The sequence below is a fragment of the Nonomuraea sp. NPDC052265 genome (assembly GCF_044547985.1).
Taxonomy (GTDB): domain Bacteria; phylum Actinomycetota; class Actinomycetes; order Streptosporangiales; family Streptosporangiaceae; genus Nonomuraea.
In genome coordinates, this window is record NZ_JBIUBJ010000004.1 from 52,748 (window position 1) to 107,039 (window position 54,292).

The 54,292-nt window shown below is 71.7% G+C and carries 62 protein-coding genes (2 of these 62 cut by a window edge); 36 read left to right on the plus strand and 26 right to left on the minus strand.

The window, feature by feature from the left end; genetic code table 11:
- Window positions 1-324 carry the start of an ATP-dependent RecD-like DNA helicase gene (locus ACIHAD_RS13765; protein WP_397354734.1) on the minus strand. Its footprint begins 1,845 nt before the window's first position, so the window shows 324 of its 2,169 coding nt (coding positions 1-324); the start codon lies at window positions 322-324; its stop codon lies beyond the left edge, outside the window.
- Between the two features lie 201 nt (window positions 325-525).
- On the opposite strand from ACIHAD_RS13765, the gene ACIHAD_RS13770 reads away from it, so the two are divergent.
- Complete coding sequence (locus tag ACIHAD_RS13770; RefSeq protein WP_397354735.1) at window positions 526-1,023, plus strand: GNAT family N-acetyltransferase; 498 nt, start codon at window positions 526-528, stop codon at window positions 1,021-1,023.
- 24 nt (window positions 1,024-1,047) lie between these two features.
- Here the strand turns inward: ACIHAD_RS13770 and ACIHAD_RS13775 are convergent, their stop codons facing one another.
- Complete coding sequence (locus ACIHAD_RS13775; protein ID WP_397354736.1) at window positions 1,048-1,977, minus strand: radical SAM protein; 930 nt, start codon at window positions 1,975-1,977, stop codon at window positions 1,048-1,050.
- A gap of 120 nt (window positions 1,978-2,097) precedes the next feature.
- Here ACIHAD_RS13775 and ACIHAD_RS13780 point away from each other — a divergent pair, with 120 nt between their 5' ends.
- From ACIHAD_RS13780 to ACIHAD_RS13790, 3 genes are all read left to right on the plus strand, one after another.
- A complete protein-coding gene (locus ACIHAD_RS13780) occupies window positions 2,098-2,421 on the plus strand; it encodes a DMT family transporter (RefSeq protein ID WP_397354737.1) in 324 nt (107 codons plus the stop codon).
- Window positions 2,422-2,483: 62 nt separating this feature from the next.
- Window positions 2,484-3,038, plus strand: coding sequence for a GNAT family N-acetyltransferase (locus tag ACIHAD_RS13785; RefSeq protein WP_397354738.1), 555 nt, complete (start codon window positions 2,484-2,486; stop codon window positions 3,036-3,038).
- Window positions 3,035-3,331, plus strand: coding sequence for a DUF952 domain-containing protein (locus ACIHAD_RS13790; RefSeq protein WP_397354739.1), 297 nt, complete (start codon window positions 3,035-3,037; stop codon window positions 3,329-3,331). The genes ACIHAD_RS13785 and ACIHAD_RS13790 overlap by 4 nt, the downstream gene beginning before the upstream one ends.
- Here the strand turns inward: ACIHAD_RS13790 and ACIHAD_RS13795 are convergent.
- On the minus strand, window positions 3,319-3,636 hold the full coding sequence (locus tag ACIHAD_RS13795) for an STAS domain-containing protein (protein WP_397354740.1): 318 nt from the start codon (window positions 3,634-3,636) through the stop codon (window positions 3,319-3,321). The genes ACIHAD_RS13790 and ACIHAD_RS13795 overlap by 13 nt on opposite strands.
- A 329-nt stretch (window positions 3,637-3,965) precedes the next feature.
- The gene (locus ACIHAD_RS13800) at window positions 3,966-4,268 is read right to left on the minus strand and encodes a hypothetical protein (RefSeq protein WP_397354741.1); all 303 of its coding nucleotides are present in this window, start codon (window positions 4,266-4,268) and stop codon (window positions 3,966-3,968) included.
- A 479-nt stretch (window positions 4,269-4,747) separates the two neighbouring features.
- Between ACIHAD_RS13800 and ACIHAD_RS13805 the strand changes: the two genes are divergently transcribed.
- Complete coding sequence (locus tag ACIHAD_RS13805; RefSeq protein ID WP_397354742.1) at window positions 4,748-4,882, plus strand: hypothetical protein; 135 nt, start codon at window positions 4,748-4,750, stop codon at window positions 4,880-4,882.
- A gap of 10 nt (window positions 4,883-4,892) precedes the next feature.
- On the opposite strand, the gene ACIHAD_RS13810 is transcribed toward ACIHAD_RS13805, so the two are convergent.
- Window positions 4,893-5,267, minus strand: a complete 375-nt coding sequence (locus ACIHAD_RS13810) for a nuclear transport factor 2 family protein (protein ID WP_397354743.1) — start codon at window positions 5,265-5,267, stop codon at window positions 4,893-4,895.
- Window positions 5,268-5,557: 290 nt separating this feature from the next.
- Between ACIHAD_RS13810 and ACIHAD_RS13815 the strand changes: the two genes are divergently transcribed.
- The 3 genes from ACIHAD_RS13815 to ACIHAD_RS13825 all read left to right on the plus strand — a co-directional run bounded on the left by ACIHAD_RS13815 (window position 5,558) and on the right by ACIHAD_RS13825 (window position 9,947).
- Window positions 5,558-7,258 carry an enoyl-CoA hydratase-related protein gene (locus ACIHAD_RS13815; RefSeq protein WP_397354744.1) on the plus strand — a complete coding sequence of 567 codons (1,701 nt, stop codon included), beginning with the start codon at window positions 5,558-5,560 and terminating at the stop codon, window positions 7,256-7,258.
- A gap of 34 nt (window positions 7,259-7,292) precedes the next feature.
- Window positions 7,293-8,804 carry a helix-turn-helix domain-containing protein gene (locus ACIHAD_RS13820; protein WP_397354745.1) on the plus strand — a complete coding sequence of 504 codons (1,512 nt, stop codon included), beginning with the start codon at window positions 7,293-7,295 and terminating at the stop codon, window positions 8,802-8,804.
- A 114-nt stretch (window positions 8,805-8,918) separates the two neighbouring features.
- A complete protein-coding gene (locus ACIHAD_RS13825; RefSeq protein ID WP_397354746.1) occupies window positions 8,919-9,947 on the plus strand; it encodes a tyrosine-type recombinase/integrase in 1,029 nt (342 codons plus the stop codon).
- 115 nt (window positions 9,948-10,062) lie between these two features.
- Here ACIHAD_RS13825 and ACIHAD_RS13830 read toward each other — a convergent pair whose 3' ends face one another.
- The gene (locus ACIHAD_RS13830; RefSeq protein ID WP_357699799.1) at window positions 10,063-10,314 is read right to left on the minus strand and encodes a helix-turn-helix transcriptional regulator; all 252 of its coding nucleotides are present in this window, start codon (window positions 10,312-10,314) and stop codon (window positions 10,063-10,065) included.
- 68 nt (window positions 10,315-10,382) lie between these two features.
- Window positions 10,383-11,630, minus strand: coding sequence for an alpha/beta hydrolase family protein (locus ACIHAD_RS13835; RefSeq protein WP_397354747.1), 1,248 nt, complete (start codon window positions 11,628-11,630; stop codon window positions 10,383-10,385).
- Window positions 11,631-11,806: 176 nt separating this feature from the next.
- Between ACIHAD_RS13835 and ACIHAD_RS13840 the strand changes: the two genes are divergently transcribed.
- The 3 genes from ACIHAD_RS13840 to ACIHAD_RS13850 all read left to right on the plus strand — a co-directional run bounded on the left by ACIHAD_RS13840 (window position 11,807) and on the right by ACIHAD_RS13850 (window position 16,014).
- On the plus strand, window positions 11,807-12,931 hold the full coding sequence (locus ACIHAD_RS13840) for a sensor histidine kinase (protein ID WP_397354749.1): 1,125 nt from the start codon (window positions 11,807-11,809) through the stop codon (window positions 12,929-12,931).
- On the plus strand, window positions 12,928-13,590 hold the full coding sequence (locus ACIHAD_RS13845) for a response regulator (RefSeq protein WP_397354750.1): 663 nt from the start codon (window positions 12,928-12,930) through the stop codon (window positions 13,588-13,590). Before ACIHAD_RS13840 ends, ACIHAD_RS13845 begins: the two co-directional genes overlap by 4 nt.
- Window positions 13,591-13,767: 177 nt before the next feature.
- Entirely contained in the window at window positions 13,768-16,014 is a 2,247-nt protein-coding gene (locus ACIHAD_RS13850; protein ID WP_397354751.1) for an ATP-binding cassette domain-containing protein, read from the plus strand.
- Between the two features lie 41 nt (window positions 16,015-16,055).
- On the opposite strand, the gene ACIHAD_RS13855 is transcribed toward ACIHAD_RS13850, so the two are convergent.
- A complete protein-coding gene (locus ACIHAD_RS13855; protein ID WP_397354752.1) occupies window positions 16,056-16,847 on the minus strand; it encodes a MerR family transcriptional regulator in 792 nt (263 codons plus the stop codon).
- A gap of 51 nt (window positions 16,848-16,898) precedes the next feature.
- Between ACIHAD_RS13855 and ACIHAD_RS13860 the strand changes: the two genes are divergently transcribed.
- Window positions 16,899-17,654, plus strand: coding sequence for a MerR family transcriptional regulator (locus ACIHAD_RS13860; protein ID WP_397354753.1), 756 nt, complete (start codon window positions 16,899-16,901; stop codon window positions 17,652-17,654).
- 72 nt (window positions 17,655-17,726) lie between these two features.
- Here the strand turns inward: ACIHAD_RS13860 and ACIHAD_RS13865 are convergent, their stop codons facing one another.
- The 3 genes from ACIHAD_RS13865 to purB form a co-directional block, all read right to left on the minus strand.
- Window positions 17,727-18,713 (minus strand): DUF4037 domain-containing protein, encoded by a 987-nt coding sequence (locus tag ACIHAD_RS13865; protein WP_397354754.1) that lies wholly within the window; start codon window positions 18,711-18,713, stop codon window positions 17,727-17,729.
- Between the two features lie 601 nt (window positions 18,714-19,314).
- The gene (locus ACIHAD_RS13870) at window positions 19,315-20,040 is read right to left on the minus strand and encodes a GNAT family N-acetyltransferase (RefSeq protein ID WP_397354755.1); all 726 of its coding nucleotides are present in this window, start codon (window positions 20,038-20,040) and stop codon (window positions 19,315-19,317) included.
- An 8-nt stretch (window positions 20,041-20,048) separates the two neighbouring features.
- Window positions 20,049-21,479: an adenylosuccinate lyase gene (purB, locus tag ACIHAD_RS13875; protein WP_397354756.1), complete on the minus strand. Its 1,431-nt coding sequence runs from the start codon at window positions 21,477-21,479 to the stop codon at window positions 20,049-20,051.
- A 207-nt stretch (window positions 21,480-21,686) separates the two neighbouring features.
- On the opposite strand from purB, the gene ACIHAD_RS13880 reads away from it, so the two are divergent.
- Window positions 21,687-21,881, plus strand: coding sequence for a CsbD family protein (locus tag ACIHAD_RS13880; RefSeq protein WP_397354757.1), 195 nt, complete (start codon window positions 21,687-21,689; stop codon window positions 21,879-21,881).
- Between the two features lie 388 nt (window positions 21,882-22,269).
- The gene (locus ACIHAD_RS13885; RefSeq protein WP_397354758.1) at window positions 22,270-22,413 is read left to right on the plus strand and encodes a hypothetical protein; all 144 of its coding nucleotides are present in this window, start codon (window positions 22,270-22,272) and stop codon (window positions 22,411-22,413) included.
- A gap of 64 nt (window positions 22,414-22,477) precedes the next feature.
- Here ACIHAD_RS13885 and ACIHAD_RS13890 read toward each other — a convergent pair whose 3' ends face one another.
- Complete coding sequence (locus tag ACIHAD_RS13890; RefSeq protein ID WP_397354759.1) at window positions 22,478-23,200, minus strand: carbon-nitrogen hydrolase family protein; 723 nt, start codon at window positions 23,198-23,200, stop codon at window positions 22,478-22,480.
- 248 nt (window positions 23,201-23,448) lie between these two features.
- A complete protein-coding gene (locus ACIHAD_RS13895) occupies window positions 23,449-26,676 on the minus strand; it encodes an efflux RND transporter permease subunit (protein WP_397354760.1) in 3,228 nt (1,075 codons plus the stop codon).
- Window positions 26,677-26,774: 98 nt separating this feature from the next.
- On the opposite strand from ACIHAD_RS13895, the gene ACIHAD_RS13900 reads away from it, so the two are divergent.
- Window positions 26,775-27,227 carry a MarR family winged helix-turn-helix transcriptional regulator gene (locus ACIHAD_RS13900; RefSeq protein WP_397354761.1) on the plus strand — a complete coding sequence of 151 codons (453 nt, stop codon included), beginning with the start codon at window positions 26,775-26,777 and terminating at the stop codon, window positions 27,225-27,227.
- Window positions 27,228-27,314: 87 nt separating this feature from the next.
- Here the strand turns inward: ACIHAD_RS13900 and ACIHAD_RS13905 are convergent, their stop codons facing one another.
- Window positions 27,315-29,612: a HelD family protein gene (locus ACIHAD_RS13905; RefSeq protein WP_397354762.1), complete on the minus strand. Its 2,298-nt coding sequence runs from the start codon at window positions 29,610-29,612 to the stop codon at window positions 27,315-27,317.
- A 140-nt stretch (window positions 29,613-29,752) separates the two neighbouring features.
- Between ACIHAD_RS13905 and ACIHAD_RS13910 the strand changes: the two genes are divergently transcribed.
- Window positions 29,753-30,514, plus strand: a complete 762-nt coding sequence (locus ACIHAD_RS13910; protein WP_397354763.1) for an SDR family NAD(P)-dependent oxidoreductase — start codon at window positions 29,753-29,755, stop codon at window positions 30,512-30,514.
- 44 nt (window positions 30,515-30,558) lie between these two features.
- Here the strand turns inward: ACIHAD_RS13910 and ACIHAD_RS13915 are convergent, their stop codons facing one another.
- Window positions 30,559-31,077, minus strand: coding sequence for a CGNR zinc finger domain-containing protein (locus tag ACIHAD_RS13915; RefSeq protein WP_397354764.1), 519 nt, complete (start codon window positions 31,075-31,077; stop codon window positions 30,559-30,561).
- A 98-nt stretch (window positions 31,078-31,175) separates the two neighbouring features.
- On the opposite strand from ACIHAD_RS13915, the gene ACIHAD_RS13920 reads away from it, so the two are divergent.
- Entirely contained in the window at window positions 31,176-32,054 is an 879-nt protein-coding gene (locus tag ACIHAD_RS13920) for a hypothetical protein (protein WP_397354765.1), read from the plus strand.
- A 189-nt stretch (window positions 32,055-32,243) separates the two neighbouring features.
- On the opposite strand, the gene ACIHAD_RS13925 is transcribed toward ACIHAD_RS13920, so the two are convergent.
- From ACIHAD_RS13925 to ACIHAD_RS13935, 3 genes are read right to left on the minus strand one after another with little or no spacing between them, the layout of a single operon-like run.
- A complete protein-coding gene (locus ACIHAD_RS13925) occupies window positions 32,244-32,456 on the minus strand; it encodes a hypothetical protein (RefSeq protein WP_352328267.1) in 213 nt (70 codons plus the stop codon).
- A gap of 40 nt (window positions 32,457-32,496) precedes the next feature.
- Window positions 32,497-33,108 carry a LysE family translocator gene (locus ACIHAD_RS13930; protein ID WP_397354766.1) on the minus strand — a complete coding sequence of 204 codons (612 nt, stop codon included), beginning with the start codon at window positions 33,106-33,108 and terminating at the stop codon, window positions 32,497-32,499.
- Window positions 33,109-33,150: 42 nt separating this feature from the next.
- Window positions 33,151-34,122: a helix-turn-helix transcriptional regulator gene (locus tag ACIHAD_RS13935; RefSeq protein WP_397354767.1), complete on the minus strand. Its 972-nt coding sequence runs from the start codon at window positions 34,120-34,122 to the stop codon at window positions 33,151-33,153.
- Between the two features lie 44 nt (window positions 34,123-34,166).
- Between ACIHAD_RS13935 and ACIHAD_RS13940 the strand changes: the two genes are divergently transcribed.
- Both ACIHAD_RS13940 and ACIHAD_RS13945 read left to right on the plus strand, forming a co-directional pair.
- A complete protein-coding gene (locus ACIHAD_RS13940; RefSeq protein ID WP_397354768.1) occupies window positions 34,167-34,919 on the plus strand; it encodes a DeoR/GlpR family DNA-binding transcription regulator in 753 nt (250 codons plus the stop codon).
- Entirely contained in the window at window positions 34,916-35,179 is a 264-nt protein-coding gene (locus ACIHAD_RS13945; protein WP_397354770.1) for a hypothetical protein, read from the plus strand. Before ACIHAD_RS13940 ends, ACIHAD_RS13945 begins: the two co-directional genes overlap by 4 nt.
- Here ACIHAD_RS13945 and ACIHAD_RS13950 read toward each other — a convergent pair.
- Window positions 35,151-35,912 (minus strand): sulfite exporter TauE/SafE family protein, encoded by a 762-nt coding sequence (locus ACIHAD_RS13950; RefSeq protein ID WP_397354771.1) that lies wholly within the window; start codon window positions 35,910-35,912, stop codon window positions 35,151-35,153. The two genes, ACIHAD_RS13945 and ACIHAD_RS13950, sit on opposite strands and share 29 nt — an antisense overlap.
- A gap of 401 nt (window positions 35,913-36,313) precedes the next feature.
- Here ACIHAD_RS13950 and ACIHAD_RS13955 point away from each other — a divergent pair, with 401 nt between their 5' ends.
- The 5 genes from ACIHAD_RS13955 to ACIHAD_RS13975 all read left to right on the plus strand — a co-directional run bounded on the left by ACIHAD_RS13955 (window position 36,314) and on the right by ACIHAD_RS13975 (window position 39,428).
- Window positions 36,314-36,487: a hypothetical protein gene (locus tag ACIHAD_RS13955; RefSeq protein ID WP_397354773.1), complete on the plus strand. Its 174-nt coding sequence runs from the start codon at window positions 36,314-36,316 to the stop codon at window positions 36,485-36,487.
- 8 nt (window positions 36,488-36,495) lie between these two features.
- A complete protein-coding gene (locus ACIHAD_RS13960; protein ID WP_397354774.1) occupies window positions 36,496-36,651 on the plus strand; it encodes a hypothetical protein in 156 nt (51 codons plus the stop codon).
- Window positions 36,652-36,731: 80 nt separating this feature from the next.
- The gene (locus ACIHAD_RS13965; RefSeq protein WP_397354775.1) at window positions 36,732-37,253 is read left to right on the plus strand and encodes a TlpA family protein disulfide reductase; all 522 of its coding nucleotides are present in this window, start codon (window positions 36,732-36,734) and stop codon (window positions 37,251-37,253) included.
- Window positions 37,246-39,045, plus strand: a complete 1,800-nt coding sequence (locus tag ACIHAD_RS13970) for an ABC transporter ATP-binding protein (protein WP_397354776.1) — start codon at window positions 37,246-37,248, stop codon at window positions 39,043-39,045. Before ACIHAD_RS13965 ends, ACIHAD_RS13970 begins: the two co-directional genes overlap by 8 nt.
- The gene (locus ACIHAD_RS13975; protein WP_397354777.1) at window positions 39,042-39,428 is read left to right on the plus strand and encodes a S26 family signal peptidase; all 387 of its coding nucleotides are present in this window, start codon (window positions 39,042-39,044) and stop codon (window positions 39,426-39,428) included. The genes ACIHAD_RS13970 and ACIHAD_RS13975 overlap by 4 nt, the downstream gene beginning before the upstream one ends.
- A gap of 203 nt (window positions 39,429-39,631) precedes the next feature.
- On the opposite strand, the gene ACIHAD_RS13980 is transcribed toward ACIHAD_RS13975, so the two are convergent.
- Both ACIHAD_RS13980 and ACIHAD_RS13985 read right to left on the minus strand, forming a co-directional pair.
- The gene (locus ACIHAD_RS13980; protein WP_397354779.1) at window positions 39,632-40,249 is read right to left on the minus strand and encodes an ATP-dependent Clp protease proteolytic subunit; all 618 of its coding nucleotides are present in this window, start codon (window positions 40,247-40,249) and stop codon (window positions 39,632-39,634) included.
- 2 nt (window positions 40,250-40,251) lie between these two features.
- The gene (locus ACIHAD_RS13985) at window positions 40,252-40,815 is read right to left on the minus strand and encodes a ClpP family protease (protein ID WP_397354780.1); all 564 of its coding nucleotides are present in this window, start codon (window positions 40,813-40,815) and stop codon (window positions 40,252-40,254) included.
- A gap of 144 nt (window positions 40,816-40,959) precedes the next feature.
- On the opposite strand from ACIHAD_RS13985, the gene ACIHAD_RS13990 reads away from it, so the two are divergent.
- Together ACIHAD_RS13990 and ACIHAD_RS13995 are read left to right on the plus strand one after the other, a co-directional pair.
- Complete coding sequence (locus ACIHAD_RS13990; RefSeq protein ID WP_397354781.1) at window positions 40,960-42,213, plus strand: sensor histidine kinase; 1,254 nt, start codon at window positions 40,960-40,962, stop codon at window positions 42,211-42,213.
- Between the two features lie 91 nt (window positions 42,214-42,304).
- Window positions 42,305-42,943 carry a response regulator gene (locus ACIHAD_RS13995; RefSeq protein ID WP_397354782.1) on the plus strand — a complete coding sequence of 213 codons (639 nt, stop codon included), beginning with the start codon at window positions 42,305-42,307 and terminating at the stop codon, window positions 42,941-42,943.
- On the opposite strand, the gene ACIHAD_RS14000 is transcribed toward ACIHAD_RS13995, so the two are convergent.
- Window positions 42,913-43,194 carry a DUF2268 domain-containing putative Zn-dependent protease gene (locus ACIHAD_RS14000; RefSeq protein ID WP_397354783.1) on the minus strand — a complete coding sequence of 94 codons (282 nt, stop codon included), beginning with the start codon at window positions 43,192-43,194 and terminating at the stop codon, window positions 42,913-42,915. The genes ACIHAD_RS13995 and ACIHAD_RS14000 overlap by 31 nt on opposite strands.
- A gap of 21 nt (window positions 43,195-43,215) precedes the next feature.
- On the minus strand, window positions 43,216-43,977 hold the full coding sequence (locus tag ACIHAD_RS14005; protein ID WP_397354784.1) for a hypothetical protein: 762 nt from the start codon (window positions 43,975-43,977) through the stop codon (window positions 43,216-43,218).
- Between the two features lie 55 nt (window positions 43,978-44,032).
- Between ACIHAD_RS14005 and ACIHAD_RS14010 the strand changes: the two genes are divergently transcribed.
- The 7 genes from ACIHAD_RS14010 (at window position 44,033) to ACIHAD_RS14040 (ending at window position 50,495) form a co-directional block, all read left to right on the plus strand.
- A complete protein-coding gene (locus ACIHAD_RS14010; RefSeq protein ID WP_397354785.1) occupies window positions 44,033-45,034 on the plus strand; it encodes an AAA family ATPase in 1,002 nt (333 codons plus the stop codon).
- A complete protein-coding gene (locus ACIHAD_RS14015; protein ID WP_397354786.1) occupies window positions 45,031-45,963 on the plus strand; it encodes a DUF58 domain-containing protein in 933 nt (310 codons plus the stop codon). The genes ACIHAD_RS14010 and ACIHAD_RS14015 overlap by 4 nt, the downstream gene beginning before the upstream one ends.
- Window positions 45,960-46,907, plus strand: coding sequence for a VWA domain-containing protein (locus ACIHAD_RS14020; protein ID WP_397354788.1), 948 nt, complete (start codon window positions 45,960-45,962; stop codon window positions 46,905-46,907). The genes ACIHAD_RS14015 and ACIHAD_RS14020 overlap by 4 nt, the downstream gene beginning before the upstream one ends.
- Window positions 46,908-46,918: 11 nt before the next feature.
- Complete coding sequence (locus ACIHAD_RS14025) at window positions 46,919-47,509, plus strand: class I SAM-dependent methyltransferase (RefSeq protein WP_397354789.1); 591 nt, start codon at window positions 46,919-46,921, stop codon at window positions 47,507-47,509.
- Entirely contained in the window at window positions 47,506-48,045 is a 540-nt protein-coding gene (locus tag ACIHAD_RS14030; RefSeq protein ID WP_397354790.1) for a TrmH family RNA methyltransferase, read from the plus strand. Before ACIHAD_RS14025 ends, ACIHAD_RS14030 begins: the two co-directional genes overlap by 4 nt.
- 35 nt (window positions 48,046-48,080) lie before the next feature.
- Entirely contained in the window at window positions 48,081-48,881 is an 801-nt protein-coding gene (locus ACIHAD_RS14035; RefSeq protein WP_397354791.1) for a glycerophosphodiester phosphodiesterase, read from the plus strand.
- A 180-nt stretch (window positions 48,882-49,061) separates the two neighbouring features.
- Complete coding sequence (locus ACIHAD_RS14040; protein WP_397354792.1) at window positions 49,062-50,495, plus strand: MFS transporter; 1,434 nt, start codon at window positions 49,062-49,064, stop codon at window positions 50,493-50,495.
- A gap of 6 nt (window positions 50,496-50,501) precedes the next feature.
- On the opposite strand, the gene ACIHAD_RS14045 is transcribed toward ACIHAD_RS14040, so the two are convergent.
- Both ACIHAD_RS14045 and ACIHAD_RS14050 read right to left on the minus strand, forming a co-directional pair.
- A complete protein-coding gene (locus ACIHAD_RS14045; RefSeq protein ID WP_397354793.1) occupies window positions 50,502-50,978 on the minus strand; it encodes a hypothetical protein in 477 nt (158 codons plus the stop codon).
- 114 nt (window positions 50,979-51,092) lie between these two features.
- Entirely contained in the window at window positions 51,093-51,572 is a 480-nt protein-coding gene (locus ACIHAD_RS14050) for a winged helix-turn-helix transcriptional regulator (protein WP_397354795.1), read from the minus strand.
- 33 nt (window positions 51,573-51,605) lie between these two features.
- On the opposite strand from ACIHAD_RS14050, the gene ACIHAD_RS14055 reads away from it, so the two are divergent.
- The 3 genes from ACIHAD_RS14055 to ACIHAD_RS14065 all read left to right on the plus strand — a co-directional run bounded on the left by ACIHAD_RS14055 (window position 51,606) and on the right by ACIHAD_RS14065 (window position 53,326).
- Window positions 51,606-52,100 (plus strand): nuclear transport factor 2 family protein, encoded by a 495-nt coding sequence (locus ACIHAD_RS14055; protein WP_397354796.1) that lies wholly within the window; start codon window positions 51,606-51,608, stop codon window positions 52,098-52,100.
- Window positions 52,101-52,212: 112 nt separating this feature from the next.
- The gene (locus tag ACIHAD_RS14060) at window positions 52,213-52,827 is read left to right on the plus strand and encodes a hypothetical protein (RefSeq protein ID WP_397354797.1); all 615 of its coding nucleotides are present in this window, start codon (window positions 52,213-52,215) and stop codon (window positions 52,825-52,827) included.
- Between the two features lie 154 nt (window positions 52,828-52,981).
- The gene (locus tag ACIHAD_RS14065; RefSeq protein WP_043625492.1) at window positions 52,982-53,326 is read left to right on the plus strand and encodes an RNA polymerase-binding protein RbpA; all 345 of its coding nucleotides are present in this window, start codon (window positions 52,982-52,984) and stop codon (window positions 53,324-53,326) included.
- A gap of 61 nt (window positions 53,327-53,387) precedes the next feature.
- Here ACIHAD_RS14065 and ACIHAD_RS14070 read toward each other — a convergent pair whose 3' ends face one another.
- Window positions 53,388-54,292, minus strand: partial view of a DUF2804 domain-containing protein gene (locus tag ACIHAD_RS14070; RefSeq protein ID WP_397354798.1) — the 3' portion only. It continues 79 nt past the right edge of the window; only the last 905 of its 984 coding nucleotides appear in the window; its start codon lies off the right edge, out of view; its stop codon occupies window positions 53,388-53,390.

The following is a 54,292-nucleotide window of genomic DNA, read 5'->3' on the forward strand; positions in this document are numbered from 1 at the left end:
GATCACCTCCAGCGTCCCGGTCCCGAAGTGATCGACGATCCGCTCGGCCATCTTCGGCCCGATCCCCTTGATCAACCCCGACCCCAGATACCGGCGGATCCCCTGAACCGTCGCCGGCAACACCGTGGTGTAGGACCACACCTCGAACTGCCGGCCGTACCGAGGATGGGACGTCCAGCGCCCCCGCAACCGCAACGACTCCCCGACCTGCGCCCCCAACAGCGGCCCCACCACCGTCAGCAGCTCCGCCCCCGACCGCTCGGTCGCCACCCGCGCGATCGTGTACCCCGTCTCCTCACTGGCGAACGTGATGCGCTCCAACACGGCGGAAAGCTCGGTACCGACGACACCAGACGCACCCTCGCCCACCGCTCGCCCCTCCCACCGATTCGCCTGCGGTGCCAGGGTAAAGGAATCACCGTTCATGAGAACCCAGCGGCGGGGGAGCGCCGCCGTCGCGCAACCACGACTCGACCACCGACACCGTCAGCACCCACCCCGCCGGCACCCCTTACAGTGTCACCGGTGAAGATCCGCCACGCCCGCCCAGGCGACGACACCCTCGTCCTGACCATGTTCGACAGCGCCATCGCCTGGCTCGTCAGCCAGAACCGCACCGGCCAATGGGGCACCCGCCCCTTCACCGGCGACCCCCGCCGCACCCAGCAGGCCACCGACTGGCTCACCGGCGGCGGCATGCGCATCGCCGAGATCGACGGCCGACCAGCCGGCTGCATCGTCGTCGGCGACGCCCTGCCCTACGTCACCCCCGCCACCGAACCCGAGCTCTACGTCCAGGTCCTCGTCATCGACCAGCGCCACGCCGGCCGATCCGTCGGACGACGCCTGCTGCAATGGGCCTTCCAAGAAGCCCGCGACCGCAACCTCGGCCTCGTCCGCGTCGACTGCTACGCCGGCGACGACGGCCGCCTCGTCTCCTACTACGAAAGCTGCGGATTCACCCGCGACCAGCCCTTCACCGTAGGGGAGTGGCCCGGCATGATCCTCCACCACCGACCCTGAACCCCGGCCCAACCCCAGCCGGCCTCACACCAGCGACAACTGCGCCGCCCGCGGCCCCCGCCCCACCGGCTCCGGCGCACCACACCGCATCCCATACACCCGGCACAACTCCGCGATCTGCCCCGTAATCCGCCGCTCGTACCCGGGGGAGGGGAACCCCGCCCGATCGAAGAGCTCCTCATACCGCTCCACCAGATGCGGATGCGCCCCAGCCAACCACCGCAAATACCACTGCCGCGTCCCCGGCGGCAACCGCAACACCACCGGCTCCACCGCCACCGCCCCCGCACCCGCGATCCGCCGCACCGTCGCCGACAACTGATCAGCACCATCACTCAGCAACGGCAACACCGGCCCCATCAACACCCGGCACTCCACCCCCGCCTCCACCAGCGCCGACACCAACTCCAACCGCGCCTGCGCCCCCACCGCACCCGGCTCCACCGCCCGCCTGATCCGCTCGTCCACGAACGCGATCGACACCGCCACCCGCGCACCCGCCCGCGCCAGCACCCCCGCATCCCGCAACACCAGCGCACTACGCGTATACACCGTGAACGGCACCCCCGCCGCCCCCAGCGCCCCCACCACCCCCGGCATCAACCGGTACGTCTCCTCGGCAACCTGATAACAGTCACCACTCACCCCCACCGCCAGCGGCTCGCCCTCCCACCGCCCCAACTCCGACCGCAACCGCTCCACCACATTCGGCCGGACCACGATCCGCGAATCGAAATCAGCCCCCGCATCCCACCCCAACCTGCGATGACCGTCCCGCGCCCCACACCCCACACACGCATGAGCACAACCCCGATAAGGAGAGACCGCCCACCGCTCGGCGATGCCCGCACTCCCAGGCACCCGCTCGATCACCGTACGGGCCTGCGTCTCATAGAAACCATCACGCACCACCGCACGCCGCTCGATCAGCGGCCGCTCATCGACGGCCTCCACAAGAGCCAGCGCATCCCAACCCACCCGACCAGTGGAACACGCATTCGACTGCCTTTCAAGCCGAACCCCACCACTGGGCCGGCACACCCCCACCACCTCCACACCCCCAAGGAACCCCCCATGGCATGGATCCTGCTCGCCCTCGCCATCGCCTCCGAAGTCCTGGCCACCACCGCACTCAAACTCAGCAACGGCCTCACCCACATCGGCTGGACCATCGCCGTCACCATCGGCTACATCACCTCCTTCGTCCTGCTCGCCCGCGCCCTCAAACTCCACCTCGACATGGGCACCGCCTACGCCATCTGGTCCGGCGCCGGCACCGCCGCCATCACCCTCATCGGCGCCACCCTCATGGGCGAAACCCTCACCCCCCTCAAAATCGGCGGCATCCTCCTCATCATCGGCGGCGTCATCGTCCTCAACCTCGCAGGCAGCCACTGAACCCCGCAAACCACACCGAAAACCCGTTGAACGCCCCCCACCCCCTCCCTACACTGCCCCCCGTGCTCACACCTCGATACCCCATCACCACCCCCCGCCTCCACCTGCGCCCCTTCACCCCCGACGACCTCGACGCCCTCCACTCCTACGAATCCCGCCCCGACGTCGCCCGCTACCTCTACTGGGAACCCCGCGACCGCCACACCACCAGCACCCACCTCGACAAAAAGATCACCCGCCACACCCTCCACGACGAAGGCGACGCCATCGACCTGGCCATCACCCTGCGCACCACCGGCCGGCTCATCGGCAACACCCTGCTCATCTGGACCAGCAGACAACACCGCCAAGGCGAGATCGGCTACGTCCTGCACCCCGACCACCACGGCCACGGCTACGCCCCCGAAGCCGCCCGCCACATGCTCGACCTCGGCTTCACCCACCTCGGCCTCCACCGCATCACCGGCCGCCTCGACGCCCGCAACAAAGCCTCAGCCCGCGTCCTGGAAAAACTCGGCATGCGCCACGAAGCCACCCTCGTCGACAATGAGATCGTCAAGGGCGAATGGACCAGCGAAACCATCTACGCCATGCTCGAAACCGAATGGACCCCATGACCGTCCACCACCTGGCCCTGCAAACCGACTGGGAACACGCCCGGCAAGCGGGGGAGTACCGCATCTCCACCCTCGGCCACACCCTCGACGACATCGGCTTCATCCACCTCAGCCGCGACCACACCCAACTGCGCACCGTCCACGACACCTACTACAGCGCCGTCACCCAACCACTCCTCGTCCTCGACATCGACCCCACCGGCCTGGACATCCGCACCGAGGACGGCTACCCCCACCTCTACGGCCCCCTCCCGATCACCGCCGTCACCGCCACCCACCCCTACACCCCCTGACCACCCCTCCACCCCATCGTCCGCAACAACCGCAGCACATGCGGCGGCGTCCCCACCAACTGCGTACGCCCCGCCCGGCACGACACCACCAGCAGCCGCGCCCCCTCCACCCCCAGGAAATCCAGCCCGCTCACATCCACCACCAGCGACTCGTCGATCCGCCGCGCCCGGCCCAGCGCCTCGGCCAGCGCCGCCTGGTTCGTCGCGTCCACCTCGCCCACCAGCCGGATGATCGACGGCCCCGGCATCGGGCAGCACGTGATGCGCAACTGGTGGTCGACGTAGAGCAGGTGGGGGAGGGACACACACCCGAGGGGGTCCGGGGTATTCACGACAAAGCCGCCATTCCCGGGCTCTCACACGCCCGGTATCGGGAAGAGGGGAGTGGACCGTGGACCGTGCGGCCGGTGACGCGCGCCGGGACCGCCGCCCCCGGGACCGAAGCGCCCCCGCCGAGGCCGGAGGGGTTTCACGCCCCCCGTTCACACACCCGCACCCCGACAGCATAGAGCAGCCGTTCGACCGCCGTGCGTAATCACCGGGATCCCCGGAGCCGGACGACAAGGGCTTTTGCGGACGAATTACCCAAACCAAACAGAATCCACGTTCTGTACGGTTTGAGGGGTTTGTCCGACTAGAGGCGGTTCACGAAGCGGGAGGCGGCTCGCTGGCTCATGCCGGTCTCGCCGCGCACCAGGAAGACGGCTTCCTGGATCTGGCCGACCGCCTTCAGCTCGCGAGCCTGGTCCACCAGGTCGACGCTGGGATTGGGGCGGTTGCGGGGGCTTTTGGTCAGCCGGACGGCCAAAATGATCAGCCAGATGACGGCGGCGACGATGACGGCGGTGAGTGCGACGAGCCCGGCCGTCGAGGCCGCCAGGGCCGTCGGGGCCGTGAGGATCCGGCTGGACGTCGTCAGGCACGTCAGGGTGGACATGGCAGGAATCTGCCCGGCGCGTGACCGTTCATGCGGGGTGTTTTTGCCGGGTCGTGGCGGGTGGCTGGTTGCTCGATAATGAACATTATGTCAAGTAGACCGGATGGAGGCCCTCCTCCGCCTTCCGGTCACGGCCCGGAGTCGGGCGCGGGGCCGGCGGGCGTTGCCGGTGGGGTTGCTGTGAAGTTTTTTCCGGCGCCAACGGCCCTTCTGTGATCTTGGCGGGCGCATTGGGGATGCGGCGTGATCTGGGGTTTCGCGGTTCGCGGCGGGGCTCCCCTGGGTGCTGACGGGGTGTTTGACGCTGTGTTGATTCGCTGTCTTTGTCATGGTGGGTGGTTTTAGGGTAGAGCTCCTGCCTATTCGCTCAGCGAGAGGAGCAGCACGTGGGGAACGAATCGGTTTTATGTCCGGTGTGTCAGGGAGTTCTGCCCGCTTCGGGCAGGGAGGCGTACACCGCGTCGCGGGGGCGGTTGATCGTGACGAACGGGTACTGCGCGGGCGGGCACGCCGAGCGGCGTGCCGAGGCGGCCGCGGTGGAGCAGGTGGAGCAGACGCGGCAGGTGGCGCGTCCGTTGCCGGCGCAGTCTCCGGTGCCGTTGGGGCGGCGCTGAGTTCTTCCGGTCAGCGGTGGCCTGGGGTGGTGTGCCAGTAGTCGCGGGTCTGTACGGCCAGTCCGTCGGGGTTGAAGCGGGCGAAGACGCAGCCTGCCAGGGTGACGGGGTGGCCGTTGTCGAGGGCGTGGACCCGGAATTCGATGGCGGCCTGGTCGCCGTCGACGATGGGGGTGGTGAAGGTGACGTGGGGGTCGCTTTCGCCGGTGAAGGATTGGCGGATGTAGTCGGCGATGGCGTGTTTTCCGTGGTGGGGTGGGCGGAAGGGCATGCTGGTGTGGGTGGCGTCGTCGCTGTAGAGGGCGATGATGGCGGTGGTGTCGTGGTGGGTCCAGCCGTGTTGCCAGGTGTCGGCGAAGTGCTGGGCGGCGGTGCGGGTGTTCATGGGGACCATTGTGGGGTGGGTGTCCTCTGAGGTGGGGTTTCCTGGTTGGGGTTGAGATGTCTCCCCCGCTGGGACTTTTTCGGGCAAATCAGGGCAATGTGGGCTGCTCAGCGTAGGTGTCTGCGGTGATTTGTCAGCATCGGTGGATGTTTCATGTCAACATCTAGAGATGCCTGGGCCTTACGGGACTGCCGTTGACGCCGGTACTGGTGGTGTTCGTCCGCTCGCGATCGGTTGACGCCTCTCCCCTGCCCGCTGCCCCTTGACGTCCCCGCGAAGGAAGTTCCGCGTTGCGTATCCTGCTCCTTTGTTCCTCGTTCAACGGCCTGACCCAGCGTGCCTGGCTGGAGCTGCGGCGGGCCGGCCACGACGTGAGCGTCGAGCTGGCGGTCTCGGAGCACGCCATGGCGGAGGCGGCCGAGCTGGCCAAGCCGGATCTGATCATCTGCCCGTTCCTGAAGGAGCGGGTGCCGGAGGCGTTGTGGCGCGGGCACCGTACGGTGATCATCCATCCGGGGCCGCCCGGTGACCGCGGGCCCTCCTCGCTGGACTGGGCGATCGCCGAAGGCGAGCGCGAGTGGGGGGTGACGGCGCTGCAGGCGGTGGAGGAGATGGACGCCGGCCCCCTGTGGGGGTGGCGGACGTTCCCGCTGCCGTCGGAGCCGCCGCGCAAGTCGGCGCTGTACAACGGGCCGGTGGCCGACGCGGCGGTGGAGCTGGTGGCGGAGGTGGCGGTCAAGGCGGCCGATCCGTTGTTCGCGCCGGTGCCGCTGGACTACCGCTCCCCTGGTGTGACGGGACGGTTGCGGCGGCCGATGCGCCATGCCGACCGGGAGTTCTCCTGGGAGCAGCCGGCCGAGGAGATCGTGCGGGTGGTGCGGGCGGCCGACGGTTCGCCGGGCGGGCGGGCACGGTTGTGCGAGCTGCCGGTGCGGGTGTTCGACGCGCACCGGGGTCCTGAGCTGGCGGGGACGCCGGGCGCGGTGGCGGCGCGGCGTGAGGGGGCGGTGCTGGTGCACGCCGGTCAGGGGACGGTGTGGGTGGGTCATCTGCGCCCGGAGGAGGGCGGGGTGAAGCTGCCGGCCACGATGGTGCTGGGTGAGCGGCTGGCGGGGGTGGGTGAGCGGGCCGGTTACAGCGAGATCACCTATGAGCGCGGCGAGGACGTGGGGGTGGTGAGTTTCGACTTCTACAACGGCGCGATGTCGACCGATCAGTGCCGGCGGCTGGCGGCGGCGTTGCGGTACGCGGCGGCGCAGGACACGCGGGTGCTGGTGGTGCGCGGTGGTGAGGTGTTCTCCAACGGCATCCATCTGAACGTGATCGAGGCGGCGCGTCATCCGGAGCTGGAGGCGTGGATGAACATCAACGCGATCAACGCGGTGTGCCGGGAGATCGTGGCGTGCACCTCGCAGCTGGTGGTGACGTCGATCGCGGGGAACGCGGGTGCGGGCGGGGTGATGATGGGGCTGGGGGCCGACCGGGTGATCGTGCGGGAGCCGGTGGTGCTCAATCCGCATTATCGGACGATGGGGTTGTTCGGCAGTGAGTTCTGGACGTACGTGCTGCCGCGGCGGGTGGGGGCCGAGCGGGCGCTGGAGCTGACCGGGCGGGCGTTGCCGGTGGGGGCGGCCGAGGCGGTGGAGCTGGGGCTGGCCGATCGGGTGGCGGGCGGGTCGCGGCAGGAGTTCGAGCGGCGGGTGGTGGAGTTCGCTCATCGGCTGGCCCAGGACTCCTCCTATGAGGGGTTGCTGGCGGCGCGGCGGCAGGCGCGGGAGGCCGATGAGCGGCGCAAGCCGTTGGACGCCTACCGGGCCGAGGAGCTGGCGGAGATGAGCCGGGACATGTTCGACGATCGCAACGGGTTCCGGGCGGCGCGGCGGGCGTTCGTGGGGAAGGTGAAGGCGCAGGCCACTCCCCCGCATCTGGCGGGTCATCGGGAGCTGTCCGGCGCGTCGGACCCCTCGGTCCCGATCACATCTCATATGTGAGATATGGTCTGGTGCTGTGGCAGATGATTACCTTGTGAGGATCGGCCGGCTCATCCGGGACGCGCGTCAGCATCGCGGTTGGACGCAGCTTCAGCTGGCCGACGCGCTGGCGACCAGTCAGAGCGCGGTCAACCGGATCGAACGCGGCAACCAGAACATCAGTCTTGAGATGATCGCCCGGATCGGGGAGGCGCTCGACAGCGAGATCGTGTCCCTGGGGTATGCCGGTCCGATGCATCTGCGGGTGGTGGGCGGGCGCCGGCTGTCGGGCAGCATCGACGTCAAGACGTCCAAGAACGCGTGTGTGGCGCTGCTGTGCGCGTCGTTGCTGAACAACGGCCGGACGATCTTGCGTAAGGTGGCGCGGATCGAGGAGGTCTACCGGATCCTGGAGGTGCTGGCCTCGATCGGGGTCCGGGCGCGGTGGATCAACGAGGGCAACGACCTGGAGATCGTGCCGCCGGCCCGGCTGGAGCTGGAGGCGATGGACACCGAGGCGGCCCGCCGTACCCGTAGCGTGATCATGTTCCTGGGGCCGTTGATGCACCGTACGGGCGAGTTCCAGATCCCGTACGCGGGCGGCTGCGATCTGGGGACGCGTACGGTGCAGCCCCACATGTCGGCGTTGAAGCACTTCGGGCTGGACATCACCGCGACGGGCGGTTTCTACCACGCCAAGGTCGACGGCGGCGCGGCTCCGGCGCGGCCGATCGTGCTGACCGAGCGCGGCGACACCGTGACGGAGAACGCGCTGCTGGCCGCGGCCCGCCATCCGGGGGTGACGGTGATCCGCAACGCCTCCTCCAACTACATGGTGCAGGACCTGTGCTTCTTCCTGGAGCAGCTGGGCGTGCGGGTGGAGGGCATCGGCACCACGACGCTGACGGTGCACGGGCTGGCCTCCATCGAGCGGGACGTCGACTACTCCCCCTCCGAGGACCCGGTCGAGGCGATGAGCCTGCTGGCGGCGGCTGTGGTGACCAGTTCGGAGCTGACGATCTGCCGGGTGCCGGTGGAGTTCCTGGAGATCGAGCTGGCGGTTCTGGAGGAGATGGGGCTCGACTGCGACCGCACGGGTGAGTACTGGGCGGCCAACGGGCGTACCCGGCTGGTGGACCTGACGGTGCGGCCCTCCAAGCTGGTCTCCCCCATCGACAAGATCCACCCGATGCCGTTCCCGGGGCTGAACATCGACAACGTGCCGTTCTTCGCCGCGATCGCGGCCGCGGCGCAGGGCTCGACGCTGATCCACGACTGGGTGTACGACAACCGGGCCATCTACCTGACGGAGCTGACCCGGCTGGGCGCCTCGGTCAAGCTGCTGGACCCGCACCGGGTGCTGGTGGAGGGGCCCACGCGCTGGCGCAGCGCGGAGATGATGTGCCCGCCGGCGCTGCGCCCGGCGGTGGTGGTGCTGCTGGCGATGATGGCCGGCGAGGGCACGTCGGTGCTGCGCAACGTGTACGTGATCAACCGCGGTTACGAGGACCTGGCCGAGCGGCTGAACGCGCTGGGGGCGCGCATCGAGACCTTCCGCGACATCTGAGGTTTTCGTCGGTGGCTGCCGCTACCGTCTCTCCTGCAGGCAACATCATCTGCACGCGGCGTGGCCGGGCGGGGTGCCGTCCGGTGCGTCGCCGGGATGTGAGGAGGGGAGCCGGTGCGGCCCGCGGAGCTCGACAGGTTGACGGTGGGACAGGCGGCTGACCGCTACGTGGAGCTGGTGGTGGCCAAGACGTCCACGGGGGCGCTGTCCCCGGCCACGGCCGAGGTCTACGCGCGTGACGTGGTCACGCTGGTGGCGCTGGCCGGCGCGGAGGTGGTGCTGGACGACCTGACCGGCGAGGACGTCGATGCGATCTTGCTGGCGTTCGCGCGCAAACCCGACGCGCGGCAGGCGGGCCGGTCGGGGGCGGGGCAGTCGCCGTCCTCCCAGGCGCGGTTCCGGCGGTCGATCTCGGCGTTGTTCAAGCACGCCACGCTGGCCGGGTGGGTGCAGATCAACCCGATGACGGCGGCGACGGTGACGGCCAAGCAGCGGGGCGGGCTGCGTCCTGAGCGGCGGGCGCTGACGCGGGAGCAGGCCCAGGGGTTGATCGGGGCGGCCCGTCAGTTGCGGGAGGCGCCCGAGCAGGAGGGCAAGCGGCGTGACCAGCGCATGCAGTTGCGTGACGCGGTGATCGTGCTGCTGTTGTCGACGATGGGGCCGCGGGTGTCGGAGCTGGTGCGCGCCAACGTGGAGGACTTCTACACCAACGACGGGGTGCGCTACTGGCGGATCTTCGGCAAGGGCGGGCGTACGCGGGACGTGCCGCTGCCCGACGATGTGGCCGAGGTGTTGCAGGCGTATCTGGCGCGGGGGCGGGGGCAGGTGGCCGGCGCCGACGGTGACAAGGCGTTGCTGCTGTCGTGGCGGGGGCGGCGGCTGGCGCGGGGTGACGTGCAGGCGGTGATCGACCGGGTGCAGCGGCACGTCGATCCCGACCAGCGGCGTTCGGTGACGCCGCACGGGTTGCGGCACACCACGGCCACGCATCTGCTGGCCGACGCGGTCGACATGGACGCGGTGCGGCGGGTGCTGGGGCACAGCGACCTGTCGACGTTGGGGCGTTACCGGGACGAGCTGCCCGGGGAGCTGGAGGTGGCGATGCGGTCGCATCCGCTGCTGCGTGACAAGCCGTCCCGCTAGCGCGTGTACCGGGCCGACGATCGGGCGGGTGATCGGGCCGGTGATGGCGGCCATCGAGGCGGGCCCGGGCATGACGGTCGAGGGCGCCCCCGCCCCCGTACGCGCGGCCCTGCCGTCAGGTGCGGGCGGGGGTGGCGCGGACGGCCAGGCGGTCGAGGGAGATGCCCAGCACGTCGGCCAGCGAGGCGATGGTGAAGAACGCCGGCGTGGCGATGCGGCCGGTCTCGATCTTGCGGAGGGTCTCGGCGGACATGCCGGCCGCGGCGGCGATCTCGACGATGCTGCGCTCGCCTCGGGCCTGGCGCAGCATGTGGCCGAGCTGCTCGCCGCGCAGCCGCTCCTCGGGGGTCAGCGGGGATCGCACCATGCCGCCCACCCTACACCCCCGGGATACTTATACCGGTATTGTTATCGCCTCCAGGTCGGGGCGGCGGGTCAGGGGACGCGGGACACCTCGGGGAACCGGCCGTCGGGCTCCTCGAACAGGCGGGTCGCCTTCCCCCGCAGGTGCAGGTCGAAGAAGGCCCCGACGTAGGCGCGCTGGGCCGCCACCGACCCTCGCGCATCGATCGTCCCGACGAAGTCGGCGACCGGCACCCCGCCCCGCTTGCCGTCCCCCGCCTTGGGGAGCGCCGCCTTGGGGAGCGCCGCGGCGATCTGCGGCAGCAGCGCCTGCAGATCGGTGAAGGAGCCGTGCGCGGCGCCCTTGAACCGCAGCTCCCGCTTCCACCCGGTCGAGGCCCGCCAGAACGACGCCCAGCTCGGCTCGCTCTCCCGCGTGTGCGTCTCGGCCGCCAGCTGCAGGAACGGCCTGGCCACGCCGGTGGCGGCGACCGGGCCGACGTAGCCGCCGTCCAGGTTGACCCCCGCCTGCACCCGCCGGTCGTCGTGGACGAGCTGGGCCGCCACCGACCCGCCCAGGGACTGCCCCAGCGCCCCCACCCGCGACAGGTCGGGCGCCCCGCGCAACCCGGCCGGCAGCGCCGCACCGCCGATGGCCTCCCCCCGCCCCAGAACGGCGACCTGCTCCAGCACGAACCGCATGTCGGCCAGCCGCGCCCGCGCATGCCGCTCCAAGAGCCTGGCGATGACGCGCGGCGTCAGCTTGGACGGCAGAGGCAGCGCGCGCACCACCCGCCCGCCGGGGAACTCCACCTGGTCGGCCTCGTAGGTGTGATCCACCGTGACCACGAGGTAGCCGCGCGAGGCCAGGTCCTGCACGAGCGTCGTGCCCAGCGTGCGCGGCCCGCCGTCCCCGGAGCCGAACAGCACGACGGGCAACCTGCCCGCGCCGCGCTCGACCGGCGCGCCGGAACGCGCGGCGGTGGGGGTGGCGGCCCAGTCGACCGCCCCCTTGGCGATCCCCATGGGCGGCGCCGAACGGCGGTCCCAGTCGGCGGCGGCCAGGGGCGCCATGTGAGGGGCGAGCGGCAGTGTACTGCGCCGGGCCGGGTACCACAGGCTGACCATCAGCTCCCGGTACGGCTTCGATCGCACCAGCGGGTCGTGACGGGAGCGGTCGACCAGGCGCACGGCGACGGTCCCCACAGGGTGGGGGCCGCCGGGCGCGGGCAGGGTGACCGTGACCGCGGGCCGCGCCCGCTCCCCGTGCAGGGGCGCGGCGGCGGGCGCTAGGGCCAGGGCCGCGACGGCCAGATGGGCTGCGTACGTCATCACAGGCATGCCGATTCTCCTCCAACGAAAACAGAAAGGGGGTGTGCGCCGAGGCTGGCAGCCGGGCCCCCGACCCGGCCAGCGGCCCCAGGCTGACCTGCGGGTACGACTTTCGGATGAGGGGCCCCGACGTTCATCCTTGAGGAGGATGGGGGCCGCCGCGGCCCGGCCCTTAGGGTGGGCGCATGAACCCGGCCGCCCGCCTGACCACGACGATCCGATCGGTGCCGCCCGTGGCCGCCGACGGCCTGCTGGCCGCGGTGATCTTCGCGGTCACGCTGGGGCCCGGGCGGGTGGCCGAAGGCGGCCCGGTGGCGCTGGCGCTGCAGGTGGCTCTGGTGGCGCCGCTGGTGTGGCGGCGGCGCGCCCCCATGCTGGTCCTGTGCGCGATCGGCGCCGCGGCCGCCCTCCAGTGGGCCGCCGGCGTGCAACTTCCCGCCGACGCCGCGCTGCTGGTCGCCCTCTACACGGTCGCGGCCCACCGTCCGTGGCGGGCGGCGCTGGCCGCCGCGCTCGCGCTGGAGGCCGGGGTGGTGCTGGCCGCCCTGCGGTGGGCGCCGCCGGGCCGGATGCCGTTCACGGTGGCCGCGCTGAGCGCGATGTCGGCCGCCGCCCTGGCCGCCGGCCTGTGGACGCGGGCACGGCAGGCCTACGTCACCTACCTGGAACGCGACCGCGACCAGCGGGCCCGCCTGGCGGTCGCCGAGGAACGCGCCCGCATGACCCGCGACATGCACGACATCGTCACCCACAACCTGTCGGTCATGGTGGCCCTGGCCGACAGCGCCGCCTACGTCCACGACCGCGCCCCCCGGCAGGCCGCCGCCGCCATGACCCAGATCGCCGACACCGGACGCCAGGCGCTGCGCGACATGCGCCGCTCCCTGGGCGCCGGCCAGGAGGAGGCCGCCCTCCACCCGGCCCCCGGCATCGCCCAGCTCCACCCCCTGGCCGACCGCATGCGCGCCGCCGGCCTGCCCACCCGGCTGCACGTCGCCGGCGACCCCGCCGGCGTCCCCGCCGCCGCGCAGCTCACCCTCTACCGCCTGGCCCAGGAGGCGCTGACCAACACGCTGCGGCACGCCCCCGGCGCCCAGGCACACGTCCAGGTGCACCTGACCCCCGCGCGGGCCGACCTCCAGGTCACCGACGACGGCCACCCCACGACACCTCAGCCCGCCGGGCGGGGACTGGCAGGCATGCGCGAACGCGTCGCCGCCTACGACGGCACCCTGCACGCCGGCCCCGCGCCCGGCGGCGGCTGGCAGGTCACCGCCAGCCTCGACCTGGCCGGCCCGGACACCCCATGACGATCCGGCTGCTGATCGCCGACGACGAGGCGCTGCTGCGCATGGCCTTCCGCATGGTGCTGGAGGCCGAACCCGACCTGCACGTCGCCGGCGAGGCCGCCGACGGCGAACAGGCCGCCCGCCTGACCCGGCAGCTGCGGCCCGACGTCGTCCTCATGGACGTCCGCATGCCCGGCCTGGACGGCATCGAGGCCACCCGCCAGATCGCCCGCGACTGCCCCGCCTCCCGCGTGCTCATCCTGACCACCTTCGACCTCGACGAATACGCCTTCGCCGGGCTCAAGGCCGGCGCCGCCGGATTCCTGCCCAAGAACACCCCGCCCGCCGACCTGCTCACCGCCATCCGCAACGTCGCCGCCGGCGAGGCCGTCCTGTCGCCACGCGTCACCCGCCGCCTGCTGGAGAAGTTCGCCCCCCAGCTCACCCCCGGCCCCGCCGAACAGGACCGGCGGCTGCGGCAGCTCACCGCCCGCGAGCACGACGTGCTCGTCCAGGTGGCGCGCGGAATGTCCAACGCCGAAGTCGCCGCCGCCCTCCACCTGGCCGAGGCCACCGTCAAGACCCACCTCAGCCGCGTGCTGCTCAAACTCGGGCTGCGCCACCGCGCCCAGGTCGTGGTCTTCGCCTACGAGAGCGGCCTCGTCCGCCCCTCCTCATAACCCCGCTCCGCGCGCCGCACCGGCGCGGCGATCCGCGCGCTCACCTGCGGCCACACCACCGGCGGCGCGCCCCGATCCCCCAGCCGCTCGTACACGATCTCCACCCCGGCGGGCCCCACCCTCAGGCCCTCTCCCGCACCGACCGGAACTGTCGGCACCCCTGACTACCGTGACCGCATGGATGACAGCATCGTGATCACCGGCGCGCGCGTGAACAACCTCAAGAACCTGTCCCTGCGCATCCCCAAGAACCGGCTCGTCGTCTTCACCGGCGTGTCCGGCTCCGGCAAATCCTCCGTCGTCTTCGACACCGTCGCCGTCGAATCCCAGCGCCAGCTCAACGAAACCTACTCCTGGTTCATCCGCAACCGGCTCCCCAAACACGAAAAACCCGAAGCCGACACCATCGACAACCTCGGCGCCGCCATCGTCGTCGACCAGAAACCCGTCGGCGGCAGCACACGCTCCACCGTCGGCACCATGACCGACATCCTGCCCATCCTGCGCGTCCTGTTCTCCCGCTACGGCACCCCCAGCGCCGGCTACTCCTACGCCTACTCCTTCAACGACCCCCACGGCATGTGCCCCGGCTGCGACGGCCTCGGCCGCGCCATCCGCCTCGACCTCGACACCCTGCTCGACCCCCACAAATCCCTCGACGACGGCGCCATCCGCTTCCCCCTGTTCGGCGTCGGCACCTGGCAATGGCAGATCTACGCCCGCTCCGGCACCTTCGACCCGGCCAAACCCCTCACCGACTACACCCCCGACGAACGCCACCTCCTCCTGCACGGCAGCGGCTTCACCGTCGACGTCCGCGGCAAGAACGGCACCCTCAACAAAGTCGACTACGAAGGCGTCGCCGACCGCTTCACCCGCCTCTACCTCAAACGCGACCTGTCCGGCCTCAGCGACAAGACCCGCGATGCCGTCCTGACCTTCGTCACCGAAGGCACCTGCCCCCAATGCCACGGCGCCCGCCTCAACCAAGCCGCCCTGGCCACCACCATCGGCCCCCACACCATCGCCGACCACACCGCCATGGAGATCACCGACCTCATCGCCATCCTGACCGCCCTGCGCAACCCCGTCGCCGACACCGCCGCCACCGCCCTGCGCCGCATCGACCAGATCGGCCTGGGCTACCTCACCCTCGACCGCGAGACCACCACCCTGTCCGGCGGCGAGAGCCAGCGCCTCAAAACCGTCCGCCACCTCGGCTCCAGCCTCACCGGCATGACCTACATCTTCGACGAACCCAGCGCGGGCCTCCACCCCGCCGACATCGGCCGGCTCAACACCCTGCTCCAAGCCCTACGCGACAAAGGCAACACCGTCCTGGTCGTCGAACACGACCCCGACGTCATCGCCATCGCCGACCACGTCATCGACCTAGGCCCCGGCGCCGGCCGCCACGGCGGCACCATCGTCTACCAGGGCACCGTCGAAGGACTCACCCGCTCCGACACCACCACCGGCCGCCACCTGCGCGCCCACACCCCCCTCAAGACCGCCGCACGCCGCCCCACCGGCCACCTCACCATCACCGACGCCCACCTGCACAACCTCCACCACCTCACCCTCGACGTGCCCACCGGCGTCCTGACCTGCGTCACCGGCGTCGCCGGATCCGGCAAATCCACCCTCATCAGCGACGTCCTCACCGCCCAGCACCCCGGCGCCGTCACCGTCGACCAGAGCGCCGCCACCGTCTCGGCCCGCTCCAGCCCCGCCTCCTACATCGGCGTGCTCGACCTGATCCGCCGCCGGTTCGCCCGCGCCACCGGCACCCAGCCCGGCCTGTTCAGCCACAACTCCACCGGCGCCTGCCCCGCCTGCCAGGGCCGCGGCGTCATCCACACCGACCTGGCCTTCATGGACCCCGTCACCGCCGTGTGCGAAATGTGCGAGGGCACCCGCTACAACCCCCAAGCCCTCCAGCACCGCCTGCGCGGCCACACCATCGTCGACGTCCTGGCCCTGACCGCCGAACAGGCCACCGCCTTCTTCACCGAACCCGCCATCCGCGACCGCATCACCACCCTCGTCGACGTCGGCCTCGGCTACCTCACCCTCGGCCAGCCCACCTCCACCCTGTCCGGCGGCGAACGCCAGCGTATGAAACTGGCCGGCGAGCTCACCAAGACCGGCACCGTCCACGTCCTGGACGAACCCACCACCGGCCTCCACCTGTCCGACGTCGGCACCCTCATCGACCTGCTCGACCGCATCGTCGACGCCGGCAACACCGTCATCGTCGTCGAACACCACACCGAGATGATCAAACGCGCCGACTGGATCATCGACCTCGGGCCCGGAGGCGGCAAACACGGCGGCCGCCTCCTGTTCCAAGGCACCCCCGCCGACCTCCTCACGGCCCCCGGCTCCCTCACCGCCGCCCACCTCAAGACGACTCTCCCCTGACCGGCCACCACGCCAAGAGAGGGCGGGACGACAGCGCCGCCCTACGCATCCCCCCGCACCGGCACCAGCAGATGCGTCACCAGTTCCTCAGCCGGCGTGCACGCCGGATCGGACACGTACACCTCCCGCAGGGCACCGCTCACCGCCAACCCCCGCTCAGCACACCACGCCAGAACCGCATGCACAGTCAACGAAATCTGGTCATAAGACCCCACATGGGTGGCACGCGCGAACAACCCGCCCGGCAACACCCCCACCTCGACCCCGCCACCAGGCTCGGCCTCACCGTCCAACAGCAAAGCCACCCGAACCTCCACCACCTCCCCCACATCCACCGGAAACAACCCCACCAACCGCACCGGCCCCCACGCCGCCGGCAACCCGCCCACCAACCGCGCCACCGCCGCAGACGTAGCCCGTCCCACATCCTCCAACCCCGCCGCCCGCTCACCCACGAACGCAGCCCGCCACCCAGACTCCCGCACCAACGCCACCTCAGGCTCCGGCAACCCCTGCGCCAGCACCCGCTCCAACGACGCCAACGTCCGCCGCCGCCGCGCCAACTCCGCCTCCAGCGACACCCGGACCGACTCCAGCGCCCCCGTCTCCCCCGACAACACCCGACCCACCACCGGCAACGGCACATCCAACGACCGCAACAACCCGATCGACAACGCCTCCCGCGCCTGCCCAGCCCGGTAATACCGGTAACCCGTCCCCGCATCCACATACGCCGGACGCAACAACCCCAACTCGTCGTAATGCCGCAACCGCTTCACACTCAACCGCGCCAACCGGGCGAACTGCCCAATCGGCAGCAACTCCTCATCCACCCCACCAGAATGCCCCCACACAACCGACCACCCTCACGTAACGTCAGACCCATGACCCTGTCCATCGGCCAAGTCGCCAAACTGGCCGGCATCACCGTACGAACCCTCCACCACTACGACGAGATCGCCCTCCTCACCCCCAGCCGACGCACCACCGCCGGCTACCGCCGCTACACCGACAACGACCTCCTCCGCCTCCAGCAGATCCTCCTCTACCGCGAACTCGGCTTCCCCCTCGAAGAGATCACCGACATCCTCGACCACCCCCACAGCGACGAACTCACCCACCTCCACCGCCAGCACGAACTCCTCACCCGCAAAGCCCAACGCCTCCACCAGGTCATCACCAACGTCGAACGCGCCATCCACGCCCACACCCAGCGCATCACCCTCACCCCCCAAGAGCGCTTCGACATCTTCGGCGACTTCCACCCCGACAACCACCAAGCCGAAGTCCAACGCCGCTGGGGCCACACCGACACCTACGCCGAAAGCCGACGCCGCGTCGCCACCTACACCAAGACCGACTGGCTCCGGCTCACCGCCGAAGCCGCCGCCATCGACGACGACCTGCTGGCCGCCCACGAATCCGGACGCGCCCCCGACAGCCCCGACGTCATGGACCTCGCCGAACGCCACCGCGCCCACATCACCCGCTGGTTCTACGACTGCACGCCCGAACTCCACCGCCACCTCGGCGACCTGTACGCCACCGACCCCCGCTTCACCGCCACCTACGACGACCGCGCCCCCGGCCTGGCCGCGTACTACCGCTCGGCCATCCACGCCAACGCCCGCCGCCGTTGACGTGGCTGAGAGGTTTTCGTTCGTCTGGTCAGGTGATCTTGTGCAGCCCCACCAGCTTTACGTTGTAGATTCCTAAGCTCCGAGGTCCAGAGCGGCGGCCGTCAGCGCCCGGGCCCGGCGCGGCGAGGTCACCAGCTCCACCGTGTCCGACAACTGGTCCACACAGCCGGCCACCGGCAACTCCCTGATCACCGGGTCGGTCACCGACGCCATCAGCGCCCGCGCGAACCGCTCCCCGCCGATCACCCGGAACGGCCGGTCGAAGAACCCCCGCACCCCCTCCTCCAGCCGTTCGGTCAGCGCCATGCGGTTCTGCAGCGCCGCCAGCCGCCCGTACGCCGCCGTCAGGCCCTCCTCGCGCTCCCGCCACGACCGCGCCGCCATCGCCGACCCCAGCGCCTCGCCCAGCTCGGCCGAGCCCGGCAGCCGCGCCAGCGCGCTGCCCAGCCATTTGGCGTACGGCGGGTAGCGGCGCCGCAGCAGCAACGCCAGCCGCATCACCTCCCGCGCCAGCCGCGCCCCCACCACGGCCGACCCCAGCTCGTCGCCCACCTCCGCGCACCGCCCCGGGAACGGCTCCTCCTGGCCGATGCGCTGCCACTGGCAGGCCAAGACGTACCGCCACACGTCCTGCGGATACCAGCGCAACGCCTGCCGGGCCGCCTCCAGCCCCGCCCCCGCCAGCCCGTCGCGGAACACCTCGCCACGCGTCACCTCGGCCAGGCTCTGCCACGGCGCCGACAACCAGTCCAGCAGCGACACCCCCTCACGCGGGTCGAACCCGAGCCGCCCCACCAGCCACTCCCCCAGCTCGGCCACCACGACCCCCGGCTGGCGGACCCCGTGGTACTCGAACACCGTGTCAAAACCACCGAACCGGTCGGGCAGCCCCGCCGTGACCCGCTCCCGTACCGGCTCCACCTGACCGGCGGGCACGAACAGCAGGACCCGCGGCCCCCAGTCGTGGTCGGCCGAGCGGGCCGTGTCGAACGCGAGCACCTCCGACCCCGGGCCGATCAGCGCGGCGCTGTGCCGCACCCCGGGCAGCAACGGCGCCACGACCTCGCCATAGAAGGCACGAGAAAGCTCAATACCAGGCACAAAGTTGGACATCACGCCGTCAACTCTGCACGAGCACCGCCCGAACCTCACCCGGTTTTCCCGCCGCCGATGACAGCCTGGTCACCGACCGGACGCGCCAGGGGGAGGGACCCGCTTGAGCAAGGTCGTCGCCGACATCTCCGTATCGCTGGACGGCTACGTCACCGGCCCCGACCCCGGCCTGGAACACGGCCTGGGCACCGGCGGCGAACTCCTGCACGCCTGGACCCGCCGGCCCACCGACGTGGACGCGCGCGTCCTGGGCGGCGCCGTCCGCTCCACCGGCGCGGTCATCATGGGACGGCGCACCTTCGACGTGGTCGACGGCCCCTACGGCTGGGGCGACCCGCTCGGCTACGGTTCGGCCCGCGACCGGCCGCAGACGCCGCCCGTGTTCGTCGTCACCCACGTCCCGCCCTCCGCGGTCCGCCGGCCCGAACTGTTCACCTTCGTCACCGACGGCCCCGCCGCGGCCGTCGAGCAGGCCCGCACCGCGGCCGGGGACGGCGACCCACCTGACCTACCGCGCCATCATCTGAACCACCGCCCGGCCAGACGGTCAGTCGGGGTCGGCCACGTGGCAGGCCAGCACCGGCCGCCGGCGGTACCCGATCCGCTCGTACACCTTGATCGCCGCGGCGTTGACGTCGTCCACCATCAGGGCCGCGCGCCCGTGCGTGGCCACGAGCTGGGACGACACCCAGGTGCACACCCGCTCGGCCAGCCCCCGCCCGCGGAAGCGGGCGGCCGTGGCGACCCCGGCCAATAACCCCACCGACGGCGCGGACCACGCGTCGGCCGCCACCGCCGCCAGTTCCCGCCCCACCCGCACACCGGCCCACCGCCGCACGCCGGCCACGCCCGGCACCGCGTACGAGGAGGGCGCGTCGCCGGCCAGCAGGGCCGCGATCTCCTGGTCGGCCTCACCCTCCAGCCAACCGGCCTCCGGCACCGGCACCTCGGGGGCGGCCCGCAGGCTCATCCAGGAGAACGAGCCGCTCTCCCGCACGCCCTCCAGCCCCGCCGCCACCCGCCGCATCAGCTCGCGCTCGCCCAGCGGCCGATAGGTGGGCCCCAGCTCGGCCAGCGCGTGCCGGACCAGCTCGGCCGCGTCGTCCGGGTCGCCCCACACCGCCAGCCGGTCGTACACCGAGATGCGCGGGGCGCCGGCCACCACCGCGTCCCTCAGCGCCCAGGCGCGGGCCTGGCCGCGCAGGTCCTGGGCCGTCCACATGACCAGGTCGTCGTCGTCGCACGCGGCGCGCAGCACGTCCAGGTCGCGCACCTGGTGGATCACAAGATCTCGCCCGGCCGGTACGCTGCGGCCTGCGGGTGCCCGGCCACGACCTGTCCCACCTGCCGCACCATCTCCTCCACCTGCGAGGCGGCCGCGCCGGTGAAGGACACCCGGTCGGCCAGCAGTGCCTCCAGCTCGCCGCGGTCCAGGGGGAAGCGCTCGTCGCCGCCCAGCAGGTCGAGCAGCTCGTTGGACGCGCCGCGCGAGCGCATCGCCAGCGCCGCCGCCACCGCGTGCTCCTTGATCAGCTCGTGGGCCTGCTCGCGTCCCATGCCCGCGCGCACGGCGGCCATCAGCATCTTGGTCGTGCCCAGGAACGGCAGGTAGCGGCCCAGCTCGGCCGAGATCACCGCGGGGAACGCCCCGAACTCCTCCAGCACGGTCAGCATCGTCTCCACCAGCCCGTCGAAGGCGAAGAACGCGTCCGGCAGCGCCACCCGGCGTACCACCGAGCAGGACACGTCGCCCTCGTTCCACTGATCGCCGGCCAGCTCGCCCACCATGGAGGCGTAGCCGCGCAGCACCACGGTCAGGCCGTTGACGCGTTCGCAGGAGCGGGTGTTCATCTTGTGGGGCATCGCCGAGGAGCCGACCTGCCCCTCCTTGAACCCCTCGGTGACCAGCTCGTGCCCGGCCATCAGCCGGATCGTCCTGGCCAGCGAGGAGGGCGCGGCGGCCAGCTGCACCAGCGCCGAGACCACCTCGAAGTCCAGGGAACGCGGGTAGACCTGGCCGACGCTGGTCAGCCGCCGGGAGAACCCCAGGTGGGCGGTGACCTTGTCCTCCAGCTCGGCCAGCCTGTCCTGCCGGCCGCCCAGCAGGTCGAGCATGTCCTGGGAGGTGCCGACGGGACCCTTGACACCGCGCAGCGGGTAGCGCGCGATCAGCTCCTCCAGCCGGCGGTAGCCGACCAGCAGCTCGTCGGCGGCCGAGGCGAACCGCTTGCCCAGCGTCGTGGCCTGCGCCGCCACGTTGTGGGAACGTCCGGCCATGACCGTGGCCGTGTGCTCCTCGGCCAGCGAGGCCAGTCGGGCCAGCAGCGCCACGACGCGGTCGCGTACCAGCAGGAGGCTGTCGCGGATCTGCAGCTGCTCGACGTTCTCAGTCAGGTCGCGCGAGGTCATGCCCTTGTGCACCTGCTCGTGCCCGGCCAGCGCGTTGAACTCCTCGATACGCGCCTTGACGTCGTGGCGGGTGACGCGCTCACGCGCCGCGATGGACTCCACGTCAACCTGCTCGACGACCTTCTCGTAGTCGGCGATCGCGCCCTCGGGCACCGCCACCCCGAGCTCGGCCTGCGCCCGCAGCACCGCCAGCCACAACCGCCGCTCAGCGATGATCTTGTACTCGGGAGACCACAGGCGGGCCAGCCCGGGTGAGGCGTAGCGGGCGGCCAGAACGTTCGGGATGCGCGGCTTGGAAGTCACGTTGGACAAGTCTATTCACACCCCGTCACCTCCACCGCATCCAGCCCGCACGGCCCCCCACGGGCGACGCCGGACGGCCCCCGCCGGCCCCGTGTACGAACGCTGACCAGCACCGTCACCCGCCCTGCCGGACCGGAACCATGTTTCCGCCCGTCCTTGCCGGAAAGTACAGGAAGTCGCGAGGACACCACCAGAAAGGGCATGAACATGAGCACCGACGACAAGATCCGCAACAAGGCCCAGGAGCTCAAGGGACGCGCCAAGGAGAACATCGGCGACGCCACCGACAACGAGAGCCTTCAGGCCGAAGGCCGCGCCGACCAGACCAAGGGCGGCCTGAAGCAGGCGGGCGAGAAGGTCAAGGACGCCGGCAAGAAGGTCAAGGACACCTTCAAGAAGTGACCGCGCGTTCCTGGTCCTGAACCGTCGCCCGGCCACCCGCCGCCGCCGCCGTCACCGGATCACACCGGACCCGGTCCGGCAGGCAGCGGCGGGGGCCGTGCACGTACGAACCCACCTGCCCCTGGCGCTGCCCGCAGGACCGGCGGCCCGCTTCTTCGTCTCTCTTCGCCTCCTGGTCGCCGACGCCTACGGGATCGGCCGGACCGTCAGCGGAGGCGTGCGCCGGACGCTAGCTGTTGCACTCCCTGGACAGGACCTTGCCGGTCTTGGTGTCCGTGCACGTCTTGCAGGTACGGTCCGGACTCGCCGGGAGCGGTTCCTTGGTGGTCTTGCACTCGCGCTCCGTGGACTGCTCCTGCTTCTGGGTCTTCTGGAACTGGAACGCACCGTGAGCGCGCAGGAGTCCGGCGCCGATGTCCAGGTCGAGCTGGACGCCTGGGCGCGCTCGCTCGGGGTCGCGCTGGAGCGTACCAGCGACACCTACGACTCGCTCGTGCGCTCCGCGGTGGCTACGGCCTGGCTACCGCTGTGACGCGAAACGTTCACCGGAAGGGGCGTCGTCCTCAGACCCGGCGTCGAGCGTCACGGTCGCACGGTCAGAATGTCGTGCGTGCCTCGCTGCGGGGATCTCCCGACACCAGGCGATCGTCATAGAGGCCGGCGCGTGCCAGGCGGCGCCAGGGCCTGGCCAGGCGGACCGATACGTCGATATCCGCGTCTGACGCGTCCAGGTCGAGATCTGCCACGGCCAGGGCCGGCTGGCCGTTCGCCGGACAGCGCGCGAGCCGGCGACCGCCCGGTGCGACGATCCCCGACGGGACGGTCGCGCTGAACTGCGCCGGGATGGAGTACCCGAGCCAGTAGCCGTACAGCCTCCCGTATGCCTGTGCGACAACCGCTCGCGCCGCGTCATCGACCATCACCGACAGCAGCACGCAGTCCACGTTCAGGCGCTCGTACTCGGCGAACACCTCGGGGAACTCGGCCTCGATACACAGCGCGCACCCGAACCGGATGCCGTCGATCTCGAAGACGACCGGGGACGAACCGGGCGAGTACATGAACGACACCTCGGCGTTCGACAAAAACCGCTTGTCGTACCGCGTGACCAGCCGGCCTCGATCGCAGACCACGTACAGGCTGTTGTGCGGCCGGTTCGGCGGGGTCAGCGGGTGGATCGAGCCGAAGGCCGCCCAGAGCCCGAGCTCTCCCGCCAGATCGGCATCCGGGGACGATATGGCATGCGCAGAGCCGGCACCATGCCTTCTGGACGGCGGCGTGCCGGATACGTTGTGCGACGCCTTATTGGCATCCGACAACGCGGTGCACGTCTCCGGCAGAGCACGAGAGACAGACAGGAACGCGGCCCTCGCCGGTCGGGCTCACCAGGCCGGCGTTCGACCAGAGCCTCACCTACAACGACGTGTGCCACCCCGGACGGGACGGAAAACGTACGAGACAACCCCGGAACGCGCGGATGCCCGGCGCGAGACGAGGAGCGTCGCGCCGGGCATCCATACCCCGGGTGGCCCCGGCGCCGCATGAGGTCGGCGCCGGGGAGTTCTTCTCAGGAGGTGGGAGCCAGGACCTTGGCCTCGTGCTTGGGCGCGGACGGCTTGCGCCGCATCCGCTCCTTGGCCCGCTCCACCACCGTGTACAACGTCGGGACCAGCACCAGCGTCAGCAGCGTCGAGGACACCAGGCCGCCGATCACCACGATCGCCAGCGGCTGCGAGATGAACCCGCCCGACCCGGTCACCCCCAGCGCCATCGGCGTCAGCGCGCAGATCGTGGCCACCGCCGTCATCAGGATCGGCCGCAACCTGCGCCGGCCACCCTCGATCACCGCCTCGACCACACCCAGCCCCTGATCCCGGTACTGGTTGATCAGGTCGATCAGCACGATCGCGTTCGTCACCACGATGCCGATCAGCATCAGCATGCCGATCAGCGCCGGCACGCCCATCGCGGTGTCGGTCGCCACCAGCAGCCCCACCGCGCCGGTCGCCGCGAACGGCACCGACACCAGCAGGATCAGCGGCTGGACGAAGCTCCGGAACGTCGCCACCATGATCATGAACACGATCGCGATCGCCGCCAGCATCGCCATGCCCAGGTCGGAGAACGCGTCCGCCTGGTCCGCCGACGCGCCGCCGATCTCGTACCGGGCGCCGGAGCCCAGCGCCACCGCGTCCAGCTTCGTCGTCAGCTCCTGCGTCACGGTGCCCAGGTCGGACGCCTCCACCTTGCCCGACACCGTCGCGGAACGCTCACCGTCGATCCTGGTCACCTGCGTCGGACCGGCCACCTGCTCCACCTCGGCCACCGACGACAGCTTCACCAGCCCCGCCGCCGTCGCCAGCTTCAGGTCCTCGATCGCCTTGACGTCATCGGGAGCATCGCCCCCGCGCAGCACCAGGTCACTGCTGCGGCCGTCCAGGGTGATCTGGCCCAGCGGCGCGCCACGGAACGCCTGCGCCACCGCCTGGCCCACCTGCGCCTCCGACAGCCCCTTGGCCGCCGCCTTCTCCCGGTCGACCGCGACCTCGATGCGCGGCGCGCTGGCCTCCAGGTTCGACGACAGGTCACGCAGGCCCTTCACCTGGCCCATCGCGCTCTTGACCGATTCGGTCGCCGTGCGCAGCGTCTCGGCATCGGGTGCCTGCACGATCACGCTCACCGTGTCGGAGGAGAACCCGCCCCCGCCGGCGCCGCCGACGGTGACCTCACCCACCCCGGACAGGCCCGTGATCTTCTCCCGGAGCTGCTGCTCCACCGTCGCCGGCTCGGCGCCGTCCTTGACCGTCACCGAGTACGACGCCCGGTCCGCGCCGCCGCCCACGCCGCCCTGCATGGCGTTGCCGCCACCCACGTTCACCTGGTACGTCGCCACACCGGCCAGCCCCGACAGCACACCTTCCACCTTCTTGGCGGCCTTGTCCGTCGTGGCCAGATCCGTGCCGACCGGCATCTTCTGCGTCAGCGAGATCGTGTTCTGACCGGAGGAGTCCAGGAAGTTCGTCCGCAGACCGCCCGCCAGGCCCATCGTCCCGACGAACACCGCCACCCCGATCAGCACCGTCACCAGCTTGAACCGCGTGGCGAACCGCAGCACCGGCAGGTACGCCCGCTGCAACGGGCTGCGCAGCTCCTTGGCCTCGGCCTCCTCACGCTGGGCCCGCGCCTGCTCCGGCGACAACGCCGGCGCCTTGAGGAACCAGTACGCCAGCACCGGCACCACCGTCAGCGACACCACCAGCGAGGCCAGCAACGCCACCGCCACCGTCACCGCGAACGGCCGGAACAGCTCGCCCACCATGCCGCCCACGATCGCGATCGGCGCGAACACCGCCACCGTCGTCAGCGTCGAGGCCGTCACCGCCCCCGACACCTCACGCACCGCCGTCAGGATCGCCTGCAGCTTGGCCTCGCCGTAACCCAGATGGCGCTTGATGTTCTCCAGCACCACGATCGAGTCGTCGACCACCCGGCCCACCGCGATCGTCAGCGCGCCCAGCGTCAGCATGTTGAGCGAGTAGTCGCCCGCCCACAGCGCGAGCAGCGCGATCACCACCGACAGCGGGATCGACACCGCCGTCACCAGCGTCGAACGCACCGACAGCAGGAACACCAGGATGACCAGCACCGCGAACGCCAGCCCCAGCAGGCCCTCGGTGGTGAGGTTCTCGATCGACTCCTCCACGTACGGCGCCTGGTCGAACACCACCGACACCGCCGTGTCGGAGGAGTCGCCCAGCGACCGGGTCAGCTCCGGCAGCATGTCGCGGATCTCGTGGGAGATCGTCACCGCGTTGCCGTCGGGCGTCATCGTCACCGACACCCCGAGGCTCGTCCGGCCGTCGGTACGGGTGATCGTCGTCGCGTCCGCCAGGCCGAGCTTGATCTCGGCCACCTCACCCAGCTTGACCGGCTTGAGCGGCTTGGGACGCGCCACCTGCTGCGGCACGGCCGCCCGGCCCGTCTGCGCCGGCTGCCCGGCCTGCGGACGGCCCTGCGCCTGCCCCGGCGTCTGGGCCTGCTGCTGGACGGGCTGCGGCTGCGTGGGGGTCAGGTAGAGGCTCTTCAGCTTCTCCAGCGAGTCCACCCGCGAACCCACCTGCACGGTCAGCGACCTGCCGTCGGCGTTCAGCGACCCGGCCGGGATCGGCGTGCCGTTCGCCTTGAGCACCTCGGGGATCTGCGCCGGCGACACCCCGGCCAGCGCCATCTTCTTGACGTCCGGCTCGATCGTGACGACCTCGTCGCGGGTGCCGGTGACCGCGGCCTCGCGCACCCCCTCCACGCTCTGCAGCTCCGGCACCATGATCCGGCGCAGCTTGTCGGCCATCGCCCGCTCGTCGCCGCCGTCGCCCACCGCCAGCACCAGCACCGGGATGTCGTCGGTGTTGCCCGCCACCACCTGCGGATCGACACCCTGCGGCAGCGCGATCCTGGCCACGGCCTGCTGCATCTTGTTCAGCGAGGCCTCGATGTCGGTGCCGTACTCGAAGGCCACCTGGATCTGGGCCAGGCCCTCCTTCGACGTGGAGGTCATCTGCTCCATGCCGGGAATCCCCTGGAAGGAGTCCTCGATCGGCTTCGTCACCTGATCTTCGACGATCTCCGGCGAGGCGCCGGGGAAGGGCGCGATGACGAACGCGCCCGGGAACGCCAACGACGGCAGGAGCTGCTGCTTCAACTGCGGAATCGTGAACGCGCCAAACGCGGTGATCACGACCGCTACCAAGATCACAAGACTGCGGTTGAGCAGACTCAACCGGGCGAAAGCGGTCATAGGCTCCCCTCCAAGAGTTCGCCCCAGACTAACACTTTGCCTAATACGAATATTTAGCGTGACCTGACTTTCCTGATAACCTTCTCAGGAAGCGAGAGGTGAGCGTGAACGACGAACGCGAAGACCTGATCCGCCGGATCAGCGAGACACAGCGTGACCTGGGAAGACTGTTCACCCAACAGCAGTCCCCCCTGTTCACCTCCAACCTCACCATCCGGCAGCTCCGCGTCGTCATGCAGCTGTCCACGCACGGATCCGCCTCGGGCCAGGACCTCGCCCACACCCTCGGCGCCAGCCTCGCCACCGTCACCGGCATCGTCGACCGCCTGGTCGCCCAGGGCCTGGTCAGCCGGCACGAAGACCCCAACGACCGCCGGGTGCGCCGGGTCGAGCTCACCCCCGCCGGCGCCACCCTGATCGCCGAGATCAACGACGCCGGCCTCAGACACTACAAGCGCATCATGTCCCACCTGGACATCGAGACCCTGCACGCCCTCGACCACGCCACCCGCCGCATCCGCGAGGTCGCGGACAAGCTCTACAACGAATGACCCGCCCGGCGCGCTCCCGGTCGCCGCTGTTTTGTGGTGTGTTCCGCAAGGTTCTTCACCAGCCCAGCGGCTTTACATTGTAGATTTTCAGGCCAGGCGGGACAACACGTCCGGCAGGTCGCCCTCGTGGGCCACCGTCAGCCGCCGCGTGGCCCGCGTCACCGCCACGTACAGGTCGTGGCCGCCCATCGGCGACTGCGCCAGGATCCCGGCCGGGTCGACCACCACCACCCCGTCGAACTCCAGCCCCTTGGCCTGCGTCACCGTCAGCACCACCACCGGCGCGTCCAGGTCCGCCGACCCCGGGAACAGGCCCGTCACCCGCGCGTGCAGCCCGTCGGGCGTGATCACCCCCAACCGGCCGCCCTCACCCGGCGAGCCCGGCGAGCCCAGCTCCGCCAGCTCGGCCGCCACCAGTGCCGGCAGCTCCGCCACCGGCACCCGCACCGCGCGCGGCTCGTCGCCGCCGTCACGCACCGACTCCGGCGGCTCCTGCCACGGCGCCACCGCCGCCAGCACGTCGGCCGCCACCCGCATGATCTCCACCGGCGTCCGGTAGTTGACCAGCAGCCGCTCCTCCCGCCAGCGCCCCTCCAGGTACGGGTCGAGCACCTCGGCCCACGACCGCGCCCCCGCCGCCGACCCCGTCTGGGCCAGGTCGCCCACCACCGTCAGCGACCGCGCCGGCACCCGCCGCACCACCGTCCGCCAGGCCATCGGCGACAGCTCCTGCGCCTCGTCCACGATCACGTGCCCGTACGCCCACGTGCGGTCGGCCGCCGCGCGCTCGGCCGTGGTCAGCCCCGCGCCGTCGTCGGCCTGCCGCTCGGCCAGCACGTCGGCCCGGTCGAAGACGCCGCCCTCCAGCAGGCCCGTGCTCTCCAGCACCTCACGGGCGTACAGCTCCTGCTCGGCCCACTCCTGCCCGGCCCGCCGCGCCGCCACCCGGTCGGCCGAGTCGTCGTGGCCCAGCAGCTCGGCCGCCTCGTCCAGCAGCGGCACGTCGCCGACCGTCCAGGGCGACTCGCGGGGGCGTACCAGCGGCGTCCAGTCCAGGCCCGGCGGGCACACCGCCCACAACGTGTCCGGCCCGGACAGCAGGTCGGCCACCAGCTCCTGCGGCGTCAGCTCCGGCCACAGCTCCGCCACCGCCCGCCGCACCGGCTCCTCGCCCCACAAGCGCTCGGCCGCCAGCGCGATGTCCGTCTCGTCCAGGTCGCCCTCCAGGTCCAGCGGCTCGGCCAGCTCCGGGTCGTCGACCGCCAGCTCCTCCAGGTGCAGCGACTCCTCCAGCGCCCGCGCCTCCGCCCTGGCCAGCTCCTTCAGCAGCTCGGTGACGTACAGCTTGCGGGCCATGTTGTGCGGCAGGCGCACCGCCCGCGCCCGCTCGCGCAGCCGCGCGCACACCGCGTGCGGCACACGCAGCCGCAGGCCGTCGAGCTCCACCTCCAGATCCCCCGCGGGCACCCGCTGCCGATCGGCCACCGCCGCGGCCACCACCTCGGCCATCCGCAGGTCGCCCTTGACCACCGCCGCCTCCGGCGGGTCGGCGGCCAGCGCCCGCACCCCCGGGAACAGCTCGCCCACCGTGGCCATCACCACCTGCGTCTCCCCCAGCGCCGGCAGCACCTGCCCGATGTAGCGCAGGAACATCGGATTGGGCCCCACCACCAGCACCCCGCGCCGCTCCAGCGTGTCGCGGTGGGTGTAGAGCAGGTAGGCCGCCCGGTGCAGCGCCGCGACGGTCTTGCCGGTGCCCGGCCCGCCCTGCACGACCAGCGCCCCCTGCAACCCCGCCCTGATCACCCGGTCCTGCTCGATCTGGATCGTGGCCACCACGTCGCCCATCCGGCCGGTACGGCCCCGCCGCAGCGCGGCCAGCAGCGCCGCCTCCCCCACCAGCGTGCGCCGGTCGCCGTCGGACATGCCGTCCAGGTCGAACACCTCGTCGTCGATGCCGACCACCGTGCGGTCCTTCAGATGCAGATGCCGGCGCCGCACCAGGCCTCCGGGGTCGGTGGCGGTGGCCACGTAGAACGGGCGCGCCGCCGGGGCCCGCCAGTCGATCAGCACCGACTCGTGGTCCTCGTCGCGCAGCCCGATCCGGCCGACGTACGTGCTGAGGCCGCCGGAGTCGTCGATCCGGCCGAAGCACAGGCCGCGCTCGACCGCGTTGAGCTGGGCCAGCCTGCGCGCCTGCTCGGAGGCGGCCACCTCGCGCTCGACCCTGGCCTGCCGGCTGCCCATCGCGCCCCCTCCGGCGTACACCTGGCGCAGCGTCGCCTGCGCCCGCTCCCTGGCCGCGTCGAGCCTGGCGTACAGCCACTGGACCGTACGCTGCTCGCTGTCAAGGGCTTCCGCGAGACCATCTTGACGATTAGCCATTCCCTGCTATACTCCTTTACGGGAGCTCTGTGGAGCCGCTTGTCGTAGTGTCGAGCTCACGAGCTTAGCCCCCCTTCGCCCTCTCCGGCAACCGACGCCGCCCGCCCGTCCCCGTACGGCTGGTGCTAGCTTGGGCGGTCGTGTCGGACTATCTGCGTGACCTGTTCTCCCTGCACGGCCGCCGCGCCCTCGTCACCGGCGGCAGCTCCGGGATCGGCCTGGCCATGGCCGAGGCGATCGGCCGGGCCGGAGCAGAGATCGTGCTCGCCGCCCGCCGGCCCGCCGAGCTCGCACAGGCCGCCGACCGGCTGCGCGCCCACGGCGTCACCACCTCCGCCGTCAGCGCCGACCTGCACGACCGGGACGACCTCGCCCGCCTGTGCGCCGCCGCCGGCGAGATCGACATCCTGGTCAACGCCGCCGGCAACAACATCCGCAAGCCCATGGCCGAGCTCACCCCCGGCGACTACGAGCAGACCATCGCCGTGCACCTGACCGCCCCCTACCTGCTCGGCCGGCACTTCGGCCCCCGCATGGCCGCCCGCGGCTGGGGACGCGTCATCAACATCGGCTCCCAGCAGACCATCAGCGCCTTCGGCGACAGCGGCGTGTACGGCGCCGCCAAGGCCGCCGTCGCCGGCCTCACCCGCTCCCAGGCCGAGGCGTGGTCGGCGCACGGCGTCTGCGTCAACACGATCATCCCCGGATTCGTGCTGACCCCGCTGACCGAGCCCGCCCAGGCCGTCCCCGGTCGCGTCGAGGAGCTGGCCGCCCGCCACATGACCGGCCGCAACGGCCTGCCGGCCGACTTCGCGGGCGCGGCGGTGTTCCTGGCCGGGGACGCCTCGGCGTTCGTCACGGGCCAGATGCTCTTCGTCGACGGCGGGTTCTCGGTGCACTGACGGCTTCGGTCACGAAGGCCCAGCGCCTTTACGTTGTAGATCAGTTACGAGGTGCGGCGGCGGGCGCGGTAGGCGCTGGCCTTGGCGCGGTTCTGGCAGGACAGGCCGCAGAACCGGCGCGAGGCGTTGCGGGTGACGTCGAAGAAGACCAGGTCGCAGACCGTGGCCTCGCACGAGCGCAGCCGCACCCCCTGGCCGACGCCGATCACCATGGCCAGGGCCGTGGCCGTGTCGGCCGCCCAGGCGTCCACCAGGTCGGCGTCCGGGCCGTGGAAGGCCAGGACGGGCGGGTCGCCGTGCAGGTTGGGGACGGCGCCGTGCCGCACCAGGGCCCGGTTCAGGACGTCCGGCGCGGCGGGACCGGCGGCGAAGGCGGGATGCAGCTCGGCGGCCACCTCGGCCAGCCGGTCGGCGTCGGCGCCGGTCAGCGCCTTGCTGGGCGTCCACCCGTGCTGGACGAACGCGGCGTCGAGGGCGGCGCGCCGGTCGGCGGGCGGTACGGCGGGACGGCCGCGCGCCTGGGTGACGGCCAGTTCGTTGACCAGCAGGGCGGCCAGATCCACCCACCTCCCGACATAACTGTCTATTTGCGATTGACCAGTGATGCGCCACGCGTCTATCGTCACTGGCCTAGCCTATCTAGACAGTGAGGTGTTCCGTCGTGAGCCCATGGCCCCGTCTCTCCCGCCGCATGTGGCACCAGATCGAGCCGCTGCACGCCGTGCTGTACTTCGCACCCCAGGCGTTCGCCGAGGCCGCCGCGTTGGGCTATGACGTCGAGTCACGCTGGCCGAGCTATTTCGCCTACCGCACCGCACCGCTCGGCCGGGCGGGGGCACACCTGGCGACCGCCGCGTACTACAGCTTCAGCCCGCGGACGGTCGGCGAGCACGTGCCGGGCGTGTGGGAGACCGCCTCTCCCGAGAAGGTGCTGCAGGCGCGGCTGGTGGCGATCGACCGTACCTGTCGCGGGCTGTTCGGCGACCGGCTGGGCGGGCCGGAGCTCGCCGAGGCGGCCGGGCTGGCCCGGCGGGCCGCCGAGAGCGTGACGGCGGCGGGGCGGCCGCTCGCCGCCGCCAACCTCGACCTGCCCTGGCCCGAGGAGCCGCACCTGGTGCTGTGGCAGGCCGCGACCGTGCTGCGTGAGCACCGCGGCGACGGGCACGTGGCGGCGCTGCTGACGGCCGGGCTGGACCCGTGCGAGTCACTGGTGTCCTTCGCCGCGATCGGGGCCGCGCCGCCGGAGAACTTCGCCGGACGCGGCTGGAGCGGCCAGGAGTGGGCCGAGGCCGCCGAACGGCTGGCCGCGCGCGGCCTGCTGGACGCCTCCGGCCAGGCCACCGAACGCGGGCGGGCGCTGCGCGACCAGGTCGAACGCCGCACCGACGAGCTGGCCGCGCAGCCCTGGCGGGAGCTGGGCGAGGAACGCGCGGAGCGGCTGGCCCACCTCGGCGCTCCGCTGCTGGGCGCGGTCTTCGAGGCCGGCCTGCTGCCCATGACCAGCACGCTCGGCATCACCACGGTCAAGGCCCCCGACTGACCCCGTGAGCGCCGGTGACCCCGGAGGTCTCGGTCGAAGCCGGGCGCGGGCTGCCACAGGCTGATCTCGGCGTGCGGGCCCATGGGCACGGCGGTATCCGGGCGGAGGCGGGGGGCGGGCGCATCCGCCCGCGGCTACTCCTGGAACCTCGTCCTGGACCGGTTCGCCGCGCGGTGGCCGCGGGGGTGATCAGCGGCGGCCGTACTTCTTGTGCACGGCCTGCTTGCTGACGCCGATCGCGTCGGCGATCTGCGCCCAGGGCAGGCCCGCCACCCGGGCCCGCCGCACCTGGACGGCCTCCAGGCGCTCGATCTCGCGCCGCAGGGCGGTGGTGGCGTGCAGGGCGAGCAGCGGATCGTCGTCCTGCGCCTGCCTCATCAGGGACGCCAGGTCGTTGGTCATGCCCTAAAGGTAGTCCACGATCTCCCGCCGGCTCGGCGGGTCATCGTGCGTCCAGGACCAGGCGCACGCCGAGGCCGATGAGCACGACGCCGGAGATCTGCTCCAGGCGGCGCCGGACGGCCGGGCGGCCGAGGAAGTCCTTGGCCTTGGCTACCGTCCAGATGAGCAGGCCGTACCAGACGGTGTCCACCAGCACCCACACGACGGCGAGGCTCACCAGCGTCAGGGGCACGTTCTGCCCGGAGGGCACGAACTGCGGCAGGAACGACATCGCGAACACCGCGGCCTTGGGGTTGGCCAGGCAGGTGCCCAGCCCCGACAGGTACGACCCGCGCAGCCCGGCCACCACCTCGCCCTCCGCCGGCGGCGACCCCTTGCGCGCCTGCCACAGCGCCTGGGCGCCCATGACGACCAGCACGACGGCGCCGGTGACGCGCATGACGTCGTAGGCGACCTGCGAGGCCACCAGCAGCGCCGACAGGCCGAACGCGGCGGCCAGCGCCCACAGCAGGATGCCGGTCTCGTTGCCCAGCGTGGCCGCCAGGCCGGAACCGCGGCCCGAGCGGAGGGTCTGACGCAGGATGATGGCGGTGCTCACGCCGGGGACCATGGCCACCAGGAAGCACGCGCCGACGAAAGCCAGAAGGTACATGGTGGGCATGCTGACAGAGAAGGCGACGGGCTATCTCCTGAATTATCCGTACAGCTTGCCGAGACCGGCCACCGCCTCGGACATCAGCGTCCGCAGCTCGGCCGGCTCCAGCACCTCGACGTCGGCGCCCATGCGCAGCAGCAGCCAGCGGGCGTGCGTCAGCGACTCGACCGGCACGGTGAGCACCCGCCACCCCTCGGGGTCGGGCTCGCCCGCCGCGGCCAGCGCCGCGGCGACCACGTCGGACCCCATCGTGTACGCCAGCAGGTCCTCCCGTTCCGGCGCCAGCCTGATGACGGCCTCGGCGGTGTACATGCGCTCGCGGAACTCCTTGGCGTACTCCCGCCAGAACGCCGCCAGATCGAAGCCCTCGGGCCTGAGGAACCGGCCGGGAAGCTGCTCGACGGTGAGGATGCGCGAGACCCGGTAGGTACGCGGGGAACCGTCGGGCGGCGCGGCGACGAGGTACCACGAGCCCCCTTTGAGCACCAGCCCGTACGGGTGGATCACCCGGTCGACCACCTTCTGGCCCCACCGGCGGTAGGTCATGCGCAGCGGCCGCCGCTCCCACACCCCTTCGGCCACGTCGCTCAGGTGCGGCACGTCGTCGGCCGAGCGGTACCAGCCGGGCACGTCCAGCAGGAAGCGCTCGCGCATCCGGGAGGCGTGCGAGCGCGGCTCGGGCGGCAGCGCGGCCAGCAGCTTCAGCTCGGCGGCGGCCGCGACCTCGGCCAGCCCCAGCTCGGCGGCGGGTCCCGGCAGCCCGGCCAGGAACAGCGAGGACGCCTCCTGGCTCGTCAGCCCGGTGAGACGGGTGCGGTAGCCGTCCAGGAGCTGGTAGCCGCCGGCCGGTCCGCGGTCGGCGTACACCGGGACGCCGGCCGCCGACAGGGCCTCCACGTCCCGGTAGACCGTGCGGATCGACACCTCCAGCTCGGCGGCCAGCTCGGGCGCGGTCATGCGGCCCCGCGTCTGCAGCAGCAGGAGGACGGAGAGCAGACGGCTGGCACGCATATCCGTCATTGTATTGCGCACATTGTTCGTGTTTGTATGAACATGTGGAACGTGTGACAGCCATCATGAACGCCCTGCGCGCCCACGACAGCGTCTCGGTGGCCGCGCTGGCCGAGGAGCACGGCGTGTCGGAGATGACGATCAGGCGCGACCTGGACGAGCTGGCCCAGCAGGGCGTGGTCCGCCGGGTCAGGGGCGGGGCGCTGTCCCTGCTGCCGCGCGGCGAGGAGCCGCCGTTCGGGGTCCGCGAGCGGGAGGCGGTGGAGGCCAAGCGGCGGATCGGCGTCCAGGTCGCGGCCCTGATCGCCGACGGGGAGGCGGTCGTGCTGGACAGCGGCACCACCGTGCTGGAGGTGGCCCGCGCCCTGGCCGGACGGCGGCTGACCGTGCTGCCGCTGGCGTTGCAGGCGGCCTCCCTGCTGGCCGCCGCGCCGCGGGTGCGCCTGGTCCTGCCCGGCGGCGAGGTGCGCAAGGGCGAGCTGAACTTCATGGGCCCGCTCACCGAGAACTCCATCGCGGCGCTGCGCTTCGACACCGCGGTGATCGGCTGCTGCGGCCTGTCGGCCGAGCACGGCCTGACCGCGCACGACCTGCCCGAGGTCGCGGTCAAGCGGGCGGCCATCGCCGCCGCCCGGCGGGTGATCGTGGCCTGCGACTCGGGCAAGTTCTCCCGTACGGCCTTCGGCGCGGTCTGCCCGATCTCCCGCCTGGACGTCGTGGTGACCGACGAGGGTGTGCCGCCCGAGCAGCGTGACGCGCTCCTCGCGGCCGGGGTGGACGTCAAGGAGGCCGGGTGAGACGCGAACGGACGGCCGTCCACCTGCTGTTCTTCCTGGCCGGCATGGCCATCGGCACCTGGACGGCCCGCATCCCCGCCATCAAGGAAAGCCTCGGGCTCGACGCGGGACGGCTCAGCCTGGCGCTGCTGGCCATCGCCGCGGGCGCCGTCGCGGGCATGACGACCGTCGGCCGCCTGGCCCCGCGGCGCCTGATACCGGCCACTTTGGCGGGTGGCGGCGTGCCGGAGGTCAGCCGAACTGCTGCCAGCCGAGCCTGACCACCATCGCCGCCACCACGCACAACAGCACGACCCGGACGAACGCCGTCCCGCGCCTGATCGCCATCCTGGCGCCGAGCTGGGCGCCCGCCACGTTGCACAGCGCCATGCCGAGCCCGAGCGCCCACTGCACGTGGCCCTGCAGCCCGAACACCGCCAGCGCCCCGAGGTTGGTGCCCACATTGATGATCTTCGCCGAGGCGGACGCGGCGACGAAGTCCAGGCCGAGGATGGTGGTGAAGGCGATGATGAGGAACGTGCCGGTGCCCGGCCCCATGATGCCGTCGTAGAAGGCGATGCCCACGCCCGCCACGGCCACCGCCGCCACGACCCGGGCGTTCGTCCGCAGGTGCGGCTGGGGCAGCGCGCCCATCGAAGGACGCAACGTGACGAACGCCGCCACACCCAGCAGCACCACCATCACGACCGGACGCAACACCTCCGCCGAGATCGCCGCGGCCGCCCACGCGCCCAGCCCGGCGCTCACCACGGCCAGCGCCGCCCCCGGTAACGCCACCTGACGGTCGATCTTGGTGGAACGCGCGTACGCCACGGCGGCCGAGGCCGTGCCGAACACCGAGGAGAACTTGTTGGTCGCCATGGCCTGGACGGGCGGCATGCCGGTCATCAGCAGGGCCGGCAGTTGCACCAGCCCGCCGCCGCCGACGACGGCGTCGACCCACCCGGCACTGGCCGCCGCCGCCAGCAACACCACAACATGCTCCAGCGGCACGCCGCTCCCCCAGTCCCCCAAGAAACGCCCAAAAGCCTACAGCCCCTCCGCCAATCCCCCACCGCAGCCCACCCCCTCCCCCAGGCACCTGGTCCTCCGCTCCCCCACCTGGTCGGCCCCCGTGGTTCCCCCCGGGCCACCCCCGGCTCCGGGCGGGCGGCCCCTTGATTCGGCGGTACCGGACCCCCGGGTTCCGGCCCTCCGCACGCCCGCCGGATCCACGCCCAGGGCCGGCGTTCGTGCACGCGGCGGCCCTGATGCGGGCCCGATCCGCCAGCAGGCAGGCGAACGGGAACACCCTCGGCCTTTGAGAAATCGCTGCGAAATCACTGAGAAACCGCTGAGACCGCCGGGTCAGTGTGCAGGCGAAAGGTTCGTCCGCCGCAGAAAGCGAGGGCTCAATGAGCGTGTTCACCCGACTCTGCGACCGCACGGTCGCGCTACTCGTCCCCCAGGTCAAGGCCGAAGCCTCGAACTGCAACTGGGACTACCTCATCGTCGACGGCACCTGCTACAAGCGCTGGTGCTGCCTCTACACGTCCGGTACCAGGTGCAACGGCTACGTGGCCTGCTAGGAGGGCTCATGATTCACAACCTGTGTGACCGCCTCGTCGCCCGGCTCGTCCCCCACCTCACGGCCGCGGCCAGCAACTGCTGGGAGGAAATCAACGGCCGCTACTGCCGCCGGTGCTGCGTCTACAGCACCGGCACCAGGTGCAACGGCTGGACGCTCTGTTAGGAACCCGTCGATGTCATGATCCGCGGGCCGGGCTCCGCCATCGGGGTCCGGCCCTCCTTTTCCCTCGACGAGGAGGCCAGATGATTTACGCGCTGTGGACCGCCGTCATGATCCTCGCCGTGCTGTGCGTGGCCAACGTGATGCTCGCGATGGGCATCATCCGCAGGCTCCGCGAGCACACCGAACGGCTCAACACCCTGTACGAGCGGCCCGCCGACGGCCCCCCGCCCGCTGTGCGGCCCGGCGAGACGGTTGCGGAGTTCGAGCCGGGATCCCCGCTGCCCGAGCGCACGCTGATCGGCTTCTTCTCGCCCACCTGCGCCCCGTGCAAGAAGCTCGCGCCCGCGTTCGCCGAGCTGGCCGGGACCATGGCACGCGAGCAGGTCTTCGCCGTGATCGCCGGATTCCCCGACGACACGGGCACGCTGCGGGAACTCCTCGACCCCGTCGCCAGGGTCGTGCACGGCGGACCGGACGGCGGACCGCTGACCGAGGCGTTCAAGGTCGAGTCCTTCCCCCAGGTGTTCCTCCTGGACGCGAGCCGTACCGTGCTCGCCGCGGGCCACACCCTCGACGACGTGCTCGCCGCCGCGCATGGCTGAGGTGTCCTCACCTCGCGCGCTGGCCGGGGCCGCGGAACTGGCCTGGCGCGGCGCGCCCGCCATGGTGATCGCCTACGTCGCGACCACGCTGGTCCAGGCGCTGCTGCCGATCGCCGCGGCGTGGCTGACCAAGACCCTGCTCGACGCGCTGAGCCGGCACAGCGGTCCCGTGCTCGGTCCGGCGCTGGGGCTCGCCACCTGCGGGCTGGCCGCGGGGGTGCTGCCCGCGGTGTCGGCCTTCGCCAACAGCGCCCTGGGCCGGTCGGTGGGACTGCGCGCCACCGACCGGCTCTTCGGGGCCACCGAGCGCTTCGTGGGGCTGCGGCATTTCGAGGACCCCGCCTTCCTCGACCGGCTGCGCCTGGCGCAGCAGTCCACCGCGAGCTGCCACGGGCTGCTCGGATCACTGTTCGAGGCGGGCAGGGCCGCTCTCACCATCACCGGGTTCCTGGGCGCCGTGGCCCTGATCAACCCGTGGATGGCCGCGATCGTGCTGGCGTCGCTGGCGCCCGCGCTCGCCGTACAGTTGGGGCTGGCCAGGCGGCAGGCGGCGATGTTGTGGCAGACCAGCCCCGCCGAACGCCGCCAGTTCTTCTACGGGCAGCTGCTCACCGGAACCCAGGCCGCCAAGGAGATCAGGCTCTTCGGGACGGGACGTTTCCTGCGCGGCCGCATGCTGGACGAGCGCAGGCAGGTCAACCGCGTCCAGCGCCGCCTGGACGTGCTGCAGCTGACCTCGCACGGCGGGCTCGAACTGCTGGCCGCGCTGGTCGCCGGCGGCGGGCTGGTGTGGACGGGGCTGGCGGCGAGCGCCGGCGAGCTCAGCGTCGGCGACGTGGCGATGTTCGCGGGCGCCGTGGCGGGCACCCAGCAGGGCCTCAACACGCTGGCGCAGACCATCGCGCAGATCTCGCAGAGCCTGCGGCTCTTCTCCCACTACCTTCGCGTCACCTCCACCCCGCCCGACCTGCCGGTCGCCGCCGTCCCGCTGCCCGCGCTGCGCCGCGGGATCGAGCTGCGCGACGTGTGGTTCCGTTACGGCGACGACCATCCCTGGATCCTGCGCGGCGTCGACCTCTTCATCCCGTACGGCCGCGCCCTCGCACTCGTCGGCCTGAACGGCGCGGGCAAGAGCACCCTGGTCAAGCTGCTGTGCAGGTTCTACGACCCCACCAGGGGCACGATCCTGTGGGACGGCGTCGACCTCCGCGACGCGGCGCCGGAGGACCTGCGGGCCAGGATCAGCGCGGTGTTCCAGGACCACATGGCCTACGACCTGTCGGCCGCCGAGAACATCGGACTCGGGAACCTCCCGCTGATCGGCTCGGGGTCCGCCATCAGGGCTGCGGCCGGGCGAGCGGGGATCGACGGCACCATCGAGGCGCTGCCCAGAGGCTATGACACGTTGCTGACCAGGCTGTTCTTCGACGACGAGGCCGAAGGGAGCGCGGGGGTCGAGCTGTCGGGCGGGCAGTGGCAGCGGATCGCCATCGCCCGGGCGCTGATACGAGAAGATCCGGAACTGATGATCCTGGACGAACCGAGCTCCGGACTCGACCCCGAGGCGGAGTACGACATCCACCTCCGGATGCGCGCGGGACGGGCGGGCCGTACGAGCCTGCTCATCTCCCACCGGCTCAACACCGTGCGCGACGCCGACCTCATCGTGGTCCTGGACGAGGGACGGGTCGTCGAGCAGGGGCGGCACCGGGAGCTGATGGAACGCGACGGGCCCTACTCCCGGCTGTTCACGCTGCAGTCCAGCGGGTACGTCGCGGAGGCGGTCGGATGAGGTACCTGCTGGCGGTGGCGGTGGCGGCGGCGCTCGCGGCGGCGGGGCTGGTGTGGCTGCGCGGGCGCTACCTGGCCGTCACCGTCGAGGGCGTCAGCATGGTGCCGACCCTGCGACCGGGTCAGCGACTGCTCGCGCGCAGGGCCGCGGGCGTCACCGGCGACGTCGTGGTCGTGCGCGGCCGCGGCGGGCTGATGGTGAAGCGGCTGGCCGCCCGTGAGGGCGAGCGGCTGCCCGCCGTGCTCGGGAGCGGCGTCGTGCCGGCGGGGCGCGTCGCCGTCCTGGGCGACAACCCGGGCCGGAGCGCGGATTCGCGGCAGTTCGGCCTGCTGCCCGCGTCAGCGGTGGTCGCGGTGGTGCGCTCTGCCCCCATTCGGACGTAGCAGCGGGGGCATCGCGCCGACGGTCGAAGGGCCCGCCCCCCACGACGGCTGACGTCTGCAACCTGCTGTGGGCGGTCGTCGTGGTGCTCGTGATCGCCCGCCCCGGCGAGCAGACGGGAGCCTGAACGTGCTCACCCTGCGCGCCGTCCGCGACGACCGGGACGGATGACCCCCGGGGCCCGGCCGGCCGGGCCCCGGGAAGGTCAGCGGGCGGGGACCAGGGCGCGCTTCCTGGAGGCGTAGATGTCGTCGATCAGCCGGTAGCTGCGCGCCTGCTCGGCGGTGAAGATGCGGTCGCGCTCGATGTCCTTCCTGATCTCCAGCCCCCCGCGCCCGGTGTGGCGGGCCAGGATCTCCTCCTGCTGGTCGCGCATCCGCACGATCTCCCTGGCGTGGATCTCCAGGTCGCTCGACTGCCCCCGGCCGCCCTCGGTGGCCGGCTGGTGCAGCAGGACGCGCGCGTGCGGCAGGGCCGCCCGCTTGCCCGGCGTGCCCGCCGCCAGCAGGACGGCCGCCGCCGAGGACGCCTCGCCGATGCAGACCGTGTGGATCTCCGGCCGGACGAACTGCATCGTGTCGTAGATGGCCGTCATCGCCGTGAACGACCCGCCCGGCGAGTTGATGTACATGTTGATGTCCTGGTCGGGATCGAGCGACTCCAGCGTGAGGAGCTGGGCCATGACGTCGTTGGCCACCGTGTCGTCGATCGGGGCGCCGATGAACACCACCCGGTCCTCGAACAGCTTGTTGTACGGGTTCATCTCCCGCACCCCGTAGGAGGTGCGCTCGGTGAAGGAGGGCAGCACGTAACGACCGCTCATGGTCAGTTCATCCCTTCGGCGATGTAGTCGACGAACCCGTACTCCAGCGCCTCCTGGGCGGTGAACCATCGGTCGCGGTCGGAGTCGGCCTGGATGCGCTCCAGCGGCTGGCCAGTGTGGCGGGCGATGATCTCGGCCATCCTGCGCTTGGTGTAGAGCATGTTGTCGGCCTGGATCTGGATGTCGCTGGCCGACCCGCCGATGCCGCCCAGCGGCTGGTGCATGACGATGCGGGCGTTGGGCAGGGCGTAGCGCTTGCCCGGCGCGCCGGCGGTCAGCAGCACCTGGCCCATGGAGGCGGCGAAGCCCATCGCCACCGTCGCCACGTCGCACGGGACGAACTGCATCATGTCGTAGAGCGCCATCCCGGCCGTGACCGAGCCGCCCGGAGAATTGATGTACAGGGTTATGTCCCGCCTGGGGTCTTCGGCCGCCAGCAAAAGCAGCTCGCCGCAGAGCCGGTTGCAAATCTCGTCGTCGACCTCCTGGCCGAGAACCACGATGCGTTCCTTCAGCAGGCGCTGACTGAGCTGTTCAGGCCAGGCCGCGCGCTGGGTCTCCGTCATTGACGTCGCCTTTCTGTCGAAACTAATTCCGCGAAAAACGCTAGACCCGGCGACGGCGAATTCCCGCCCATTTTCGCTGGGGGCGCATTTCACTCACGGCGCATTACTCCCAGCGCGAAAAAGTATCGACATACAATCGCGGGTGTGAGAAGGAACCTCCCCCGCCGATGGGCGTGCCTCATCCTGGGCGGCGCGCTGCTGATGCCGTACATGATGGCCGGGGTGCTGGTCGCCGGGGTGTGGCGCGGCGTCTCGCCCGACCTGCTGATGCCGATCCAGGTCGGGGTGTTCCTCGCGGTGCTGCCGGTGGTGGCGGTGACCGGGCTGTTCCTGCCGGTGCGCGCGCTGGAGGTGAACGCCGCCCAGGGGCTGCTCGGGGCGCGCGTGGAGCCGCCGCCGCGGCAGGCCCGCAGGTCCTGGCAGGAGCGGCGGCGCACCGCGGCGTGGTTCACGCTGCATCTGGCGGTCGGCGGCCTGGTGAGCGGGTTCACGCTGGCGGTGGTGCCGTTCACGGCGTTCACGCTGGCGCTGCCGTTCATCGGGGAGCCGATGCCGGTGATGGGCCTGACGGCCGAGCCGGGGTGGCCGTCCCTGCTGTGGGCGGCGGCGGGCGTGGCGGTGCTGGCGCTGCTGGTGGCGGGCGCGGCGGGCGCGGGCGCGCTGCTGGCCGCCCTGGCTCCCCCGCTGCTCGGCCCCACCCCGGCCGAACGGCTGGCCGCCGCCGAGGAACACGCCCGTACGCTGGCCGAACGCAACCGGCTGGCCCGCGAGCTGCACGACTCGGTCGGGCACGCGCTCAGCGTCGTCACCTTGCAGGCCGCCGCGGCCGGACGCGTGCTCGACCGCGACCCGGCCACCGCCAGGACCGCCCTGGCGGCCATCGAGCAGTCGGCCCGCGCCGCGCTGGAGGACCTCGACCACGTGCTCGGCGTCCTGCGCGAGGACCACCGACAGAGCCGCCATGAGAGCCGCCATGAGGACGGCGAGGCGGGCGAGGAGGCGCGGCGGGCGCCGCAGGCGACGCTGGCCGACCTCGGCGCGCTGGTGGCCGCCTCCGGCGCCGAGGTGCAGCAGGAGGTGGGCGACCTGTCCGGCGTGCCCGCCGTGGTCTCCAGGGAGGCGTACCGCATCCTCCAAGAGGCGCTCACCAACGCGATCAGGCACGGCCGCGGCCCGGTGCGACTGGCCGCCGCCGTCCAAGGGGACGACCTGCGGCTGGAGGTCAGCAACCCCGGCACGGGCCGCGACGGGGGCCGCGGGCGAGGCGGCGGGAGGGGCGGCCGCGGCGTGGCCGGCATGCGCGAACGCGTGCGCCTGCTCCGCGGCGACCTGCGCGCCGGCCCCGACGAGAGCGGCTGGACGGTGTCGGTCCGCCTCCCGCTACGATCAACCCCGTGACACCCGCGGCCGAAGACGGTCCGCCTCCCGCTACGGTCAAGCCCATGACACCCGAAATCCCGCCGGTCCGCGTGGCTCTAGGGTCGAGCGCATGACACTCAAGGTCGTGATCGCCGACGACGAGGACCTCATCCGCGCCGGGCTGCGCGTCATCATCGACGCCGAGCCCGGCCTGCGCGTGGTCGGCGAGGCCGGGGACGGCGCCGCCGTCCTGCCGGTCGTGCGCCGCGAACGCCCCGACGTCGTGCTGATGGACGTCCGCATGCCCGCCATGGACGGCATCCAGGCCACCCGCCGGCTCGTGCAGCTCGACGACCCGCCCAAGGTCCTGGTCGTGACCACGTTCGAGAACGACGACCACGTCTACGACGCCCTGCGCGCCGGCGCGAGCGGCTTCCTGCTCAAGCGCACCAGACCGGACGACCTGATCCAGGCGATCAGGCTGGTCGCGGCCGGCGAGTCGCTGCTGTTCCCGGCCGCGATCCGCACCCTGGCCGGCCGCCGCCCGCGCGGCCACGTGCCGGGGATCGACCGGCTCACCGGCCGCGAGGGCGACGTGCTGCGGCTGATGACCAGGGGCATGTCCAACACCGAGATCGCCGCCGAGCTGATCGTCAGCCAGGAGACCGTCAAGACGCACGTCGGCAACGTGCTGGCCAAGCTGGGCGCGCGCGACCGCACCCAGGCCGTGATCGCCGCCTACGAGTCCGGGTTCGTCTCCCCCGGCTGAGATCGGCCCAGCAGCCTCGCGGCCGGCAGCAGGGTGGCCTCGGCGGCGCTCAGCCCGGTCTCGGCCAGGGCCCGGTCCACCAGCCGCAGCCCCACCGCGTAACCGGCCATGTCGGGAATGCCGCGGGGCTGCCCGCCGGAGAGCCGCGCAGCGCCTCGGGCCGGTCGGCGAGCGGCCGGGCCAGCAGGTCGGCCATGACCGTGAGCGTGTCGTGAACGATGAACCCCATGCCGCGGACGCTGCAGCCTCACGTAACGTCAGGCTCAAACGCATTAAAGCGGCGACTCGCCCAGCTCGTCCCCCGGCGACCGTCCCGGCGTGCCCGGACCGGTCCGGGTCGGCGACGAGGACTGCGACGGCGAGGGCTCCGGCACCGGCGTGGCGGGAGTGGGCGGCGGCGTGGGCACGAACACCGTCGGCGGGAGCTGCCGGGGCATCGGCTCGCTGTCGCGCCTGCCGAACAGCAGCAACAGCAGGATCGTCGTGACCAGCACCAGCAGCAGCGCCAGCGTCAGAGCGGCCAGCAGCACCCGCCGCCGCGTCTCGGTGGGCGGCAACCGCCGCCGCAGCGGCCCCGGCAGCGCTGGCGCGCGGTCGGTCAGCCAGTACGGCACGAAGTCCGGCCCGTGCGCCTGCCCGATGAACGTCCCGCCCACCATGACCGGGTCCAGGAACCGTTCGGCCCCCGGCTGCCCCGGCGCGTACGGCACCGCCACCCACGGCGCCGGCCCGTCGTGCACGTCGAGCACCTCGGGCGCCCCGTCGATCACCGACGCGCGCGCCCGGCCGAGCCCCAGCCAGCCGCGCCCGCCCGAACGCCCCGACGTCTCCCTGATCGCGGTCAGGAACCGGTCGCGCGCCGCCGCGTCCAGGGCCGCGCCCCGCGTGAGCACCGCCAGCGACACCGCGCGACCGTCGGGCCCCTGGCCCAGGTAGACGAACCCGGCCGGAGCCGTGTGCAGGCGGGCCTGCACGACGTAGCGCCCCAGCCGGGGCGGATCACCGTACTGCAGGGGACTTGCCACGTTTGCCATGAAAGCACAGACGTGGCGTCGTGCACGTTCGCGGCGCGTTTGGTGGAATGGCGTCATGAGCGTCGCCGAAGAGTTGCCAGGCGGAAACGACGCGGCAGTGCTGCGTCAAAGTCTCGACGAGGTCCGGCGTGTCATCGTGGGGCAGGAGCACATGGTCGAGCGGCTGCTCGTGGCCCTGCTCGCCCGCGGTCACTGCCTGCTCGAAGGTGTGCCGGGCGTCGCCAAGACCCTCGCCGCCGCCACCCTGGCCACCGTCGTGGGCGGCACGTTCGCCCGGATCCAGTTCACCCCCGACCTCGTGCCGAGCGACATCGTCGGCACCCGCGTCTTCCACCCCTCCAACGAGAAGTTCGACGTCGAGCTCGGTCCGGTGTTCGTCAACTTCCTGCTGGCCGACGAGATCAACCGCGCCCCGGCCAAGGTCCAGTCCGCGCTGCTGGAGGTGATGGCCGAGCGCCAGGTCACGCTGGCCGGCGTCACCCACCCGCTGCCCAGGCCGTTCATCGTGCTGGCCACCCAGAACCCGATCGAGTCCGAGGGCGTCTACCCGCTGCCCGAGGTGCAGCGCGACCGCTTCCTGTTCCGCGTCCGGGTGCCCCACCCCAGCGCGCACGAGGAGCTGGAGATCCTCCACCGCATGAGCGTCATGCCGCCCGTGCCCGACCGCGTCCTCGACCCCGGCCGGCTGCTGGCCCTGCAGCAGGCCGCCGAGCAGGTCTCGGTGCACCAGCTCGTGGCCGACTACGTGGTGCGCCTGGTCATGTCCACCCGCGCGCCCGCCGACTACGGGCTGGGCGACCTGGCCGAGACCATCGAGATCGGCGTCAGCCCCCGCGCCACGCTCGGCCTGGTCTCGGCCGGGCGCGCGCTGGCCCTGCTGCGCGGCCGCGACTACCTGCTGCCCGACGACGTGCGCGACGTGGCGGCCGACGTCATGTCCCACCGGCTCACGCTGACCTTCGACGCGCTGGCCGACGGCGTCGATCCCGAGCAGGTGGTCAAGCAGATCCTGCACGCCGTGCCGCCGCCCCTCGTCGTGTGGAACCAGAACCGTTGAACACCGCCGAGCAGGCGCTGCGGCGGCTGGAGCTGACCGTCACGCGGCGGCTCGACGGCCTGCTGCACGGCGCCCACCAGGGGCTGCTGCCCGGCACCGGCAGCGAGGCCGGCGACAGCCGCCTGTACGTGCCCGGCGAGGACGACGTGCGCCGCATGGACTGGGCCGTCACCGCCCGCACGACCGTCCCCCACGTCCGCGACCTGATCGCCGACCGGGAGCTGGAGACGTGGGCGCTGGCCGACCTGTCCGCCAGCATGGACTTCGGCACCGCCGACACCGACAAGCGCGACCTGGTCGTGGCCGCCGTCGGCGCGATCGGCTTCCTGGCCAGCCGCATGGGCGACCGGTTCGGCGCGCTGGTGCTGCACGAGGAGTACATCCACCGCATGCCCGCCCGTACCGGCCGCCCGGCCCTGTACGGCCTGCTCAACTCCCTCATGGACGCCCCGCGCGGCCGGGCCGTCCCCGACGCCCCCGACCTCGCCGAGGGCATCGACGTGCTGGCGGCCACCCGGCGTCGCAGGGGCCTGCGCCTGGTCGTCTCCGACTTCCTCGACGCCCGGCCCGAGCTCGACCCAGACGCCGAACGCCCCTGGGAACGCCCGATCAGGCGGCTGGCCTCCCGCCACCAGGTGCTGGCCGTGGAGGTCATCGACCCGCGCGAGCTGGAGCTGCCGGACGTCGGCCGGGTGGCGTTCACCGATCCCGAGACCGGGAACGTACGTGAAGTGCACCTTTCTCCCAAAGTCCGGCAAGCATATGCAGAAGCCGCCGCCCTCCAGCGCGAGGGCACCCGGCTGGCCCTGCGCCGCGCCGGGATCGCCCACCTGGTGCTGCGGACCGACAGGGACTGGGTGTTCGACGTGGCGCAGTTCGTCCTGCGTCAGCGCCGCATGAGCCACCTCGCCCGCCGGAGACCCGTATGACGTTTCTCGCGCCCGGCTGGTTGTGGTTGTTCGTGCTGGTGGCGCTGCTGGTGGCCGGATACGTCGTGGCGCAGTTCGCCCGCCGCCGCTACACCGTGCGCTTCACCAACCTGGCGCTGCTCGACCTCGTCGCCCCCGCCGGGCCGAGCTGGCGCCGGCACGTGCCCCCCGCGCTGTTCCTCGTCATGATGTCGCTCCTGGTCGTCGGCGCCGCCAAGCCCGCCGACCAGGTACGCGTCCCCCGCGACCGGGCCACCATCATGATCGCCCTCGACGTCTCCCTGTCCATGGACGCCGGCGACGTCCAGCCCGACCGGATCAGCGCCGCCAAGGCCGCCGCCCAGGCGTTCGCCAGGGAGCTGCCCGACCGCTTCAACGTCGGCGTGGTCTCCTTCGCCCGCTCGGCCAACGTCGTCATCTCCCCCACCACCGACCACCAGGCCGTCGTCACCGCCATCGGCAACCTGACCACCCGCCCCGGCACCGCGATCGGCGAGGCCGTCTTCAACTCCCTCGACTCGGTGCGCTCCTTCGACCAGCAGGCCGCCACCGACCCGCCGCCCGCCGCGATCGTGCTGCTGTCCGACGGCGACAACACCTCCGGCCGGTCGGTGAACGAGGCCATCGACGCCGCCCAGCAGGCCCGCGTCCCGGTCTCCACCATCGCGTACGGCACCCAGGAGGGCACCGTCGACATCGACGGCAGGCCGGTGAACGTCCCGGTCAACAAGCAGACCCTGCAGTCGCTGTCCGACGGCACCAGCGGCCGGGCCTACACCGCCGAGTCCGGCAGCGAGCTGCGCGACGTCTACGAGCAGATCGGCACCTCGCTCGGGTTCAAGCTGGTCAGCCAGGAGATCACCCAGTGGTTCATCGTGGCCGCGATCGTGATCGGGCTGCTGGTGGCCGGCGCCGCGGTCTTGTTCGGCACCCGGATCCCGTAACGTTTTCCCACGTGGCCCACTACTTCTCCGAACGACCCGAGACCGCGAGCAGGCCGGGCTCGGTCGATCTGGTCCTGCCCGACCTGCATCTGCGGCTGGAGACCGACAGGGGCGTGTTCTCACCCGACCGGGTCGACGTCGGCACGCGCGCGCTGCTGGAGTCCGTCCCGCCGCCGCCGCAGGAGGGCGACCTGCTCGACCTGGGCTGCGGCTACGGCCCCATCGCGCTGACGATGGCCTCTCGGGCACCCGGGGCGACGGTGTGGGCCGTCGACGTGAACCGGCGCGGTCTGGAGCTGACCGAGCGAAACGCCCAGGCCGCCCGCCTTTACAAAGTAAGACCAGTTCATGTCGATGAAGTGCCGGATGACGTGAAATTCCGGGCCATCTGGTCCAATCCCGCCATCCGGATTGGCAAGCCGGCTCTGCACGAGATGCTCACCAGGTGGCTCACCCGGCTGACGCCCGACGGCGTCGCCTACCTGGTCGTCCAGAAACACCTCGGCTCGGACTCCCTGCAGCGCTGGCTCGGCGAGCAGGGCTGGCAGGTCTCCCGCGAGGCCTCCCGAGCCGCCTACCGCATCTTGAAGGTGGCCCGATGAGAAGGCAGCTGCGCCCCACCGACGTCAAGCGGCTCAACCGCACCTGGCGCAGGAACACCGACAACCGGCTCGCGCTGATCCTGGAGTCGGTGACGGGCCCGTTCAACGTCGGCTCGATCTTCCGCAGCGCCGCGGCGTTCGGCGTCGACCAGATCTGGCTGGCGGGCAACGCCACGCCGCCCACCAACCCCAAGGCGGGCAAGACGGCGCTCGGCACCGAACGCCTGGTCACCTGGCACGAGCCGGTCCCGGCCACCGAGGCGGTCAAGGCCGCCAAGGAGGCCGGCTACGCCGTGCTGGCCATCGAGCTGACCGGCGAGGCCGTGCCGCTGCACCGCGCCGACCTCGGCCGCGACGTGTGCCTGGTGGTCGGCAGCGAGGACCACGGCTGCTCCCCCGCCCTGCTGGAGGCCGTCGACGGCGTCTGCTACATCCCGCAGGTCGGCCGGGTCGGCTCGTTCAACGTGTCGGTCGCCGCGGCCATCGCGCTGGCCGAGGCGCGCCGCCAGGAGTGGGAGAATCTCCCCGAACCGTGACCGAACCATCCATCTCCGGAAGGGATACCCCGGTCGTGCTCAGCCGTCGTTTCGCCTTTCTCGACCATCCGGGCCCGCTGGCCTTCGCCCACCGCGGAGGCGCGCTGGAGGGCGCCGAGAACTCCTTCGCGGCCTTCGAACGCTCGGTCGCGCTCGGCTACGACTACCTGGAGACCGACGCGCACGCCACCGCCGACGGCGTGCTGCTGGCCTTCCACGACCACACCCTCGACCGGGTGACCGACCGGCGGGGCCGCCTGTCCGAGCTGCCCTACCGGGAGGTCCGGCAGGCCCGCATCGCCGGCGTGCACGAGATCCCGCTGCTGGAGGACCTGCTCGGCGCCTGGCCGCAGGTGCGCTTCAACATCGACGTCAAGGAGGCCGCGGCCATCGCGCCGCTGGCCGAGGTGATCCGCCGCACCAACGCCTACGACCGCGTCTGCCTGACCTCCTTCTCCGACGAGCGCCTGGTGATGGCCAGGGCCGCGCTGGGCCGCGAGGTGTGCTCGGCGCTCGGCCCGCGCGGCGTGGCCGCGCTACGGGCCGCGGCGACCACCTCCGGCTACGGCCGCCTGCTGGCCCGCCTGTCGCGGTCCGGGATCCCGTGCGCGCAGGTGCCGGTCGGCTTCCGCGGCCTGCGCGTCACCACCCGCCGCCTGGTCCGCACGGCGCACGCCATCGGCATGCAGGTGCACGTGTGGACGATCAACGACACCGTCCGCATGGAGCAGCTGCTCGACCTCGGCGTCGACGGCATCATGACCGACAACGTCACCGGCCTGCGCGACGTCCTCGACCGCCGGGGGCTGTGGCACCCGCGCGGCATGGCGGCCTGAGCGGCCCGGCGGTCATGACCTTCCTCTCCTGAGGTGATCACTGTAAGGTCATGGGCACGACACGTGGATGTGACCCACGACCTGCGAAGACAGCCACTTCGTCAGGCTTGACCCCACCCCCCGTTGCCGGGCTGCGCGAGGCCCGCCGGCCGCCCGGCCGCAGAGGAGCGACACGACACCATGGCCTCCACCGCATCCCCCGCGGACCTCGACGACTCCCCCGCGGCGCGCCGTCGCGAGCAGCGCGGCTGGTACTTCTACGACTGGGCCAACTCGGCCTTCTACACCACGATCATCTCGGTCTTCCTGGGGCCGTACCTGATCCCGGTCGCCAAGGCCGCCGCCTGCGCCAAGGACTTCCCGGCGCTCGCCGCCGACACGTGCGCGTCCCAGTTCGACGCGCTGGTCCTGCGCCACCCCGGCCTGGGGTACGTCGACGTGCTCGGCGCCGACATCAGACCCGCGGCCTTCTTCGGGCTGACGCTGACGGTGGCCGTCTTCCTGCAGATCGTGTTCCTGCCCATCGTGGGCGCGCTGGCCGACCACACCGGCCGCAAGCGGGAGCTGCTCGGCGGGTTCGCCTACGTCGGCGCGCTGGCCACCATGTGCCTGTACTTCGTCGAGGGCGACCGCTACATGGTGGGCGGCGTGCTGTTCGTGGTGGCCAACCTGGCCTACGGCTCCTCGGTGGTGGTCTACGACTCCTTCCTGCCGCAGATCTCCACCCCCGAGGAGCGCGACGGGGTCTCCTCGCGCGGCTGGGCGATCGGCTACCTGGGCGGCGGCCTGCTGCTCCTGCTCAACCTGGCGCTGTTCCTGCAACATGACAGCCTGGGGCTGAGCGAGGGCATGGCGGTGCGCATCAGCATGATGTCGGCCGGGCTGTGGTGGGCCACGTTCACGATCATCCCGCTGCTGCGGCTGCGCAACCGTCCGGTGGCGGCGCACGAGACCACGACGCTGCGCTCGGTGGGCGGGAGCTTCCGCCAGCTCGGCCGTACGCTGTCCGAGCTGCGGCGTTACCCGCTGACGCTGCTGTTCCTGGTGGCCTACCTGGTCTACAACGACGGCGTGCAGACGGTCATCGGCAACAGCGCGGCGTTCGCCTCCGAGGCGCTCAAGCTGGACAAGACCGTCCAGATCACGGCGATCCTGATGGTGCAGTTCGTGGCGTTCTTCGGGGCGCTGCTGCTGGGGCGGCTGGCGCGCAGCTTCGGCACCAAGCGCACGGTGCTGGCCAGCCTGGTGTTGTGGACCGGGATCGTGGTGGTGGCGATGTTCGTCGGCGAGGGGCAGGCGCTGCAGTTCTACCTGATGGCCTTCGCCATCGCGATCGTGCTGGGCGGCACGCAGGCGTTGTCGCGGTCGCTGTTCTCGCAGGTGATCCCGAAGGGGCGGGAGGCGGAGTACTTCAGCCTGCTGCAGATCAGCGACAAGGGCTCGGCGTTCATCGGGTCGCTGACCGTGACGATCGCGCTGCAGGTCACCAACAGCTACCGGATCGCCATCGTGTCCATGATCATATTCTTCGTGGTGGGCTTCGTGCTGCTCGCCCTGACGAACCTGCCCAAGGCCATCAGGGCGGCCGGCAACGAGGTCCCCTCCCGGATCTGACCCCGGTCAGGGGCCGTAGCGGCGCGAGAGCCAGTACGAGGCGCCCACCAGGGCGCCGGTCCCGCAGATGGCCAGCAGCACCATCGGGCCGACGTGACCGCCGCCGGTCATGGTGTTGCTCTCCAGCCGGATCTCGGCCTGCCTGGGGGCGTCCACGGGGCGGTTGGCGGGGCGGCTGACGGGGCGGCTGACGGGGCGGCTGACGGGGGCGTCGGGCCGGGAGTCGCGGGCCTCCAGGCCGGGGATGCCCTCGACGTCGTCGTCGCGCCGGGGGGCGTGCGCCTGTCTCCTGACCGGTTCGCGCCGCCCGGACCGGGGGGCGGCCTCGCCGTCGTCCCCCTCGTCATCGTCGTCGTCATCGGCGGCGAGGACGAGGCCCGGGGGCGGCCCGGCCGCCGCCTGGGCGGGAAGGAGCATCCCTCCACCGCCGAGGACGAACGCCAGCGCGGCGGCCACTGCCGGCCACCGTGGTACGAGATCCATCTACGCCTCCTGATCGACGTCGCGGTCCCCTGAAGCCTGTGCGGCCGCCGTGGGACGGCCGTGAGCGGGCCATGAGAGTCCTCTCACGAAGGGTCGCGCGCCAAACACGGAACGTCACAGATCGGCGGCCAGGGCCATGGTGCCCGGCCCCCGGGCGGCTCCGGGGCCGGGCAGCGGCAGCACGGTCTCGGCGGTGGCCTCGCCGCCGCAGTGGGGGCAGGTGACGACCGGCGTGAACTCCCGCCCGCAGGAGTGGACGAGCAGCGCGGGCGGCCCCCCGGGCGGGGTGGACCAGCGGTCGCCCCAGGCCATGAGGGTCAGCAGGGCGGGCACGACGTCACGGCCGGCCTCGGTCAGCAGGTATTCGTGGCGCACCGGACGCTCCTGGTAGGGCCGCTTCTCCACGACCCCCGTGGCGAGGAGGTGGTCGAGCCGGCGGGCCAGCAGGTTGCGCGAGATGCCCAGGTCCTCGGCGAGGTCGTCGAACCTGCGCAGGCCCAGGAACAGATCGCGCAGGATCAGCGGCGTCCACGGCTCGCCGATCACGCCGACGGCCTGGGCGATGGAGCAGTGCATCTCACCGAACCTGTTCATGCACCCATGATAGTGGGTTGATAAAGTGAACCCATGACAGTTCACATTCAGGACTCACCCGCCGCGGCGTACCGCCGGGCCGGCGAGACGCATGACGTCGAAGCGCTCAAGGCCACGCTCGCCGACGGCGTGGTGTTCCACTCGCCACTGAGCTACCGGGCCGGGTTCGAGGGCCTGACGCGGGTCGGAGCACTGTTCGAGGCCGTCTTCGACGTGCTGTCGGACCTGCGCTACCAGAGCGACATCGGGGACGGCCGCACCCGCATGCTCACGGCGACCGCCCGCGTGGGCCGCCAGCCGCTGAACGAGGTCGCCCAGCTCGAACTGGACCAGGACGGCCTGGTCCGCGAGATCACGATGTGGATCAGGCCGCTACCGGGACTGACCGCACTGATGGCCGCCCTGGGTCCCCGCATCGCCAGGGACAAGGGCAAACCGGGCCTTTCGCTGCTAGTAGGGGCGGCCTCCGCGCCACTGGCGGCGATGAGCAGGTTCGGCGACCGGACGCTGGTGCCGCTCCTCGCCTGACGTACGCAGGGTTGGCGATGCTCTAAACAGAGAGCAGTGCTCTTGACACGGGGGGGCCCGTAGCGAGAGCATTGCTCTCACTAAGGAGCAACGCCCTCAGCAAGGAGCACCGATGACCTCCCCCCGCCTGACCTCCGCCGCCTTCGCCCTCGGCGGCGTGCTGCTGTTCGTGTACCCGGTGGTACGGCCGTCCGGCGACGACGCCGCCGCCATGGCCTCGACCGCGTGGGTCACCGGCCATCTGGCCGCGATGCTCGGATTCGTGCTGCTCGGCCTGGGCGTGCTCGGACTGCACAAGGTGCTCGGCGACCGCCTGTCACTGCGCGCGGCCGCGGTGACCTGGACCGGCGCCGGCCTGACGCTCCCCTACTACGGGGCCGAGGACTTCGGCCTGCACGTGATCGCCGTACGCTCCCTGCGAGACGGCGCGCCCGCGCTGATGGAGCTGGCCACCCTGTTCCGCTACGACCCGCTCGCCATCACCATGTTCGCCGCCGGGCTGGCGCTGCTGGGCGTCGGCACGGTGATGGCCGCCGTGGCCGTCGGACGCTCGGGGATCCTGCCCAAGGGGGCCGGGACGGCGCTCGCGGTGGGGCTGGCGCTGTTCATCCCGCAGTTCTTCGGCCCGTACCCGGTGCGGATCGCGCACGGCGCGCTCATCATGATCGGCGGGTTGTGGCTGGCGGCGAGCCTGCTCAGAGCCCCGCGGGCGACCGCCGCGGCCTGAGGACGCGGCCCCGGTGGGAGCGGGCTCGAATAACCGAGGGCCCCAAGCGCGATTGGATCACCCCGCGGGTGGGAATCCCATCACGGTACCAAGCGTTAGACACCGTGGGAGACAGACCCCCCACGTATGGGGGCCCTGTAGGAGGCATTTAGACATGGGCGAGCGCGCGCTTCGTGGCACCCGGCTCGGGGCAACCAGCTACGAGAACGACCGTAACACGGATCTGGCCCCACGCCAGGAGGTGTCCTACACCTGTCCTAAGGGCCATCGCTTCGAGGTTCCGCTTGCCGCCGAGGCCGAGATCCCCGCGACCTGGGAGTGCCGCATGTGCGGCGCGACCGCGGTGCGGGTCGACGGTGAGCAGCCGGAGTCGAAGAAGACCAAGCCCCCACGGACACACTGGGACATGCTGCTGGAGCGGCGGTCCATCGAGGACCTGGAAGAGGTGCTCAACGAGAGATTGGCGGTCTTGCGCGCCCAGCGACGCAAGAGCGCCTGACCACTTCTCACGGTGAAAACCCCCGGGCGACGCCCGGGGGTTTTGCTGTGCCCGCCAACGGCTACCAGCGGTTACGGGCCTCCTCGGCCCAGCCGGTCAGGCCGTCGAGGTCCACCCACACGCCGTCGTCGTCCTGGACGCGGCCGGTGAAGTGGCCGAAGCACTGGTGGGTCTCGCTGCCCACCACGAGGAGCTGGGTACGGGCCACCTTCTCGTGGAAGGGCCGGAACTCCACCTCGACCCGGGGGCCGGTGATCCGCCACGGGCGCAGCCAGTCGCCGCGGTCGTAGACCCACTCCAGCTCGTCACCGATCTTGTGCAGCCGGCCGCCGGTGAACAGGGCGTTCTCGGTGACGCCGGTGCCGTCGGTCCACTTGCCGCCGAGCTGGACGGCCCTGCCGGGCCCGCTGCCGGCCGCCCAGTTCCAGGTGACCGCGTACGGCCACTTCCCCCGGCCGTGGTCCAGCACCGCGAAGGAGTCCGCCTCGTCGATCGCGAACTCCTCCGTCCCCAGCCGCAGCCGCCCGCGCACCGGGCGGCCGACGTCCTTGACCGTGTACTGGAACCGGTTGGGCCCCCAGGGCACCACGACGCCGAGCGACTCGTGGCCCTGCGGCAGCGGCACCTCCAGGGCGAGGTGCACGCCGGGGGCGGCGGCGCGGATCGACGTGCCCGCCGGGTCCTGCCGGATGTCGATCGCCAGGCCGCCGCCGCGCACGGACGCCGTCCCGGCGCCGCTGCGGTCGGGGAAGACCGCGCCGCGGGCCAGCGGCACCACCACGTCCTTGGCGAACTCCACGCCGGTGGCCCGGTCGAGCACGTAGAGGCCGTGCACCCCGGCGTAGTCCAGCGAGGAGGCGACCAGGCCGATGATGTGGGAGGGGGTGACGACGCCCCAGTACTCCCACTGCTTGCGGCGTCCCCAGCCGCGCAGGTTGGCTCGGTGCAGCGGCGTGCGGGTCCAGC

What these genes read in the sequence shown, in the direction of transcription:
- ACIHAD_RS13780 (WP_397354737.1), top strand. Translation starts at nt 2,098, where the DNA reads ATGGCATGGATCCTGCTCGCCCTCGCCATCGCCTCCGAAGTCCTGGCC.
- ACIHAD_RS13980 (WP_397354779.1), bottom strand. Translation starts at nt 40,249, where the DNA reads ATGAGCGGTCGTTACGTGCTGCCCTCCTTCACCGAGCGCACCTCCTAC.
- ACIHAD_RS13935 (WP_397354767.1), bottom strand. Translation starts at nt 34,122, where the DNA reads ATGCGTGCCAGCCGTCTGCTCTCCGTCCTCCTGCTGCTGCAGACGCGG.
- ACIHAD_RS13995 (WP_397354782.1), top strand. Translation starts at nt 42,305, where the DNA reads ATGACACTCAAGGTCGTGATCGCCGACGACGAGGACCTCATCCGCGCC.
- ACIHAD_RS13830 (WP_357699799.1), bottom strand. Translation starts at nt 10,314, where the DNA reads ATGGTGCGATCCCCGCTGACCCCCGAGGAGCGGCTGCGCGGCGAGCAG.
- ACIHAD_RS13930 (WP_397354766.1), bottom strand. Translation starts at nt 33,108, where the DNA reads ATGTACCTTCTGGCTTTCGTCGGCGCGTGCTTCCTGGTGGCCATGGTC.
- ACIHAD_RS14055 (WP_397354796.1), top strand. Translation starts at nt 51,606, where the DNA reads ATGACAGTTCACATTCAGGACTCACCCGCCGCGGCGTACCGCCGGGCC.
- ACIHAD_RS13905 (WP_397354762.1), bottom strand. Translation starts at nt 29,612, where the DNA reads ATGGCTAATCGTCAAGATGGTCTCGCGGAAGCCCTTGACAGCGAGCAG.
- ACIHAD_RS14030 (WP_397354790.1), top strand. Translation starts at nt 47,506, where the DNA reads ATGAGAAGGCAGCTGCGCCCCACCGACGTCAAGCGGCTCAACCGCACC.
- ACIHAD_RS13790 (WP_397354739.1), top strand. Translation starts at nt 3,035, where the DNA reads ATGACCGTCCACCACCTGGCCCTGCAAACCGACTGGGAACACGCCCGG.
- ACIHAD_RS13955 (WP_397354773.1), top strand. Translation starts at nt 36,314, where the DNA reads ATGAGCGTGTTCACCCGACTCTGCGACCGCACGGTCGCGCTACTCGTC.
- ACIHAD_RS13860 (WP_397354753.1), top strand. Translation starts at nt 16,899, where the DNA reads ATGACCCTGTCCATCGGCCAAGTCGCCAAACTGGCCGGCATCACCGTA.
- ACIHAD_RS13800 (WP_397354741.1), bottom strand. Translation starts at nt 4,268, where the DNA reads ATGTCCACCCTGACGTGCCTGACGACGTCCAGCCGGATCCTCACGGCC.
- ACIHAD_RS13850 (WP_397354751.1), top strand. Translation starts at nt 13,768, where the DNA reads ATGGATGACAGCATCGTGATCACCGGCGCGCGCGTGAACAACCTCAAG.
- ACIHAD_RS14060 (WP_397354797.1), top strand. Translation starts at nt 52,213, where the DNA reads ATGACCTCCCCCCGCCTGACCTCCGCCGCCTTCGCCCTCGGCGGCGTG.
- ACIHAD_RS13835 (WP_397354747.1), bottom strand. Translation starts at nt 11,630, where the DNA reads ATGCCTGTGATGACGTACGCAGCCCATCTGGCCGTCGCGGCCCTGGCC.
- ACIHAD_RS13965 (WP_397354775.1), top strand. Translation starts at nt 36,732, where the DNA reads ATGATTTACGCGCTGTGGACCGCCGTCATGATCCTCGCCGTGCTGTGC.
- ACIHAD_RS14050 (WP_397354795.1), bottom strand. Translation starts at nt 51,572, where the DNA reads ATGAACAGGTTCGGTGAGATGCACTGCTCCATCGCCCAGGCCGTCGGC.
- ACIHAD_RS14020 (WP_397354788.1), top strand. Translation starts at nt 45,960, where the DNA reads ATGACGTTTCTCGCGCCCGGCTGGTTGTGGTTGTTCGTGCTGGTGGCG.
- ACIHAD_RS13960 (WP_397354774.1), top strand. Translation starts at nt 36,496, where the DNA reads ATGATTCACAACCTGTGTGACCGCCTCGTCGCCCGGCTCGTCCCCCAC.
- ACIHAD_RS14040 (WP_397354792.1), top strand. Translation starts at nt 49,062, where the DNA reads ATGGCCTCCACCGCATCCCCCGCGGACCTCGACGACTCCCCCGCGGCG.
- ACIHAD_RS13840 (WP_397354749.1), top strand. Translation starts at nt 11,807, where the DNA reads ATGAACCCGGCCGCCCGCCTGACCACGACGATCCGATCGGTGCCGCCC.
- ACIHAD_RS14005 (WP_397354784.1), bottom strand. Translation starts at nt 43,977, where the DNA reads ATGGCAAACGTGGCAAGTCCCCTGCAGTACGGTGATCCGCCCCGGCTG.
- ACIHAD_RS13880 (WP_397354757.1), top strand. Translation starts at nt 21,687, where the DNA reads ATGAGCACCGACGACAAGATCCGCAACAAGGCCCAGGAGCTCAAGGGA.
- ACIHAD_RS13845 (WP_397354750.1), top strand. Translation starts at nt 12,928, where the DNA reads ATGACGATCCGGCTGCTGATCGCCGACGACGAGGCGCTGCTGCGCATG.
- ACIHAD_RS13925 (WP_352328267.1), bottom strand. Translation starts at nt 32,456, where the DNA reads ATGACCAACGACCTGGCGTCCCTGATGAGGCAGGCGCAGGACGACGAT.
- ACIHAD_RS14065 (WP_043625492.1), top strand. Translation starts at nt 52,982, where the DNA reads ATGGGCGAGCGCGCGCTTCGTGGCACCCGGCTCGGGGCAACCAGCTAC.
- ACIHAD_RS14010 (WP_397354785.1), top strand. Translation starts at nt 44,033, where the DNA reads ATGAGCGTCGCCGAAGAGTTGCCAGGCGGAAACGACGCGGCAGTGCTG.
- ACIHAD_RS13970 (WP_397354776.1), top strand. Translation starts at nt 37,246, where the DNA reads ATGGCTGAGGTGTCCTCACCTCGCGCGCTGGCCGGGGCCGCGGAACTG.
- ACIHAD_RS14045 (WP_397354793.1), bottom strand. Translation starts at nt 50,978, where the DNA reads ATGGATCTCGTACCACGGTGGCCGGCAGTGGCCGCCGCGCTGGCGTTC.
- ACIHAD_RS13810 (WP_397354743.1), bottom strand. Translation starts at nt 5,267, where the DNA reads ATGAACACCCGCACCGCCGCCCAGCACTTCGCCGACACCTGGCAACAC.
- ACIHAD_RS13985 (WP_397354780.1), bottom strand. Translation starts at nt 40,815, where the DNA reads ATGACGGAGACCCAGCGCGCGGCCTGGCCTGAACAGCTCAGTCAGCGC.
- ACIHAD_RS13895 (WP_397354760.1), bottom strand. Translation starts at nt 26,676, where the DNA reads ATGACCGCTTTCGCCCGGTTGAGTCTGCTCAACCGCAGTCTTGTGATC.
- ACIHAD_RS13975 (WP_397354777.1), top strand. Translation starts at nt 39,042, where the DNA reads ATGAGGTACCTGCTGGCGGTGGCGGTGGCGGCGGCGCTCGCGGCGGCG.